The organism is Neisseria sp. GT4A_CT1, assembly GCF_000227275.1.
Classification (GTDB): domain Bacteria; phylum Pseudomonadota; class Gammaproteobacteria; order Burkholderiales; family Neisseriaceae; genus Neisseria.
Window position 1 is genome coordinate 230,482 of sequence record NZ_JH164966.1, and the last position, 48,236, is coordinate 278,717.

Genomic DNA, 48,236 nt, shown 5'->3' on the forward strand with positions numbered 1-48,236 from the left:
TGCGTGTATTACCAATGCGGGCCCGGGCTTGGGCGAGGTCGGACCGGCGGGCAGCTATGCGGTATTGAGCGATGTGCAGAAATGGCTGTGTTCTGCCGTGATGCTGCTGGGCCGCTTGGAGATTTTTACGGTGTTGATTTTGCTGACACCGGCTTATTGGAAAAAATAAAGACGGGTCGTCTGAAAACGGATTTCGGGTTTTCAGACGACCTTTTTGTTATCAGGTTTGCCATGCGTGCAAAGCGGCAAGCCTTGAAAAGGAGCGGCTCTGCGTTAAACTGCAAGAGCAAAACAAGCAACGCAAAGGAAATACGATGGATATCCTTACCCGCCTTCAAAACTTGCCGCCGAGCAAGTTTCATTACAGGCTTTTGGTGCTGGTCGGTATCGGCTGGCTGTTTGACGCGATGGATACCGGGCTGGTGTCGTTCATCCTGCCCGAGCTGGGCAAAGACTGGTCGCTTGAGCCTGCGCAATTGGGCTGGATTGTCAGCATCTCCTTTGTCGGCATGGCATTAGGCGCGGTCATCAGCGGCTGGTTTGCCGACCGCTTCGGCAGGAAAACCGTTTTTGCCGGGACGATGGCGGTGTACAGCATAGCAACGGGTTTATGCGCGTTTGCACCCAACCTGTCCGCGCTTTTATTTTTCCGCTTCTTCGTCGGCGTAGGACTGGGCGGGCAGCTCCCCGTCGCGGTGTCCTTAGTCAGCGAATACGCCCCGCCGAAAGTACGCGGACGCTTTATCGTGTTGCTGGAAAGTTTTTGGGGGCTAGGCTGGCTTGCCGCAGCACTCGCTTCCTATTTCTTTATCCCAAAATTCGGCTGGCACAGCGCGTTTTTAATCGGCGCGCTGCCGATTGTGTATATCCCGCTGGTGTTGAAATTCATACCCGAATCCGTACCCTACCTGCTCTCGCAAGGCAAAACGGACGAAGCGCACCGGCTGGTCAGCCGCTTGGAAGAAGAAACGGGGATGACGCCCACCGCAACGGCCATCGCACCGCCGCAAAAGGAAAAACAGCGCATCCGTTTCATACAACTATGGCAACAGCCTTTCGCACGACGCACGCTGATGCTGTGGCTGGTTTGGTTCGGCATTGTATTTTCCTATTACGGCATTTTTACTTGGCTGCCGAAACTCTTGGTCGAACAAGGCAATACGGTGGTCAAAACCTTTGAATATGTGCTGGTGATGATTGTCGCGCAACTGCCCGGCTACATCGCGGCGGCGGCATTGGTGGAAAAAATCGGGCGCAAAGCGACTTTGGCGGGCTTTCTCGCCGCCTGCGCCGTCTGCGCGTGGTTTTTCGGGCAAAGCAGCAGCGCCGCCGAAGTCATGGCATGGGGCAGCCTGATGTCGTTCTTCAACCTCGGCGCATGGGGCGTTTTATACACCTACACACCTGAACTCTACCCCCTCCGCTTCCGTGCCTTCGCCTCCGGCTGGGCGGGCGCAATCGGACGCATCGGCGGTATCCTTGCGCCTATGGTGGTCGCCAAAATGGTCGGTGGCAGCGACGGATTCGGCAATATTTTCATGATGTTCGCCGGCGTGATGATGCTGATTGTATTGGTGATTTTAGCTTTAGGCGAAGAAACGAAAGGCAGGACGCTGGAAGATATCAACGGATAAACGCCGTTTTGCCCGTTGATGAATGATGTATAGCAAACATACTTAACTTTAAATACAGCATGTCATCAAATTCCGTCATTCCCGCGCAGGCGGGAATCCATCGTAAAACTTAAGAAACCCTAATTTGAAAAACAGTTTCTAAAATTTAAAAATGGATTCCCGCCTACGCGGGAATGACGGGGTCGGAAGCCCTGAAGTATCGAAAGTTAATTATGTTTGCTATAAAAGGCTGTCTGAATGGTTTTCAGACGGCCTTTATCTTTAAACAACCGAAAAACGGCGTGATTTCTTCGACGGTTTCAATAAACAGCCCTGCCTCGGCAAGCAATTTTTCCAGTTCGGCGAGGGAGCGGAAGCGGTATTCCGGCGGAGTGTTTTCCTGCATTTCCCGCCAAGTGTAGATGTGGTTTTCAAGCAGATAGGGTTTGATTTGCCGTTCGTAAACCTCGTGCGGGACGGTGTGTTCCAGCAGATAACGGTACACGCGGTCAAACTTGGCCGCATCCTGTCCGGCGTCAAACAGTATCAGCTCGTCCGCCATCAGCCACTCTCCGTCAGGCTTCAAGAGACGGCGTATGGTTTTCAAGGCCTGCGGCAGTCTGTCCGGCGGGATTTGGTGCAGGAACAGGGAAGTCAGTACCGTATCGGCGGCATACCCGGGCAAGTCTTCCCGCCCGATTTCACCCTCTACCAACCTGATTTCCGAATGCCCCGCCCAAGTCTGTCGGGCGGCGGCCAAGTTGGCTGCATCCGCGTCGATTCCGACAATATCCGCGTATTGTCCGACAAACGGCGCAAACGATTTTCCCGTACCGCAGCCCAAGTCTGCCAGGCTGCCGCCTTTGCGGGACGACAGGCGGTACAGCGTCTGCGCCAGCAGCGGGGTCGATTCAAAGGTATCGCGCCCGTCGGGCATGATTGTGCGTTCCACATAGCGGGACAGGGTTTGCGTCCATTGTTGTGCCTGGCTGTCCATGACCGGCTCCTTAAAAAAAACGGATAGACTTTGGTTTTAGGCCGTCTGAAAAGCCGCCCTACTCCGCCCAAATTACCGTTTCCGACGCATCACGGCGCGGTTTCGGAGAAATATCGCGCACACGGTAGCCGAAGGTTGCGGCGACGGACAATCCGTAATGTTCAGGGTCGAGCAATCCGTCTTCGGCAAGGATTTTTTCCACTACGGCATACTCCATGCCTTCGATGGCGCAAGAATCAATGCCGAGCATTGCTGCGCCGGTAAGCATATTGCCCAGCGCGATGTAGGTTTGCTTGCTTGCCCAGTCAAACAGGGCGCGTTCGTCGTCGGCGATGGGCATATCGTGGGTTTGGAAACGGCGGTAGCGTTCAAATGCGCCCGCCCGCTCTTCGGCAGTCAGACCGCGTCTGTCCATCAATTCTTCAAAAGCGGGGCTGTCGTAGCGGGCATGTTTTCGTGCCAACAGGAAAACGACGTGGCTGGCATCCGAAATGGAAGCCTGCATCCCCCAGCGAAGGGTTTGATTTTTTCGCGCAAAGCTGCGTTCTGTACGACCACAAACTGCCACGGCTCGCAGCCGACGGAGCTGGGCGAAAGCCGTCCGAAGTCAAGGATGGCGGCAAAATCTTCGGCACTGATTTTGCGCGCAGGGTCGTAGTAGCGGACGGAAACGCGGCGTTTGAAAATTTCGAGGGCTTGTTCGCGGGTCAGTATCATGATGATTCCTTTGATTGAGTATGGAAGGGGCTTCCTTTCGGACAATCAGAATGGTCAAACGTTCGCAAAGATTGCAACACCAGCGGCAGCGAAACCGTTTGACGGTTGTGTGCAGAAAGGTAGGCGGCGTTAATCAGCTCCAGCGATTTCAAGCCTTCGCGCCCATCGACAATAGGCTCGGCTTTGCCGCGCAATACATCGACAACATTCCGATAATACAGCGGATGCCCGAAACCGTACACCGACGTGGTTTCGTAATTGGCGGTTTTGACCTGTTCGTCGTAATCGCGCTCGTCGGCAAAATTCCACTCCTGAATTTCATTCACCGCCATACCGCCGATGCGTACCGTGCCGGTTTCGCCCAAAATGGTAATCGAGCCTTCGAGGTTTTTCGGATAGGTACACATGGTCACCGCCATCGAGCCGAGCGTGCCGTCGCGCCAACGGAGGTTCATCACGCCCGTGTCTTCGGCTTCAATTTTGCGGTGGGTCGCAATCATCGCCTGCACTTCCGCCACCGGGCCGATGAGCCATTCCATCAAATCGACGTAGTGGCTAGCCTGATTCATGAATGCGCCTCCGTCCATCTTCCAAGTGCCGCGCCAACCGCCCCCTTGGTCGTAATACGACTGCGGGCGCGTCCAAAAAACATTCAAATGCACCATATAGATTTTGCCGAAGCGTTGTTCTGCGACCGCGCGTTTGAGCAGTTGCAGCGTGGCGTTCAGACGGTTTTGTTTCACGACAAACAAACGTTTGCCCGCTTTGTCGGCAGCTTGAACCATAAGTTCGCCGTCGGCAAAGCAGGTTGCCATCGGTTTTTCGGTGACGACGTGAAAACCCGCTTCCAACGCCTCAACCGCCTGTTCGGGATGCAAGCCGGACGGCGTGGTGATGACGATTACGTCGGCATCGGTTTCTGCCAGCATGTCGGTATAGCGGGCATAGCCTTTCGCGCCGGTACGCTTGACCGCCGCTTCAAGCGCGGCAGGATCGATGTCGCACACGGCAACGAGTTCGCAATCTTCTTGCAATACCTCAAACGAGCCAAAATGGTTGTTGGAAATACGGCCGCAGCCGACTAAGGCGAATTTGATTTTGCGGTTTTGAATGGCTTCAGACATTTTCAGACGACGTATATAGTTATAAAAAACGGAAAAAGATTATAGATAAATCAGCCCTCAACCGATACCTAAAATCATGAAAAATTTGACGGGGCGGCAGGATATGGGTGTGCTTTCCGCCGTCGGCCCTTTCCTTTCAAACTCAGGCTGATATGAAGTTAATTTACAACAAATGCGTATCGTGGTTTATAATCCTACTCTTACGAAACAGGGGTGCTGCCTGATGTTCAGGCGGCTGAGAAATACCCTTTACACCCGATCGGGATAATACCTGCGTGGGGAGTTTTCACGGATTCTGTCTTTCAGACGACCTTTTTTGATATTGGGGTCGTCTGAAAAAGCAAAACGCTCCTGTTTCTTCTTTTCAAACGAGAAAACAGGAGCATTTTTTATGACTACGCCAAAGAAAACCGCCAAAACTTCCGGCAACGAAGCGCGCGAGCTTGCCGACTTGAGCGAAGACATCGGCATCCGCTTCAAATATCCGAACTCCGAACGCGTATATCTGCAAGGCAGCCGCGAAGACATCCGCGTGCCTTTGCGCGAAATCCGTCAGGACGACACCTACACGGCGCAAGGCACGGAAGCCAACCCGCCGATTCCCGTCTATGACACCAGCGGCGTGTACGGCGATCCGGCGGCACACATCGACCTGAAACAAGGCCTGCCGCACGTCCGCACCGCATGGCTGGACGAACGCGGCGATACCGAAATCCTGCCCAAGCTTTCCAGCGAATACGGCATCGAACGCGCACACGATCCGCAAACCGCCCATCTGCGCTTCAACCAAATCACCCGCCCGCGCCGCGCCAAAGCAGGTCGCAACGTAACCCAGCTTCACTATGCGCGCCGCGGCATCATCACGCCGGAGATGGAGTTTGCCGCCATACGCGAACGCATGAAGCTGGACGAACTTTTCAGACGGCCCGAATACGCCAAACTCTTGAAACAGCACGCGGGGCAAAGTTTCGGCGCAAATATCCCGACCCACCCCGACCAAATCACGCCTGAATTCGTGCGCCAAGAAATTGCCGCCGGACGCGCGATTATCCCCGCCAACATCAACCACCCCGAACTCGAACCGATGATTATCGGCCGCAACTTCCGCGTCAAAATCAACGGCAACTTGGGCAACTCCGCCGTAACCTCCAGCCTGACCGAAGAAGTCGAAAAAATGGTGTGGTCGCTGCGTTGGGGCGCGGACACGATTATGGATTTATCCACCGGCGCGCATATCCACGAGACGCGCGAATGGATTATCCGCAACGCGCCCGTCCCCATCGGCACCGTGCCCATCTATCAGGCTTTGGAAAAAACCGGCGGCATTGCCGAAGATTTGACTTGGGATTTGTTCCGCGACACCTTAATCGAGCAGGCGGAACAAGGCGTGGACTATTTCACCATACACGCGGGCGTGTTGCTACGCTATGTGCCGATGACCGCCAACCGCCTCACCGGCATCGTATCGCGCGGCGGCTCCATCATGGCGAAATGGTGCCTCGCCCACCATCAGGAAAACTTCCTCTACACGCATTTCGACGAAATCTGCGAAATCATGAAAGCCTACGACGTGTCGTTCAGCCTCGGCGACGGCCTGCGCCCCGGCTGCATTGCCGATGCCAACGACGAAGCGCAGTTCGCTGAATTGCACACCTTGGGCGAATTGACCGGCAAAGCGTGGGAACACGACGTACAAGTCATGATCGAAGGCCCCGGCCATGTGCCGTTGCAACGCGTCAAAGAAAACATGACCGAAGAGCTGCAACACTGCTTTGAAGCGCCTTTCTACACACTCGGCCCGCTCGTTACCGACATCGCCCCCGGCTACGACCACATCACCTCAGGCATAGGCGCGACCAATATCGGCTGGTACGGCACAGCCATGCTCTGCTATGTTACCCCGAAAGAGCATCTCGGCCTGCCCGACAAAGAAGACGTGCGCACCGGCATCATCACCTACAAACTCGCCGCCCACGCCGCCGACCTCGCCAAAGGCTGGCCGGGCGCACAATTACGCGACAACGCTCTGAGCAAGGCGCGTTTCGAGTTCCGCTGGCGCGACCAATTCCGCTTAAGCCTCGACCCCGAACGCGCCGAGAGCTTCCACGACGAAACCCTACCTGCCGAAGGCGCAAAAATCGCCCACTTCTGCTCAATGTGCGGCCCCAAATTCTGCTCGATGAAAATCACGCAGGAAGTACGCGACTACGCCGACAAGCAAAAAGCCCAGCGGCAGGGCATGGAAGAAAAAGCGGTCGAGTTTGTGAAGAAAGGGGCTGAGATTTACAGTTGATAAAAAGGTCGTCTGAAAAGTTTTCAGACGACCTTTTTCTATTTCCTGAACTCTTCCCTGACGATGTCCAGCCAAGCCCTGAGCGCGGGGGTGGGACGCTGGTGTTTTTTCCACGCCATGGTCAGTTGCCAGCGGATTTCGGGTTCGGTCAGCGGGACGGCGGCGAAGGTGTCGGGGTTGATTTTGCGGGCGTAGTATTCGGGCAGAAGGGCGATACCCATATGGTGCGCCACCATGTCGGCGAGCAGATCCCATTGTCCGGTGCGGCAGACGACGTTGGGGGTGAAGCCTTGGCTGCGGCAGGCGGTTTGGATGGTTTCGTTGAGGGAAAATCCTGAGCCGAAGAGGATAAACGGTTCGTGTTGCAGGCTTTTGAGGCTGAGGGCGGCATGGCGGGCTTGGGTGCGCGGCATGAGGACGACGAGCGGGTAATCGCACAGGACGATGCTGTCGAAGTCTTCGTGAACGGGGGCGAGCAGTTGTCCGGCGTCGAGTTCGTTGTTGCGCAGGGATTGCTCGATGGCGAGCGAACCTTGTTCGAGGAAGGTCAGTTCGATGCCGGGCCATTGGCGGCGGAAGCGGAACAGGGCGTTGCTGAGCAGGTCGCTGCCGAGCAGTGCCAAACCCAGCCGCAGCGTGCCGCTTTTGATGTGGCGGTAACCGTCGATGCGGGCGAGCAGCAGGTCGCGTTCGTGCAGGAGGTTCAGCGCGTGGCGGTACACTTCTTCGCCGATGGGTGTGGTGGCGACCTGGCGTTTTTTGCGGCCGTTTTCTTTAACCAGCAGCGGCACACCCAGCTCTTCTTCCAATGCCTGTATGGTTTTGCTGACGGTGGGTTGGGTCAGGTTGAGTGCGGATGCGGCGGCAGAAAAACTTTGCAGGCGCACGAGTTCGGCGAAACAGTGCAGGCTTTTGAAGTCCATTATTCCTCTCATGCATGATTTTGATGCAGATAATTCATATTATGCGCAAACTGCGTCCTTATAATCAAGCCTTCGTTTTGGATTACGGATGGATAAACCTTATGGATACGCTGACGCGATTTTTTCAGACGACCTTGCAGCTTGCCATGGTCGGCTTGGTGTGGCTGGTGTCGGATTTGATGGTGCGCTTTGCCCATCTGCCTGTTTCTTCGGGCGTATTGGGGCTGTTTTTGATGCTTGCGCTGTTGGGTTTGGGCGTGATTAAAACCGGCATGGTCGAGCGCGGCGCGAAATGGGTTTTGGGCGAGTTGGTGTTTTTCTTTATTCCGATTATGGTTTCCGTATTGCAATACCGCGATTTGCTTCTTTCCGAAGGTTGGCGGCTGGTGCTGACGATTGCGGTCGGCACTGCGTTGGTGATGATCAGCACGGCGTTGACGCTGAATTTCTGCTACCGCTGGAAACGCCGCCTGTATAAAAAACTGCACGCCTGATAGGGAACAAAAATGGATTACGCCGCGCTTGCCTGCTTCGCTTGGACCTGCTTCGCCTATTTTATGGCGAAAAAAATCTACCGCAAAAAACCGCTGATGATTTTCTCGCCCGTCGTGACCGTCTCGGTCAGCACCATCGTCCTGATGCTGCTTTTGGGCATTTCCTACGACACTTACCACAAATACACGCAAGGCATCGTTTTCCTGCTCACGCCGGTAACGGTCGCCTTCGCCATTCCGATTTATGAAAACCGCGAGGTCATCCGCCGCCAGCTTCCCATCCTGTCGATAGCGATTTTGGTCGGCATGTTCGTCGGCGTGGCCAGCGCGTTTTTGATGGGCAATATGTTCCACTTCGACAGCGAAGTCACCAACAGCCTGATGGCGCGCTCGATTTCCACGCCGTTTGCCGTCGTATTGGCAAGTGAAATCCACGGCTCGGCGTCGCTGGTATCGCTATTCACCATCATCACCGGCTTCGTCGGCATGATATTCGGCGATTTGTTTTTGGCGTTCACCCGCATCCGCTTCCACACCGCCAACGGTGTCGCACTGGGCAACGCCGCCCACGGCTTCGGCACTTCCCGCGCCGGACAACGCCACGAAACCGAAGGCGTGATGGCGAGCCTGACCATGATTTTGGCGGGGCTGTTTATGGTCATCATCGGGCCGAGCATGGTGCATTTGGTGGTTTGGCTGATGGGCTGAACGGCAGTTTTATAGTGGATTAACTTTAAACCAGTACGGCGTTGCCTCGCCTTGCCGTACTATCTGTACTGTCTACGGCTTCGTCGCCTTGTCCTGATTTAAATTTAATCCACTATACAAAGATATTGGCAACGTCGTCTGAAAAGCCGTTTACAGGTTTTCAGACGACCTTTTTTTGAGTTTGCCGCGGATATAAACGTTGACAATGACAAAATATTAATACTATGCTGAAGTATTACTCACTAGCGGATATATTATGCAAACGACTCATCCGAACCCATCCCTCCGTCTCAACATCATCGGTACAGGCAAAGGACTGCCTTCGCGGCTGGTCCCTTCCACCGAAATCGACGCCCTGCTCGGCATCAAAGAAGGCCGCACCGAAAAACTCAGCGGCTTGGCGCAACGCTACTTTCTGGCGGATGACGAATCTGCCGATGCGATGCAGCTTCAAGCCGCAAAAAATGCGCTGGCGGCGGCAGGCATCACGATTGACGATGTGGACTGCGTCATCAACGCTTCGGGCATCGACCGTCAATGCATTCCCTTCAACGCCGCGCATACATTACGGCTGCTGAAGCCCGCTCGCCCGATTGCCGCATTCGACGTCAACATGACCTGTTTGTCGTTCTTACGCAGCTTGGATTTGGCGGATTCGCTGTTACACAAATATCCCACCATTTTATTGCTCAGCTGCGATGTCGCCTCTGTCGGCTTGGACTGGAACGATTTTCACAGTTCGACCATTTTCGGCGACGGTGCGGCGGCGGCAGTCATCAGGTCGTCTGAACGCGGCGGCGTGCTGACGAGCAAATTCGAGGTACATCCCGAAGGCTACGAATTTTGCACCATTCCTGCGGGCGGCTATGAAAACCATCCGTCCAAACATCCTGAAAGCTATGTCTCCCAAGCCTATTTCCACATGAACGGCAAAAAGCTCTACAAGCTTGCCGCAGAAGCCATACCCGGCTTTTTGGATGAAACTTTGGCGCAGGCAGATTTGACGTTGGCAGACATAGACTGGATCGTTCCGCATCAGGCAAGCCGCGGCGCTTTGCAACACATCATCAGTCGTCTGAAACTCGATCCGGCTAAAATCGTCGATATTTTCAACACCCACGGCAACCAAATCTCCGCCTCCATCCCCTCCGCGCTGCACCACCTGCTGACCGACTTCCCCGTCCGCTCGGGCGATAAAGTTTTGCTGTTCGGCACATCCGCAGGCGTGGGCTTGGGCGCACTGGTTTGGGAAAAACCATGAAAAAGGCCATCGTCACCGGCGCGACCGGCGGACTGGGGCGCAACCTTGTGCAGACGCTGCTTGCCCAAGGCTGGCAGGTAGCCGCCTGCGGGCGCAATGCCGAAATCGGCAAAATGCTGGATACGGAATTTCACGCCTTCGATTTGTCCGACCGCAATCAGACCCTGAAGGCATTTTCCGATGCCGATATCGTGTTCCATTGCGCCGCACTGTCCTCGCCATGGGGGCGTTACGAAGATTTCTACCGCGCCAATGTGACCGCCACGCAAAATGTCTTAGCGGCGATGCGGCACCACCATATCGGCAAGCTGGTACACGTTTCCACGCCCAGCATCTATTTCGACTACCTCGACCAGCATAAAGTCCCCGAAACCTTTATCAGCCGCCACTTCGTCAACGACTACGCTTACACCAAATTCCTTGCCGAACAAGAAGTTGCCGCCGCCACCGACCTCTCCAGTGTCATCATCCGTCCGCGCGGCATTTTCGGCGAATACGATACCGCCGTCCTGCCGCGCCTGCTCAAAATCTCCGAAAAAGGCTTTCTGCCGCTGATTCGGCGCAGCGGCCGCGAAGCAGGCGGCGCATTAGTGGACGTTACCTACGTCGGCAACGTCGTCCATGCCCTTCTGTTGGCAGCTGAAGCCGATGTCCCCCGCGCCATGCCGTTCAACATCACCAACGGCGAACCGCAAACCATCACCGCACTCTACCGGCAAATCATCGATACCCTGCATCTCGGATGTCGTCTGAAACCCGTCTCCTACCGCCTGATTGACAGCGTTGCCCGCCTACTGGAAACGCAGGCACGGCTGACCCGTTCCTTTCGCGAACCCCTCGTCACCCGTTATAGCATAGGCACGATTTCTTTCGACCAAACCCTAGACATCAGCCGCGCCCGTTCGCTGCTCGGCTACGAACCCCAAATCAGCGTTGCCGACGGACTGCGGCAATACGCCCGCTCCTTGAAAGGCTGAAGCTATGGACATCCGTTTCTACCACACCGGCTACTGCACCCATCCCGAATGTATGGTCGAACGGGGCGGCAGCCTGCGTAAAGCCGCCTTTCCCGCCATGACCGCCCACATCACCCACCAAGGCGGCAACCTGCTGTTCGATACCGGCTACGCGCCCCGCTTTTTCCAAGCCTGCCGCCGATTTCCCGAGAAATTTTACGCGCTGACCACGCCCGTCACCCTCAGCCAACCGACCATACGCGAGCGTTTGGGCGATGCCGCGCACGACATCAACCAAATCTTCCTGTCCCACCTGCACGCCGACCATATTGCCGGCCTCAAAGACTTCCCCGACGCGGAAATCATCCTTTCCCGCGCCGCCTACGATTTTGTTTACCGTACCGACAAACCCGAAAGCCTGACCAACCGCATCATCGAAGTCAAACAAGGCTTCCTGCGCGAGCTGTTGCCCCAAGACCTGCCGCAGCGCGCCCGCTTTATCGAAGATATGCCCGAAGTCCGCCTTGACGAAGCGTTTTACCCGTTTGAACAAGGCTACCGCATCAGTGCCGATTTGATTGCCGTCGCCCTGCCCGGCCATGCCGCCGGACAATACGGGCTGATAGCCGGAGAATTTTTCCTGATTGCCGACGCCGTTTGGCGGTTTGCGACCATCAGCCACAACCGCCGCCCCAACCCCATTACCGGCCTTATCGCCCAAAACCGCACCGCCGTCCAAGCCACCATAGACCGCCTGCAAGACCTCCACCGCCGCAACCACGAAATCATCCTCGTTCCCAGCCATTGCGAACCCACCTTGCGGCGCTTGGGCATGGAAGGTTTGGATTAAAGCAGGTCGTCTGAAAACCCGACGAGCAAAGCCCCTCAACCGCCCCAAAGAACACACCATGAAACCTTCAAAATGGCAAATCCTCAAATCCTTTTTCCACACACGAAACTACACGGAACGCGCCGCCCTTGAAGCACACCAGCAAAAACAGCTCGACCGCCTTTTAACGAACCACAACAGCCGCTTCTACCCCCACAGCGCCAAGCTGCAAGACTACCCCGTTATCAACAAACGCATCTTCATGCAGCATTTTGCCGACATCAACGCCTACGACATCAGCGAAAAAGACGCCCTCTCCGTCGCGCTCAAAGCCGAAGAAAGCCGCGACTTCAGCCCCGTTTTTCAGACGACCTCGGGCAAAGAAATCACCGTCGGGCTTTCCTCCGGCACCAGCGGCAACAGGGGCATATTCCTCGTTTCCCCCGAAGAGTCCGCCCTGTGGGCAGGCTATATGCTCAAACGCATGCTGCCCCGCCCCTACCTTGCCCGCCACAGCATCGCCTTCTTCCTGCGCGCCAACAGCAACCTCTACACCGCCGTCAAAAGCCCGCTGATACGCTTTGATTTTTACGACCTGCTCGAAGCCTTGGACGCGCACATCCCAAGACTCAACGCGCAAAAGCCCACCATCCTCATCGCCCCCGCCCAAGTATTGCAGCAGCTTGCCCAGCATCCCGACCTCGCCATACACCCCAAAAAAATCATCTCCGTTGCCGAAGTTTTAGAACCGCAAGTCAAAACCCGCATCGAACAACGCTTCGGCACGCCGGTTCATCAAATCTACCAATGCACCGAAGGCTTCCTCGCCCACACCTGCGCCCACGGCAACCTGCATCTGAACGAAGACATGGTCTATATCGAAAAAGACTGGATAGACCGCGAAAGCGGCCGCTTCGCCCCCATCATCACCGACTTCAACCGCAAAAGCCAACCCGTCATCCGCTACCGCCTCGACGACGTTTTGATTGCCAACGACGCCCCCTGCCCCTGCGGCAGCGCATTCGCCCGCATCAGCACCATCGAAGGACGCTGCGACGACATCCTCGACGCACGCACGGCAAACGGCGAACCTTACTCCCTCTACGCCGACTTCATCCGCCGCGCCATGATTTCAGACGACCTCATCCAAGAATACCGCGTCGAGCAACACGGCAAAGCCCTGCATATTTTCCTCACGCCCGACACAGAACAAACCCGCGCCGCCGCCACCCGCAACCTGGACCGCCTGTGGCAGACGCTGCAACTTCGCCCTTTCGATTACGTTTTCCAGCCGGAACAAACCCGCCCCCTGCACCAAAAACGCCGACGCGTGACGAAAATTTCCCCGCATAGCGAAAATCCGTAATTGTTTTAATGCGTTATCTTTCCAAGCAAAGACAAAAAGGTCGTCTGAAAAATTTCAGACGACCCTTCCAGTAAAAAGAAAACGCCATACCTGACCTTCCTACTTTCCGTAATATAGTGGATTAACAAAAATCAGGACAAGGCGACGAAGCCGCAGACAGTACAAATAGTACGGCAAGGCGAGGCAACGCCGTACTGGTTTAAATTTAATCCACTATACTTTCCGTAATACCTGTCATGTTAAACTTGCAGTAACGCCCAACACTCTTTCAGACGACCTAAACCTTATGCGCCACCTTATCCCCCTCTTCTTCCTATCGTTTCCGTTAGCAGCCTATGCAGGCGGTGATTCTTCAAAAGCCCAAGTCCTCAGTATTGTAGGCAGCCACGGTTACTATCAAATTTCCGTCCGCCAAATAGAACACCTAATTTATGACGATGGATGTACGACATACAATATCCGTATTACTCCTCCTAGAAAAACCTTTTGGGATCTGCTTGGTCTGAGACAAGCTGGCGACCATCCCACCGCCGAACAAACACAAGCTGCTGCCGCAGTGTTGAAACAGTATGCTGCCAATCAGCACCCGCTAGAAATCGGCTATTTAGGTGGCGGACTGTATCCTGATCCTCAGCAAAAATGCCTTTATCACGGCACTGGGATGAGGTTTTATGCACCGGACTATTTAGCCGTACGCCAAGACGCACGTATGGATCTATATCCTTATCTGACCAAACCATAAATACATCCCCGCCACAAAGTAAAAGGTCGTCTGAAAACGGACGCAGTCAGTTTATGCGGAGCTAAAACGAACTCAGTGAATCTTGAGAACAGTTTTTCAGACGACCCTTCCTAATACCAGCCAATCGAAATAAAAACCTCTCCAGCCCCAACCCGCTCGGTTCAAGCCTCATCTACTACCCGATATCGCCCCACTCCAAACCGAATTTCTGCAAATATTTGCGCAGCCTGTCGCTGTCATTGGTTTTGGCACGGCTGTTTCGGGAAACATGAAACAATGCCCTTCCCGCCTGCGCCATGTTTTGGTGTTTGCGGCATTCGTCAATCACGTTCTGCAATTGCAACTGGTCAAACAAATCCAAATTTTCCCAATCGATTTTGTCGGGGTAGTTATCCGCCTTTTCAGACGACCCCTTGTGTAAAAGGTCGTCTGAATCCGCCTCTTCAGCCCATAACCATTTGAGCCGCTCAATTTCCGCCGCTACTTGCTCCGCCTGTATCCTGCCCTGCGGGGCAAGCGTGGCCAGGCGCATGATGCTGGCGGCAAGGTCGCGGAAATTGCCGCGCCATCGGGCTTCGTTTGAATGGGCAAAGGCAAGGTAGGCGGACAGGGCTTCTTTATTGAAACGGGTGGCGCGACCGAGTTCCTGCGAAGCGAGCGCGAGCTGGTGTTCGATGTTCGGCTCGATGTCTTCGCGGCGGTCGGCAAGTGCGGGCAGCGGGTAGTTCCAGATATTGATGCGGGCAAACAGGTCTTCGCGGAAGCGTCTGGCGCGGATTTCCCGCCGCAGGTCGCGGTTGGTACCGGCAATAAGCTGGAAACTGCTTTGCACTTCCTTGTCGCTGCCGACGGGATAAAAATGTTTTTCTTCAATGGCTTTGAGCAACATGGCCTGCTCATCCAAGCCCAATTCGCCGATTTCGTCCAAAAACAGCACGCCGCCATCGGCGGTTTTCAGGTAGCCTTCACGCTTTTCCGCCGCACCGGTAAACGCGCCTTTTTTGTGTCCGAACAGGGCGGAAGCCGCGCCGTCGCCGCGCAAGGTGGCGCAGTTCACATCGACAAACTCGCCTTTAATCAAGTGGCGCACCTTTTTCAACTCGAAAATCCTGCGCGCCAGCATCGATTTGCCCGCGCCGGTAGGGCCGGAGAGCAGAATCGGCGACGGGGAATGCAGCGCGACTTGTTCGATTTCGGCAATCATGCGGTTGAAGGCGGCGTTTTGGGTGGAGATACCGCTTTTCAGGTAGCGCACCGCGTCATCGCGCACGGCGGCAAGGCGTTCGGCAAGCACATCGTAACGCGCCAAATCCAAATCGATGATTTCATAACCGCCGATATCGCCTTTCCCCATGCTGCGCCTTTGGTTTTTCGGCGGAGCAGTCTGCAACAGCACACCGGGGATTTGGCGCGATTCCACCAATAAAAACAGGCAGATTTGCGCAACGTGCGTACCCGTGGTGATGTGGGTGAGATAAGTTTCTTCTTCAGTATCAAACGTATAGCCCGCCGCCCAATCGTGCAGCTTGGTATAAACCTCGGAAAAATCCCACGGGTTTTCCAACTCCATAGGCACGAGATTGACAACGGTGTGCGGCGACACCTGCTGAATATCGGCTTTTACATGATCCGCCAGATCGCGGTATTTTTCCGCATAAAACAGCTCCATGCGGTCAAGATGGAAATCATGACGCTGATTCATGGCGACATTCGGCCGCCACTTCTGCCAACGCCCTTGACCGAAACCGCTGTCCAATACCGTACCGAGAAAGCTGACGGCGACTTGTTTTTTGGGTGCAGTATTCATTTTCAGACGACCTCTAAACGATTCTTTCCAAGACAAATGCGCCGTAACCGTCGCCCAAAGGCAGCTCGAAATCCGTATGTAAAATTTGGCGTTCCGCCTGCACGTTCTCTTTGGTTTGCGGGTTGAAGCCCTCTTTCAAGGTCGTCTGAAAATACACGCCGAAGCCGCGTTTCTGCCACGCGGGCAGTTCGTTGAAATTAATGTTATTTTCAAACAGCAAATCGTGTTTTTGAGCGCGTGTCAGCCCGCTGACGGCATCCGTGGCGCGGGACACGCTTTCGCCTTTTCTGCGCAGCATCCAATAGCAGTGGGCGTTGAGCGCGTTGCGGTGCGCGTCTTCATGCCGCCAACGGAAATAATCGACCACCAGTTTTTCGTTCGGTAAAACGCAAACCCGTGCATCAAAAGCGGCAGGTTGCCCGTGCGCTACCGAAAAGGCAGCGCTGGCTTCGCCCGCCAATACCGAAATGATTTTGCGCGTTTTGCGTTTGAACGTATCGTCGTCGCGGCGCAACAGCAGCGAAATTTCATCGCTTTCGGAATAGCCATACGCCACATTGAAACCGCACTGCATCAAATGCTGGACGGTGTGTGCCATCAGGTCGCGGAAGCGGATATCGAACGGGGCTTCAAACTGCCAAACCTCCTTAGTCAACCGCGTAAAGCCGCGCCCGTCCAAGCGCACTACGATGAAATTTTCCTGCGGCACGCAGAAATCGTAAGCGGTTTCGTATTGCCGCAGGCGTTTGTCCAAATCATCGAATCGCATCACATCTCCTTAAATATCTTATTTTCTATAAATCTATCTAAAAATATATTTTTCAGCATTCTACGCTTTTTGCCGCAAAAGACCAAATTAAAATATATTTTCTTTATATTCAATAAATTAAAAATTAATTTTGAAATTTTTTTATCGTTGGCACGCTGTTGGCTATGTTGTAAATGTAACGATGCAGCAGATGCTGCGGGAAATACAGTTCTATAGGAAAGAATTTTCCGTAAATTTTTAGCTGCCGTGTCGTTACAGGGCGAATGCCGACAAGACTACAAGGTTTCTGCAGGTTCGACTCCTGCCTCGCCTAATAGGCGTTGACGTCTTGTTTTTCTAGTCGCCCACCTTTTCTGATTCAGCAGGCAAATGCCAGCCTTGTTTCCCTGAATGGCTGATGGCTTGCTGTATCGCTTGATCACTCAAGGTCGTCTGAAACTTTTCAGACGACCTACGATGAAAACCGTTTTAGGTACATTCGGCAAATGCAGGAGGAATTACAGCCTGCTAACGCTCGAGGTCGCGGGTTCGAATCCCGCCTCTGCCGCCAACTATGGCAGAGTAGCTCAGAGGATAGAGCGCGTAAAAATTTCTCTACTCCTTGTTGCCAGATGTACCACCCCTTACGGGCGGATGCCGGCAGGATTACATTAGATCGGTTATTGCGGGTTCGATTCCCGCCGCCGGAAACGGCGTAAATCCTGCCAATCTAGCCGCCCACCTTTTTTTACGGCAGCAGGCGGATGCCTGAAGGGATTACATTAACCTTCCACGTTAAAAAAACGTATCCCTTCAAATATTAGCCGCTGCGCTGCCACCCATTCGAGGTCGTCTGAACAGTTCAGACCACCCAAAACCAACAACACGAAAGGAAATGAAAATGGCTAACACCACCTTGTTCCAATCCGTTAAAACCCGTTTGACCGCTGCCGACACCCGCAACGAAGCAGGCAGCATCGCCTATACGCTGACACCCAAGCAACAGCTCGCCCAACTTGCCGCCACCGGCTGCCTGAACAGCACCTACTACACCGATGCGCAAGACCAGCTTGAGCAAGTATTGGAATTGGCAGAAAACCTGAATGCCGAGTTTATCGCCAAAACCGCCGTGTACGCCCGTCAAAAAGGCTTCATGAAAGACATGCCCGCGCTGTTGCTTGCCGTATTGGCGCAAAAAGACGTGAACATGCTTGCCCGCGTGTTCGACCAAGTGGCGGACAACGGTAAAATGTTGCGCAACTTCGCGCAAATCATCCGCAGCGGCGCAGTCGGCAGAAAGTCCTTCGGCAACCGTCCGAAAAAACTGATGCAGACCTGGCTTTTGACCGCTACCGAAAAACAACTGTTGAACGCCGCTATCGGCAATGCTCCGTCGCTGGCGGATGTGGTCAAAATGGTGCATCCCAAACCGCGTGAAGCATGGCGTGCCGCCTGGTTTGCGTGGCTTATCGGCAAACCGTACGACCGCGAAGCATTGCCGCCCATCACCCGCGCCTTTGAAGACTACAAACAAAGCCGCCAAGGCGCATTGCCCGACGTTCCCTTCCAAATGCTCACTGCCTTGGAATTGAACAGCGGCAACTGGGCGCAAATCGCCCGCAACGGCTCATGGCAGCAGGTTCGCCAAAACCTGAACACTTTCCTACGCCATGATGTGTTTGCGAAAAGCAAAAACATCAAAATGGTGGCAGAAAAACTGCGCGACCAAACCGCCATCCGCCGCGCCCGCGTCCTGCCTTACCAATTGCTGACCGCGTATCAGGCAACATCCGAACAGATGCCGTTTGAAATCCGCGAAGCCCTGCAAGATGCGATGGAAACCGCCGTACAAAACGTACCGGCCATCCGAGGCAAAGTCGTGGTTTGCCCGGACGTCTCCGGCTCCATGCACAGCCCGTCCACCGGCTATCGCGGCAGCGCGACCAGCAGAACCCGCTGTATCGACATCGCCGCGCTCGTGTCCGCCGCCATGTTGCGCACCAATCCGAAAGCCCGCGTGATACCGTTTGAACAAATCACGGTAAACGTACAGCTCAACCCGCGCGACAGCATCATGACCAACGCCCAAAAACTCGCCAATATCGGCGGCGGCGGAACGGCATGCAGCGCACCGCTCGCCATGCTGAACCGCGAAAAAGCCGATGTGGATTTGGTCGTCATCGTGTCTGATAACGAAAGCTGGGCAGACCTCGGACAATGGGGCGGCAAAACCGGCCTGATGAAAGAATGGGACATCCTGAAACAACGCTGCCCCGAAGCCAAACTCGTCTGCTTGGACATCCAACCCTACACCACCGCACAGGCGCAAAACCGCCATGACATCTTGAACATCGGGGGCTTCTCCGACCAAGTGTTCACGCTCATCGGATCGTTCGCCGAGCAAGGTATGGGCGCGGATTTCTGGGTGGAAGAGATTGAGAAAACCGAGCTGGCGGCGGTAAATTAGCCAAGGGGTCGTCTGAAAATAAGGTGGACAACGTTTTCAGACGACCTTACCGGTAAAAGATTGAGTGGCAAACATGAATGCTGACAAACTAGCCCTGTGCGAAACCTTTCCTGCGACCTTGCGGCATGAGGCAGAAACGCTGATTTTGCGGCAGCCCTACCGCAGTCGCTTGTCCGTCCTCCAAGGGGAAACCGTTGTTTCAGACGGACAGACAATCCGCCTCATCAGACGCCAATATGCGGCTTTCCATGCGAAAGGAGATGAGGTTCGGCAACTGATGGCACACTGTCTGAATACTCGCCATCATGACGGTCATATTCGCGAACGGCATTTCAAACCGCTGCTCGCCGCCGGACAGCCTGCGTTCGTCCTGCCTTTTGCCGCACAGTTGCTCGGCGAATACGTTTTGCCGATACAATTTGACGTTGCCGTATTTTTCCAACACAACGCTGCGGCTTTGGCACGTTTTTTCGCTGACAACCCGCTTTATTGGCAAAAGCAGAAAAACCGCATCCGCAGCTATTGGCATTGTTATCACAGCAGCCGTTATCCCGATTGGCAAAGTTATCCCGTCCGTTTGCTGACGGAAGAAATCAATAAAGAAATCGCCCGTATTGTTTTCAGACGACCCCTCACACCAAACTTCGTCTGAAAACCCAAATAAGGAAACTAAAACCATGCAAAAATTCATCTTAATCCGCGGTCATCAAGGTTCGGGAAAATCGACTTTTGCCGAACAAAAAGCCGCCGAATTTAAAGCGCAGTATCCGGATGCGGAAATCGTCCGTATTGAAAACGACTTACTCATGACCGACGAAAACGGCGTGTACCGCTGGTCGGGCGAGGCGCTGGATAAGGCGCAGAAACGCGGTAATGCCTTGATGACCGAGACCTTAAAAATCGGACGCCAAAATCCGAACCGCAACATTTTAATCATCCATTCCAACACCAACCAAAAGGCTTCGCGTTGCCGCCATTTGTTGGATCTGGCGAAAAAAAGCGGTTTTGAAACAGAAATCTACCGTATGCACAATTTCTATCCCAACCTGCACGGCGTGAAAGAGCATGACGTGTTGGCGGCGTATATCAAGCTGAACCAAAACCGTGTGGCAAACGAAATCCACGTTGAAGCCGTACAACCCGCCAGCGCGGAACAACTGGAAAAAATCAAGCAGATGCAGGCTTTCGAGCGGCAACCCTTGTCGTTTGACGAAGCGCAGCAAACCTTCGTTACCGAAAATTATCTGCAACACGGCAGCCGCAACTTTACCGCCAAAGCATCCAAGCGTTATCCCGAATTGCGCGTGTTGAAATACGCCCGCAGCGTGTTCTACGACAACCGCTTCGACGACGCGCTGCTGGAAATGCGCGGTTTGATTATCGACGCGCACAACCGCATCATCGTGCGCCCGTTTAAAAAAGTGTTCAATTATTCGGAACGTATTGCCAAAGGTAGCCGTTATCCGATCCGAATCAGCGACGATAGATTGGTGGATGCGGTCGTAAAAGTAAACGGCTTCCTCGGCTGCTGCACTTTCGTCTCGCTTTCAGACGACCACCCGTCCCACGGCGCGGCGTTTGACGGCAAAGTGCTGTATTCGACCACCGGTTCGCTCGACAGCGCGTTTGCAGACATGACCGCCGCACACTGCGCGCAATACGAAACCCTGTTCCGCGCTTATCCGAACCACACTTTTTTGTTTGAAATCACAGACGCAAAAGACGTGCACATCATCCGCGAAGAATTGGGCGAAACCCTAATCGGCTGCATCGACGTGGCGACAGGCCGTCAGTTTACTGAAGCCGAATTGGACGAAATCGGCAAACAATACGGCATCCGCCGCCCTGAAACGCTGAAAAACATCACGTTCGGCGAGCTGAAAGGTCGTCTGAAAAACGTGGAACACGAAGGCTTTATGGTATTTGATGCGCAAAACGGCGAAATGCTGTTCAAACTCAAATCGCCGTATTACTTGATTTCCAAGTTTCTGGGACGAAGCAACGAAGGCAACATCGGACGCAAGCTCGACAAACGCCACGTCGATGAAGAGTTTTACCCCTTAATCGACCATATCCACGAGCATCGCGAAGCGTTCAACGCCATGCCGGAATTGGATAAGATTGCGTTTATCCAAGCATTCTTACGGCAACTGTAAGGTCGTCTGAAAAATGCCGGACGCTTGTGATAATATGACGGCGGCGGATACTTCGTTTCATCCGCCCCTCATTATTGCAAAAGGAAAAACGATGAAAAAAAACAATCTTGTCAAAAAATTGATGCTTGCTGCCGTAATGCTCCCGTTAGCGGTACAGGCGGCGCAAGCTGCGGAGATGGCATCCTTCGGCGAACCGCCCAAAGACTTCAAAATCGACTATCAAACCGAACAAACCGGCATGATCATGGTCGAGCTCGTACCGCAAAAACAGACTGTCGACAACTGGACACAAATGATCACCCTGCAGTCCATGGCAGGCGCAAACCTTGGTGCAGAGGAATTCCGGAACAATACTGCAAACTTATGGCAGAATGCCTGTCCGAAAAGCAGCTTCAATCCCATAACTGAAGGTGAAGCAAACGGCTATTCCGCCGCAGTGTGGCAGCTTACCTGCGAATACAACCCGCAAACCGGCAAACCCGAATACACTTGGTTCAAGGCCATACAAGGCGATGACAGCCTGTATGTGAAACAATACGCCTTTCGCTACGCGCCGAACAAGAAAGAAATACACAACGCTTTGGATCAGCTGCGCAAATTTACCGTCTGCGACAGCAGCGAACAACATCTTTGCAGCAAAAACGGAAAATAAGCGTTTAAACGTTTTCAGACGACCTGGTCGGCAGAGTACAACAAGGTCGTCTGTTTAAAGCCAAAACAATAATGCGCTTACGCCCCGCGTTCGAATGCCTCGATTTCGCCAACCTTAGGCGCATAACCGCTGCTTGTGTCGTGGCGCAAATCCAGCCAAATATCCACCAACGCCCAAGCGGCAGGCGCGGCAATGACGTTCTGCCCCATGCACAAAACCTGCGCGTCGTAGTTTTCCACCGAACCGCGAAGGGTGAGCAAATCATGTGCCGTCGCCGCCCGTATGCCGCGTACCTTATTGGCGGCAATCGCCGTACCCACGCCCGTACCGCAAATCAACAGCGCGCGGTCGGCACGTCCCGCCGCCACTTCCTGCGCCGCTGCAAACGAAAGCTGCGGATACGTTCCGTCCAACGAGGATAAATCAACCAAACTACCGACACGCGGATCGTTTTGCAAATGCGCTTTAAGCGCGTCTTTTAATAGTGCGCCGTTGGCAGGCGCGGCAATAACCAAACGCATACATACTCCTTAACCACATAATAAACATAACCAGCATACGCCCGCTTGCAAGACGGTTCAAGCCGATAGCCGCACTACCGCACCATAAACCGCATCGAAAAATCACAGGAAACGCAACATGAGCAAAATCTTTTTCACATCCGACCTACATTTTTCGCACAAAAACATCGCCAAATTCTGCCCGCAGTTCCGCCCGTTCGACAACATCGCCGACATGGACGAATACCTGATCAGAACATGGAACGAAACCGTTTCCCCCGACGATGACGTATACAACTTGGGCGATTTGTCTTTCGCCCATGACATCAAAAAAATCGCAGCCGTCCTATCGCGCCTCAACGGCAAACACCACTTGATTTACGGCAACCACGACGACATCATCCGCCATCACAACAAATACCTGTTTGAAACCGTCAAACACGACGGCCATCCGTTACTGTCATCCGCCCGAACCTACCGAAAACTGCAATTGGACGAAATAGACAACACGCTGATTTTGTTCCACTACCCGATTAACGAATGGGACGGCTGCCACAAAGGCTGGTATCACTTATATGGCCATTTGCACGACCGTCTGGCAGAAATCCCCGGCCGCGCCTTAAACGTCGGCTTCGACCTGCACGGCCGTTTCCTCACCCCGCAGGACATCGACAGCTTCCTCAGTCCGCTGCCGAAAATCTCATATTTCGGAGAAAACCCGACCGTTCCGTCCCAAGTAGAGGCCGCCAAGTATTTCGTAGCACACCAGTTACGTTCACTCAACAATAAAGCCAATCAGAAGGCGCAAAAATAAAAATCAAACTGATGCGGGTAGCCATGTTCAAATGCGGATAGCGTGACTCCATCCAATAACGAAAAGGTCGTCTGAAAAACATTTTCAGACGACCCCAAGCGTCAAACAAACCATGCCGCCTCCTTTTCAATCTTGTATTGTCAAAAACAAATTTACAGTCAGAATGTTATACAGTATCATCTCGAAACTCATTTACTTTCTTTCAGACGACCTATCCCTCTCTTAGAGCAAACCAATAATTCGGTAGCGCATTACTTTAGTTTCATAGCAAAATCAAAATTTGTTATATGCCGCCGATGTTCTTATCTGCTTGCGCCAATACATCACCTTAAGGTCGTCTGAATGCTTTACGACTTATGAATTCCATTCTCTTAACCGGCCTATTCCAACGGCTGCTGATTGCCCTTCTTGCAATTGCAGCATTATGGGCAATATATTTTTGGGCAGTCGCATCATGAGCATCAAGGTAGAAAATCTGACAGTCAGCTACCAACGCCGCCCTGCCATCCACCATATCGATATTACTTTTGAAGACCACAGCATGTGGGCAATTTTCGGCCCCAACGGTGCGGGAAAATCTACGCTGCTCAAAGCCATTATGGGACTTCAAAACATCGATACGGGCAAAGTGTCCCTTGAAGGATTGCAACGTAAAGATATCGCCTATCTGCCCCAGCAGTCGGACATTGACCGCAGCCAGCCTATGACTGTCTTTGAGCTTTCCGCGATGGGTTTATGGTACGAAATAGGCTTTTTTGGCCGCGTAAACGCCCAACAACACCAACGGGTGATGGCTGCATTGGAGCGCGTCGGCGTTCAGGATCTTGCCGACCGTCAAATCTCCCACCTTTCCAACGGGCAATTCCAACGTGTCCTATTTGCGCGGATGCTGGCTCAAAACGCCAACTTCTTGCTCTTGGACGAACCTTTTAACGCGGTAGATGCCCGAACAACTTACGCATTGCTAGACGTATTGAAACAATGCCATGAAGAAGGTCAAGCCATCATTGCCGTTTTGCATGATTACGAACAAGTCCGAACCTATTTCCCCCATACTGTATTGATTGCACGGGAAAAAGTTGCTGCAGGCGCAACCCATACCGTACTGACCGACGCCAATTTAAGCCAAGCCAATGCACTGATGCAAAGGCAAGAATCGGCAGATTGGTGCGAGGTATAACAAAAAAGCATTGCTAAATTTCCATTGCAATGCTTTTTTTATTGAAGTCCTATCAAGCAATTAACTTACGGCTGCAAAATAAAAACTGCACTATTATTAGTGCAGTTTTTTCAAATCATCCTTGAAACGATGATTAGCGTTTTTTACCGGTAACGGTAGCAACCGCCAGATTTTCGTTACGTTTCAGAGAAACGCTTTCTACACCTTCAGGCAGTTGGATGTCAGACAGGTGAAGGATGTCGCCGGCAACGACTTTAGTGCAGTCCAAATCCAAGTATGCAGGGATGTTGGCAGGCAAAGCGACCACTTCAACAGTAGTGTTCAACAGGGATACGCGACCACCTTGCAGTTTAACGGCTTGAGAGTTTTCAGCGTTAACAATGTGCAGAGGAACGCGGATGCGTACAGGTTGGTCGGCTTTAACGGCTTGGAAGTCGATATGTTGAACTTCGCGACGGAACGGGTGCATTTGGAAATCACGGACGATAACGTCTTTGGTTTCACCGTTCAGAGACAGTTTGATCAGTGCAGTGTGGAAAGATTCTTTTTCCAATGCGTAGAATACAGTTTTGTGATCCACAGTGATTGCAACGGGCTCTTGACCTTCACCGTACAAAATGCCGGGGATTTGGCCTTCGCGACGCAGGCGGCGGCTCGCACCAGTGCCTTGTGCTTCACGAACAGAGGCTTGAATTTCATAAGTCATGTTAAATACTCCAAATTAAATAAAACTACCGTCATCGGCCGCGACCAGCTTAAGACGGCTTCGGGGTTATGGCAGCAACATGCTGCCTGTCATCACTTCTTCATTGAAAAGATATGAGACGGATTCTTCATTGCTGATGCGGCGGACCGTTTCAGCCAAAAGGCCGGCAATCGTCACTTGACGGATGCGGTCGCATTGTTTGGCCGCTTCAGACAAAGGGATAGTGTCGGTAACGACAACTTGGTCGATTTCAGACGAGGCAATACGGCTGACTGCCTCTCCGGAGAATACGGCGTGGCTGGCATATGCCAAGACACGCTCTGCTCCGCGCTCTTTCAAAGCGACGGCAGCTTTACACAGCGTATTCGCGGTATCAATCATGTCGTCCACAATCAGACAGGTACGGCCTTGAATGTCGCCGATAATATTCATGACTTCCGCCACATTGGCTTTCGGGCGGCGTTTGTCAATAATTGCCAAATCGGCATTTAATGATTTCGCCACAGCGCGGGCACGGACCACACCGCCAATATCAGGGCTGACTACGGTCAGGTTTTCAATCCGCTGCTGTTTGATGTCATTCAACAAAATAGGAGTGGCATAGATGTTGTCAACAGGGATATCAAAGAAACCCTGAATCTGGTCAGCATGCAAATCGACAGTCAAAACGCGGTCGATACCTGCGGAATACAACATATTGGCCACCAGTTTGGCGGAAATCGGAACGCGTACAGAACGTGGACGGCGATCCTGGCGGGCATAGCCGAAATAGGGAATTGCTGCGGTAATACGACCGGCGGAAGCGCGTTTCAGCGCATCGGCCATCGTCAGGATTTCCATCAGGTTGTCATTGGTTGGGGCGCAGGTGGGCTGCAGGATAAATACATCACGACCACGGACGTTTTCCATCAATTCGATGGCAATTTCGCCGTCTGAGAATTTGGATACGGAGGCTTCGCCTAACGAAATATCCAAGTGTTTGACAACGCGTTGAGCCAACTCCGGATTTGCGTTGCCGGTAAATACCATCAAACTGTCGTATGCAGCCATATTTTCACCTGATTTTATGTTTAACTTCCGCTCAGAAAACGTCATGCTTCCCTCTGCCTATGTCCAAGACATTACGAGCGGTATTATACGCACAATGAACGGCATAGTGAATTAAATTTGCAGCGTTATATCGCGGGTACGCCTCATCACAATCCAAATTTATCACTATAAAACAAAGTTTTTCTGCGTTGTCATTGATTTTCAACATAAAAGAGCGTGTAAGGGAACTTACACGCTCTTATTTGGCTGGGGAGGAAGGATTCGAACCTTCGCATGCTGGAATCAAAATCCAGTGTCTTAACCGCTTGACGACTCCCCAATAAAGGGTGCTGGCTGGGGAGGAAGGATTCGAACCTTCGCATGCTGGAATCAAAATCCAGTGTCTTAACCGCTTGACGACTCCCCAACAAAGGGATTTGGCTGGGGAGGAAGGATTCGAACCTTCGCATGCTGGAATCAAAATCCAGTGTCTTAACCGCTTGACGACTCCCCAACTTTATCAAATCATTTGAAACAATGGATGAACGTCTAAACCTTCAACACAATATGCTTCATATGATTGTGAAACTTGTTGGTATATATTGTTTGCTTCTTGCCGACTATCCGTAAAGAGAAATATACACGCTCCAGACCCTGTCATTAGCGCAGAACCATATTCGGATAATTCACAATAAGCTTTCCAAACCTCAGGATATTCCTGAAAAACAACAGCCTGCATATCATTTCTAAACGGCTGCAAAGATTGGAAAGTCGGCATTATGCTTGGTTTGGAATTTCGTGTCAAGTTCTCATGCGAGAAAATTTTAGCAGTAGAAACATGTACCGACGGTTTGACTATCACATACCATTGTTTAGGAATTTCTATTTTGACTAATTGCTCACCGATTCCTCGTGCAAAAGCACTTTGCCCAAAAAGGAAAAACGGCACATCCGCACCCAAACCAACCGCCAAATCAATAAGCTGTTGCCTTGTCAGCCGACATTGCCACCATTGATTCAACACGGTTAACACAGTTGCCGCATCGGAGCTGCCTCCGCCCAATCCTCCCCCTGTCGGAATCTTTTTCTCCAACCAGATTTCCACACCACGACAGGAACCGGTATGTTGCTGCAAAGAAAGTGCGGCACGATAAGCCAAATCTTGTTCGCAGGGAATACCTTCAGTGGGATTATGCAGAATAATCTTTTTATCGTCTCGTGGCTTCAGGTGGACGGTATCATACAGCCCGATAAGGCAGAAAATACTTTCTAAATTATGGTATCCGTCATCCCTTCTGCCCGTAATACGCAAATCGAGATTCAACTTAGCAGGCGCGGGAAAGGCTTGAGCGTCGGAAGAAATGTCCATATCAAGCTCTTTTTTTATTTTTTAAGGCGGGCTGCACATTGCGTCTGATCGCTGGCAGCAGGTTCGTGGTTGACTTCGTCAAATACCAGACGGACATTTAATTTGGCATTTTCCAATTGAAGGATTTTCGGCTTGCCTTCGCTATTGGTGCTGCGTGTAATAGTCCAATTGAATTGTTCCAAACGGCCATCGGGCAACAATCGATATGGCGCATTGGCAACGCGTTTGCCATCCGCCCAAATATGCAGATATTGAACAGGCAATTCATAGCCCAAAAGTTTGTTGCTGAGCTCTTCTGCTGTTTCTGCCTGATAGACTCGACCTTTACTGTCTACTGCCAATACACCTTGATTGTCTTTACATAACTGTCCGACCGTACTGCCCAAAGGCGTATTGACGCTAATCGTTTGGACTTGATTTTGATAGGACCAGTCAAAATTGGCGTAAGAGCCTTTTTCTTCGACTTTTACTGCCAATCTTCCGTCCGCAGTGAAATCATTGACATTCTCCGCCGGCTTCCAATCATTTTGCTGAGACAAATTAGGATGCACACAAGCGGCAAGCAATATCAGTGTTGCAATAGATACTAAGGTTTGTAATTTCATAAATACTCCCAAAAGGTCGTCTGAAAACTATCTATCATCCCGGCTTCTTCCAAGGCCTTGCTTTCAGACGACCTCTTTCATTATTTCGATTTTACGGAACGCCCCGATTGGGCTTTTTTCGTTGGTTTAGGAGCAGCCTCCACGCCGAAACGCTTCATGGTTTCCCGCAATATTTTCATATCGCCTTCACCCTTCAGGCTGTCCGTCCATATTTTTTTGGCTTTTTCCTGCTCTCCGGATGCCCACAATGCTTCGCCCAAGTGTGCGGCAACTTCTGCATCGGGATATTTTTCAAACGCATATTGCAAATAAGGCAATGCGGTTTGCACATCGTCTTTCAGGAAATAAGCCCAACCCAAACTGTCATTGATGGCGGGGTTTTCCGGCTCGATTTGATAAGCAGCCTGAATCAGTTTAAAGGCTTCGTCTAAATTTTTCTTGGTCGGGGACAGCAAAATATAGCCCAACGCATTCAAACCATTGGCGTTATCCGGTGCCAATTCGACTACGCGGCGCAAATCGGCAATTGCCTTGCCCTGATCGCCCATACGGTCATAAATCATGGCTCGTTGGTACAAAACATCAGGCAACTGCTCCATGGCATCCGGCTGCCGGCTTATCTTGGGCAACATTTTATTCAGCTCGGACAATGCTTCTTGCAAATTATCGTGTTTGGACAAAGCAAACAGGGTAACCCGTTGCAATTCCTTACTGCCGAAATAACGCCCTTCCTGTTCCGGCAGGCTTTGCGCCCGACGTGCTTCTGCCAAAGCTGCCTTACCGTTTCCTTGCTCGGCCTCTAATGAAGCACCGAAAACTGCTTTATCAAAAACATAACTGGGGGAAACAACTTTGGCAAGCCATTGTTTGGCTTTGGGATAATCTTTAACATCGGCATAAGCCATCGCACCAATCAGGGCGGCACGGCTTTGCTGTTCGCTTGTTCCGATGTTATACGCCTTATCCAAATAATTGATAATCGTCGAAATATCGTCTTTACGATTGCTTGCCAACAACGCTGCCTGAATATACAGGTCTGGATTCGGGTTATTTTCCAACAGCGTACGCAGGCGCGCATAGGCTTTGTCGTTTTGTTTATTGGAAATCAGGTTGACGATTTCCAACTCCTGCCATACGGGCGAAAGATTGCGCGTATCGGTTTGCTCGAAGAAGCCGTTTAATATCTCGGGACTGCGTTGCGCCATCAGCCGTAAAGTCAGTAAAGTCGGCGGCAGCATCTCTGCATCCAGCCCTGCCAAACGTTGCAATGCCGCAATGGCATGTTTCTTTTTACCGCCTTGCGCACTGAAAATCACATCGGCAATCGCAGCTTCCGGCAAATCTTTATATTTCAAAGCTTCCTTATGGACTTGTGACGAAGCTTTCTCTGCCAACCCCGGTTGCTGAATCGCCGCCTGAGCCAACAGCAGGAAAATACGCTGATTCTGTTCTTCGCTGGCATTGGCCAAAATATCATCCAAACCATTCAAGGTCTTATCGCCCTGCCCCAGCAAGATATTGCGCAGCCAAGTCATACGTTTTTGCGCATTACCCGGAACAGGTTCGATTTCACGCCATTTTTGATAAATCATTTCCGCCTGTTGGAACGCATTGAGCGAAACCGCCATTTCTAAAGCGCGTTCCGCTACCTCCGGCGATTTGGTATTGTTCAACATCATCATGTATGTTGCCAACGCCGTACCGGCATCACCTTTCTGCAACAGTATTTCGCCGCTCAATAAGGTAAATATCTGATTTGCACGATTTTGTATATTCACACGGCGAGCCTGCTCGACCTTGAATTCATCAGGCGTAAAGCGGTTTCTCTTTTGAATAATCTGTTTCACGTCTTTCGGTGTTTTCACCTCGACGGCATTATCCTGTCTGGCGGCGGAAACTTGCACCGCAAACAACATCATGACCGCAGCGGCAATCGTGCGGGCGCGGGTTGGGGACAGCAACATAACAATCCTTTGTGTACAAAAAAGCCGCATCAGAATTCATACGGCCATAATCAAACGTAACTTTATCACAAGCGGCCAACTTTGTAGATTTAAGCAACCGTAAACCTATTGTAATATTCCTCCTTTTCAGACGACCCCTTGCCCTGAATTTGAACAGGTTCCCGGCTATCTCTTCGCGCTTAACCACCGTAATCAAATATAGTGGATTAACTTTAAACCAGTACGGCGTTGCCTCGCCTTGCCGTACTATCTGTACTGTCTTCGGCTTCGTCGCCTTGTCCTGATTTAAATTTAATCCACTATATAAGCAGACTACGGCCATCAACAATTCGACTCGAAATCAAAAAAGCTGAGTTCTGTCATTTACAGAACCCAGCTTACATCAACCGCCTGAACGAGCTTTATCAATACTGAATATAAGGCAGTTTAAAGTTTTCAGACGACCTTACGCACCATTACAACAAATTGCTGACGAAAATCAGCAAAATCACCAACGGCACGAGGTATTTCACATAGGCAAACCAAATATTGACCGTCGTATGGTTGCCTTTATAGAGCAATTCGTCTTTCGCTTCGTCCTTCATCACAAAACCGACAAACAGCGCGGAGCCGAGCGCGGTCAGCATAAACAAGATGTTGCCGCTGATGTAGTCAAAAGCATCGAAAATATTTTTGCCGAACACGGAAACGTCTTTCCACGGGCCATAGCTCAAAATGGACGGGATGTTGCCGAAGATGAAGATGGCAGCCAGTACAATCGTAATCGCTGCGGTACGGCGGATTTTGGTTTTCTCCTGAATTGTTGTAATCAACACTTCATAAATGGTCAGCGAAGTCGTCAGCGCGGCAATCAGGAGCAACGAGAAGAAAATCACGGCGAACACAGGCCCTGCCCACATATTCGAGAACACAATCGGCAAACTTTGGAATACCAAAGTCGGACCGGAATTAGGGGCGACGCCGAAGCTGAAGAGCGACGGGAAAATCATAAAGCCCGCCAGTACGGCGATAATGGTATTGGTAATTGCCGTAATGACTGCGGTTTGCACCAAATTTTCGTTTTTATCCAGATAGCTGGACAAGGTAATCATCACGCCGAAACCCAAGCTCAGTGCGAAAAATACTTGCCCCAAAACGAAGACGAACAGTTCGGCGGTAATCTTGCTGAAATCAGGCTTCAGATAGAAAGTAATCCCTTCCATCGCGCCCGACAGGGTAACGTTGCGCACGACCATGGCAATCAAGAACAAAAACAGCAGCGGCATCAGGTATTTCGCCGCTTTTTCAATGCCGCCGATGACACCTTTGACCAAAATCCATTGGTTCACAACGACAAACAAGAAAGTGTAGAACGCAATTTCCCAAGGGCTGTTTTCGATGTGTTCGGTAAAGAAGCTTTTCGTTATTTCGCCGCTGACAGGGCTGGAAATATTCAGATTTCCGCTAATAATATTAACGATATAGCTGATCACCCAGCCGCCGAGCACCATGTAATACGCCATAATGCCGAACGATCCGAGCAAGCCCATCCAGCCGACCAGTTTCCAAATTTTGGCGACGGGTTTGCCGTTCAACGAGCCACCGAATGCATCCAGCGCATTCACACCTTTGCGCCGTCCGATGACGTTTTCCACCAAAATCATCGGAATACCGATAACAAACATGGCGATACAGAATAAAAACACATACGCGCCGCCGCCGTTTTCACCGACCAAATACGGGAAACGCCACGTCGCGCCGAAACCGACAGTCGCGCCGGCAACGGTAAGGATATAAGTCAAACGGTTGGACCAAGTTTGACGGGGTTGGTTGGAAGACATAAAACACCATCTGCCTTGTTGGGAAAACTTGAAATTATACGCGAACGGATTAACGGTTCTTAACTGAATATCAAAAAGCAGTATAGTGAAAACATCTGGGAATTTTGCATTTTTTAGGGGAAAGCCATAAAGACAAAGGTCGTCTGAAAACAAAACAGGGGATATAGCTGGATACACTAGGAAACCATTGTCATTTCCCACCCTATTAAAATGTCAGAATTCAGACTTGAAACCACGATATGAAAAAACCTGCTTTGATCATGCAATCAAAGCAGGTTTTTATATTTGGTCGGAATGAGAGGATTCGAACCTCCGACCCCTTCGTCCCGAACGAAGTGCGCTACCGGGCTGCGCTACATTCCGAATGAGTGGCTATTATAGAGGAATTTTCGGCAGGATGCACGGATTTTGTTCACAATCTAAAATAAAAATAGATGAATTGCCTTCAATTTGCCTCTGTTTTCAATTAACATAACCTATCTTTAAAATTTATTTTACAAATAATCCTCAGACTTGATTTGAATCAAAGCTCCAAATTGAGTTTCATTTATAATCGCCGACATTGGAGCTGAGACGACAATTTCTCAGAGTCCTCAAGATTTTCTGATCAGTAGATGATGCATCTGCTTTGATTTAATACTCTCTATCTCTTTCCTCTTGATGTGTGTGTGTTTGGGTGTGGCTGTTGCCACCCCTTTTTTTTGGCTTTTATGTGAAGTAAAATCCGTAACAGCAAATTCTTAACTTCAACCATTTATCCGGAAACAAAATCATGAGCAATAAATTGACTCCGCCTGCCGAACTGCCTGACGAGCAGGATTTACGGGCGGTCTTGGCGTACAACATGCGACTTTTCCGCGTGAATAAGGGCTGGTCTCAGGAAGAGCTGGCGCGGCAATGCGGTTTGGATAGGACTTATGTGTCGGCGGTGGAGCGCAAACGCTGGAACATTGCGTTGTCGAATATTGAAAAAATGGCGACGGCTTTGGGTGTGGCTGCGTATCAGTTGCTGCTGTCGCCGCAGGAGCTGCTAAACCTGATGACCAATCCCTCTAATGCCCAACAGAGGTCGTCTGAAAACGATATTTGACCGCCAAGTCATCCGCCTCCTCTCCCCATAACTCGAAAGAATAAAAAATGTCTGCAAACCTGTCTTCAGCATTGGAAACCTTCAAACAGCAGCGCGCTGCCGCCGAAGCGCATTATTTGAAAGCCAACCGCGTGTCGGTATTTTTCAGGGAATACGCGGCGGCAGTCGAAACCTTGCTGGCGGCATTGTGGGCAGAGCATTTTCAAAACAGCGCGTTATGCCTGATGGCGACCGGCGGCTTCGGGCGCGGCGAGCTTTATCCTTATTCTGATTTAGATTTGGCAGTCGTGTCGTCTGAAACCGTTTCAGACGACCTTCAGGAAAAAATTGCGGCTTTCGTGCAGGCTTTGTGGGATATGAAACTTTCACCGTCGGTCAAAAGCGGCAGCGTTGACGAACTGTGCGAAAGCGTGCGCGATGATATTACGGGGGACACGGCGTTTTTAGAGGCTCGTTTTTTGTTCGGCAACCGCCAGACAGCAGACGAGTTGACGGAAAAAATGAACGCGCAACGCAATGTAGCCGCGTTTATCGAAGCAAAACTGGTAGAGATGGAACACCGCCATGCCAAATCGCAAGGTTCGGGAGCGGTATTGGAGCCGAACATCAAAAGCTGTCCGGGCGGTCTGCGCGATATCCATACCCTGCTTTGGATAGCGAAGGCGCAAGGCTTAGCGGCCAACCTGCCTGCGCTGGTCAAACAAGGCATTCTGACGCGCACCGAAGCCGGCATGCTTTCACACGGCTACCGCCGCCTCGCCCACATCCGCATCCATCTGCATTTAAACGCAAAGCGCGCCGAAGACCGCCTGCTGTTCGATTTGCAGCCGCAAGTCGCCGAAAGCATGGGCTATAAGGGTGTGAACCTCCGTCGTCAAAGCGAAGAATTGATGCGCGTGTTTTACCGCGCGATTAAAACCGTCAAACAATTAAGCGGCATCCTCACGCCCATGCTGCAAAGCCGCGTTTCCTCCACGCCGATGCGCGTTACCCTGCGGATTGACGACGACTACATCCAAGTGAACAACCAAATCGCCGCGCGGCACACCGATATTTTTTTCAGACGACCCGAACACATTTTCAAAATCGTTGAAATCATGCAGCAGCGCAACGACATTACCGCGCTCGAACCGCAAACCCTGCGCGCTTGGTGGGGCGCGACGCGCAAAATCAACCGCAGCTTCTACCAAAATCCCGAAAACCGCCGCCGTTTCGCCGGCTTTTTCCGCCGTGGCAACGGACTGACCCAAACCCTGCGCTTTCTCAACCTCTACGGCGTGTTGGGCCGCTACCTGCCCGCATGGGAAAAAATCGTCGGCCTGCTCCAGCATGACCTGTTCCACATCTATCCTGTGGACGACCACATCCTTGCCGTCGTCCGCAACGTCCGCCGCCTTGCCCTAGACATGCACAGCCACGAGCTGCCCTACGCCTCCGCGCTGATGCAGTCCTTTGAAAAACAAGACATCCTTTATCTCGCCGCCTTCTTCCACGACATCGCCAAAGGACGCGGCGGCGACCATGCCATACAAGGCATCGCAGACGCACGTCAATTTGCCGCCGACCACTTCCTGACCGAAGAAGAAAGCGACCTGCTTGCCTGGCTGGTCGAAAACCACCTGCTCATGTCCACCGTCGCCCAAAAAGAAGACATCCAAGACCCCGACGTACTCGATGCCTTCTGCAAACGCGTGCAAACCCACGAACGCCTCAGCGCACTCTACCTTCTGACCATCTCAGACATACGCGGCACCAATCCCAAACTGTGGAACGCATGGCGCGCCAGCCTGCTGGAAAGCCTGTTCCACGCCGCCGGGCGCTACCTCGCAGGTAACGGCGGCAACCCGCACGCCCTCTTCGGCCGCCGCCAGCAAGAAGCCGCCGACTTGCTTACCCGCGCCGCCGTCCCCGAAAAACAGCAGAAAAAACTATGGAACGCGCTCGGTTCCGCCTACTTCGCCCGCCATCAATCCCGCGAAATCCTGTGGCACGCCGCTAACCTCGTACACGACTTTGAAACCCCCATCGTCCGCAGCCGCATCCTGTTCAAAAGCGACAGCTTTCAAGTCATGGTCTTCATGCCCAACGGCCCGCGCCTGTTCGCCCGCCTCTGCCGCATCTTCAGCCGCCACGGCTTCGACATTCTCGCCGCCCGCGCCTTTATCACCGAACACGACTACATCCTCGACACCTTCATCGTGCAAATTCCCTCGCAGCACGCCCCCGAAGACTACCCCGACATCCAAAGCGCGCTCGAAGCCGAACTCAACAGCTTTATCCACGGACACACCGTTGCCGAAACCCAAAGCCGCAGCCGCCGCATCAGCCGCCGCAGCCGCTACATGCCGATTGCGCCCAGCATCACCATCACCCCTGAAGAAGACTACCCCGACTGGTACTCCGTCGAAATCACCGCCGTCAACCGCCCCTTTCTGCTCGCCGACATGGCGGAAGTCTTCTTCGCCCACAACGTCAGCCTACGCTACGCCAAAATCTCCACGCTGGACGAACGCGTCGAAGACAACTTCATCGTCTTCAGCCCCGATTTGAAAAACCCGAAAACACAGTCGTCGTTGAAACAGGCTTTGTTGGCACAATTGTCGGTGTGATGGTTGGTTTTAAAGGAAAAGCAAGAGGTCGTCTGAAACCCTGTTCCCCGTTTTCAGACGACCTTCTGCTTACTTCATTTTCTTTAAGCCAACAACTCCCGCCAGCGTTTCACTTGAAAGCGCACTTGTTCCGGCGCGGTTCCGCCCAAGTGGTTGCGCGCGTTCAGGCTGCCTTCGGGTGTCAGCACACCGTACACGTCGTCTGAAATCAGGTTGCTGAAACCTTGCAGGACCGAAAGCGGCAGTTCACTCAAATCAACGCCCACTTGGTCGGCGTGGCGCACGGCTTGGGCGACGACTTCATGGCTGTCGCGGAAAGGCATGCCTTTTTTTACCAAATAATCCGCCAAGTCGGTGGCGGTGGCGAAGCCCTGCATCACGGCGGCGCGCATATTGTCGGGTTTGACGGTCACGCCGCGCATCATATCGGCGTAAATCCGCAGCGTGTCGATGAGCGTGTCGGCGGTGTCAAACAGCGGCTCTTTGTCTTCCTGATTGTCTTTGTTGTACGCCAGAGGCTGAGATTTCATCAGGGTAATCAGGCCGATAAGGTGTCCGATGACACGGCCGGATTTGCCGCGCACGAGTTCGGGCACATCGGGATTTTTCTTCTGCGGCATGATGGACGAACCTGTGCAGAAACGGTCGGCGATGTCGATAAAGCCGAAACGCGGACTCATCCACAAAATCAATTCTTCAGACAGGCGGCTCAGGTGAACCATAATCAGCGAGGCGGCGGCGGTAAACTCGACGGCAAAATCGCGGTCGGATACGGCATCGAGCGAGTTTTGACAGATTTGTTCAAAGCCCAACAATTCGGCGGTGATTTCGCGCTGAATCGGATAGGTCGTACCGGCAAGGGCGGCAGCGCCGAGCGGCATACGGTTGACGCGTTTGCGACAGTCTGCCATGCGTTCGAAATCGCGTCCGAGCATTTCGACGTAGGCGAGCATGTGGTGCCCGAAGCTGACGGGTTGGGCGACTTGCAGATGGGTAAAACCGGGCATGACGGTTTCGGCGTTTTGTTCCGCCAAATCAACCAAAGCCGTTTGCAAGTTTCGAATCAGGTCTTGAATAACGGTAATCTGATCACGCAGCCAAAGGCGGATGTCGGTAGCGACTTGGTCGTTACGGCTGCGACCGGTGTGCAGGCGTTTGCCGGCATCGCCGATTTTGTTGGTAAGGCGGCGTTCAATGTTCATGTGGACGTCTTCCAAATCCAGCGACCAAGAAATAGTACCGTCCTTGATTTCTGCTATAATCTCCGCCATTCCCTGACGAATCGCCGCCAAATCTTCTTCACTCAAAACACCTGATTGAACAAGCATTTGCGCGTGAGCCAGCGAACCCTGAATGTCCCACTCGGCAAGCCGTTTGTCGAAATCGATCGAACCGGTGTATTTCTTCACCAGCTCGGAAACAGGCTCGTTAAAACGGCCCGACCAGGTTTTGTCCTTACTCATGGTTTCGTCCTTCAGATAAAATAACAGAGCCAATAAGGCTCGTATAAACGCATTAAAAGAAAACGGTTGGAAATTTTATGTCTATTATACGTCAAATCAACAATACATTCGCCGTCCCGGACCTGCGCAATTCGGCAACAGTCGTGCGCCTTTTGATTATTGTCTTGGGCAGTCTGTTCTTTTTACCCTTGATCAGCGATTCTTCGCTCTCCTATTCCACAGAGATTTACCATCATTCCCAATGGGTGTTTCCCGTATTGCTGGGGATTTTGGTCAAAGCCTATTTCGTCAATATCTTCACCCCTGCCATCAAAACATCGCCCTACGGTGTCATTATTACCTATTTTTTGAACTTATCGATATTTGCAATCGTCGATTTTTTCATTCTGAAAACACACGGTAGAACGCTCTCGCAACATTTCTTCCTGTTCAACCTTTTCCTGCTCGGGCTGATGTATTACGAAGCTTCGCGCCGGAACGGCCTTGCGCCTTCGATTTCCGAAGCCCGCCTCAGCGCGCTGACCGCCCGCATCCGCCCGCATTTCCTGTTCAACAGCCTCAACGCCGCCATCAGCCTCATCCGTCTGCGTCCGTATGATGCGGAAACCCTGCTGGAGAACCTCGCCAACCTCTTCCGCGCCCAACTGCGCGACGGCAGCCAAAGCAGCACTTTAGGGCAGGAAATCGAATGGGCGCAGGAATACATCGCCATCGAACAAATCCGCATGGGCCATATGCGCGTGCAGGTGATGTGGCAGCACCAGGCGCCCGATGACGCGGAAACGCCGCACCTCCTGCTCCAACCCCTTTTGGAAAACGCGGTCTTCCACGGCGTCGAATCGACCCACCGCCCCGGTATGATTACCGTGTTTACCAAGCTCAACAAATCATCCATCTACATCCGCATCGAAAACCCGTACACCCCGCCCGAAAGCAGCGAAAACGCCAAACCGCACAAAGGCAACTCAATGGCATTGCACAACCTCAAAGAACGCCTGACGCTGATGTACGACAACGATGCCAAAATCCAAAGCCGCCAACTCGACGGCATTTTCCGCGTCGACATCCGCCTGCCTTACCGCAAAAAAGCCTCTGATGTAAACAGGCTGTTCGGTTAATACAACCATCCCCCAAAGGTCAAAGGTCGTCTGAAAAATTTCAGACGACCTCAAACAAACCACCGTCAACCTTATGAAAACCAAAACAATCTTAAAATGGCTTCCCGTGGTTTTGTCCGTCTTGGGTGCATTGGGTTACAGCTCGCGCGATACCGAAATCATCCGCTCCGGCGTGCAATTCGCTTCTGCGCTCACAGGCAGCAGCCATCTCGGCATGGAAGCCTTCGGCGCATTATTATCAGAAACCGTCAAATCAGGGTCGTCTGAAAATAATGCACACCAAAGCCGTCCGCACACTCAAAAACGCAATTCCACCACTCCCCATACCTATCACGGCAAAATCTCCAAAATCCACGACGGCGACACCCTCCACGTTATCGACGAAGACGGCGCGAAACACAAAATCCGCATGGCGTATATCGACGCGCCCGAAATCAATCAGGCATACGGCACACGTTCGCGGGACAACTTGATTGACGCCGCCGACGGCAAAAAGGTGAAGGTACGCGTATTTGAAACAGACCGCTACCAACGCGAAGTCGCGCAAGTTTCCGTCGGGACGACCGATTTGAACCTCATGCAACTCCGCGACGGAGCGGCATGGCATTACGACAGCTACGCCAAAAAACAACAAAGTAAAACCGCCTACACCGACTACGCCGCCGCCCAAAAACAGGCGAAACAAAAACGCAAAGGGTTGTGGAGCGGTAAAAATCCCCAAGCCCCGTGGGACTTCCGCCGCGAAGAGCGCGAAAGGCAAAACGGCGGGCACAACGACAGCCGTCAAGAATCAGGCGGACAATGGTTTGGCATTTGGTAACCGGTGGCTCTCGACATTTAATTTTCCAAGTGGAATTTGTTCATAAAGCGGAAGATTCAAGGCGGAAACTGCAACAAGGTTGGATACCTTGCGAGGATTTCCAACGCAACGGAAACTATTGAATCTCGACAGCTCCCAGTATAAAAAAGGTCGTCTGAAAAATATTTTCAGACGACCTTTTAATGAATCTAAAAAACTAACGGCATTGCAGCCAAGTCCGTTTGAGATGATCGACATCCGTCACTTTGCAGACATTTCCAGAGCAGCTGACCGAATAATCTACTTTGGTCGGATGCCCCCATTGTTTGAAGCCGACACGAATTTTGCCGTTGGGCAAGGCAGACACGCTGACCTTGACTTCGGTTTCAGGATCCTGACTGTTCCATATCGGATCGGCCTCAATACACAAATCCTCCGACCGAGAAGCGGTACGGATGGCTTTTTTCAAAGAATCATCGGCATATCGGTTCAAAATCTTCACGCCCGATTCATCATCGCGGCTTGCCTCTTGATAAATCTTCTTCACCAAACGGATCTTGGCGGCATTGTCTCCGCTTGCAAAAGAGACAGACGGAACCAGTAACGCAGCGAAAAGTATTGTCGCTATTTTGTTCATATTATGTTTTCCTAAAATCAAATCCTATCCTGCCTACCGTCCAATACCCTATTGAAACCATACTCAGTATTGACTTGGCAGGGTTCAGCCGTAAAAATACAAAAAGAATTATATCCATTGGATATGCTTTTTCAAACCGATTTAAACGTCATCACCCCATTATCCATCCTATAAAGAGGTCGTCTGAAATGCCTGTCATGCTGATTGTCCGTCCGTCCGCACGCGCGGGAGATGATGTGCGCACCTGTTCGCAGGCAGGCTGGCGCGCGCGGGTGTTGAGTCCGGTTGAAATCGAGCCTGACGAAGCGGCGTTGCGCGGCTTGAAAGAACAGTTTTCCCATGCGGATGCGGTGTTTTGGGTCAGTCCGACAGCCATCGAAACCGCTGTGCCGTATGTGGATTTTTCAGACGACCTGAAGGTTCAGATTGCGGTCGGTCAGGCAAGCGGTCGTGCTTTGGAACGCTGCGGCGCAAAAAATGTGTCTGTGCCGCAAGAAAGCAACGACAGCGAGGCGGTGTTGCGGCTGCCGGTTTGGGATACGCTGCCGCAAGGCGCACGCATATTGATTGTGCGCGGACGCGGCGGGCGCGATTTTTTGGCAGAGTCGTTAAAGAAAAAAGACTTTGCGGTGGAAATCGCGGAAGTGTATTTCAGACGACCTAATGAATTGAATTGGCAGGATTTTGATACCGAGTCCATTGATGCTGCCTTTATCGCTTCGGGCGAACTGGTGCGCGGGCTGTTTGCGCAGGTTCCGCCGCAATTTTCCCGATTCTTCGAATCCTTGTTATACTTCACCCATCATCCGCGCATAGCCGACGCGCTTCGCGAGGCGGGTGCGCGCCACATACGGGTCGTCGCTTCTCTGAAAGCGGCACTTTCATCATTTCCTAAGGAGCAAACCGATGAGCCGGTCTGAAGACAATCCATCCGAAGCAAACGAAGCCGGTCGGCCGATTATCGTCGACAGTCAGGGCAACGCGGGGTCGTCTGAAACAGCGGCTCCGAAAAAGGCCAAGCAGCCTAAAACCTCCGAATACGCAGGAACACACATGTCTGAATCTAAAAATCTTCCCCAAAACCAACCCGCCCCCGTCATCATCAAACAATCCGGCGGCAGAGGGCTGGCGGTAGGCGCGCTGGTGCTGGCGCTGCTGGGTTTGGGCGCAAGCGGCTTTTTGTTTGTGCAAGGACAAAACGTCTTGAAAAACCAAGAGCTTTCGTTTAACCAAAAGCTCGATAAAGCCGCCTTGGGCGAATCTGAAAACGCTTTACTCCTGAAAGACCATTTAAACCGCCAAACCGCCATCCAAGCCGAATTGGAGCGCTTGGGCAAAGCCCAAATGGCAAACAGCGAACAAATCCTGTTGACGCAAAAAGCGTATCAGGAGCTGACCAAAGGGCGCGTCAACTGGCTGGTTGACGAAGCGGAAACCATGTTGAACCTCGCCTCGCAGCAACTGCTGCTGTCGGGCAACGTACAAGGCGCGGCGGCGGTGTTGGAACATATCGACGGCCGCCTGAGCCGTTTCGACCAGCCCGAGCTGCTGCCCATCAAACAAGCCGTCAGCCATGATTTGGCGGCATTGAAAAACCGTCCGTATGTCGATATTTCCGGCACGGCGCTGCGCCTCGACCGTTTGGAAACCGCCGTTTCCGGCCTGCCGCTGGTGTTGGACGGCGTATTGCAGCCGGGCGAACAGGCGCAAAGCAACGGCGCATCTTCAGGCTCTTGGTGGCAAAATACTTGGGATAAATCTTTGGTTGCACTGAAAGGGCTGGTGGAAGTCCGCCGACTCGACAATAAAGACGCGATGCTGCTGTCGCCCGAACAGGCGTATTTCGTCCGCGAAAACCTGCGCCTGCGCCTTTTGGATGCGCGTACCGCGCTGATGCAGCACAACGGCGAGGTTTATCAAAGCGATTTGAACTACGTCGAAGCCGCGGTCAAGCAATACTTTGACGGCAAATCGCCCGCAACACAGGCATGGCTGAAAGAGTTGTCCGAATTGAAAGCGCTGGATGTGCGCATGATTTCAGACGACAGCTTGAAAGCCAGCCTCAGCGCAATCCGCGCCTATCAAGACGGTACGCGTACTCCGGTCGCGCTGCCCGAACCCGTAACGACCGCCGCGTCCGCGCCCCTGCCCTCCGCCGCGTCCGAAGCTGCCGCTCCTCAAGCCGCCTCTCAGGTGAATGAAACTGCTTCCGCACCGAAAACCGCACCGTCTCCAAGGGCTGCCCATCCTGCCAAAGCAAGACCCGCTCCTGCGCAGAAATCCGCCCCTTCCGCCCAAACAGACGCGAAGCCTTTAGAAGCTCCGGCGCTGCCTTCCGAGGCCAAACCGCAAAACATTTCCGAGCCGGAAAAGAAAGCGGCTCCTGAGAAACAAAGCCGCCCTGCCGCCGATGCTGAGACCAAAGGAGGCCGTGCATGAAAGCCGTCGTCTGGATTGTCGTTTTATTCGCCGCCGCAGTCGGTATCGTCCTAACTTCCGGTATTTACACAGGTAATGTCTATATCGTCGTCGGACAGGTCATGATGCGGGTCAACCTGCACGCCTTTATCTTAGGGCTGGTCCTGTTTGTCGTTACCCTGTATTTCCTGATCAAATTCATCGTCGGTCTGATGAACATCCCCGCCCGTATGCAGCGTTTCGGTACGGCGCGTAAAGGCCGTCAGGCAGCCGTCGCTTTGAACAGCGCAGGTTTGGCGTTTTTTGAAGGCCGCTTTGAAAAAGCGGAGCAGGAAGCCGCCAAAGTATTGGAAAACAAAGAAGCCGGCGACAACCGCAATCTCGCGTTGATGCTGGGCGCGCACGCCGCCGACCAAATGGAAAACTTCGAACTGCGCGACCACTACCTGAAAGACATTGAAAAACTGCCGAACAAACAGCAGCTTTCCCGCTATCTGTTGTTGGCAGAGTCCGCACTCGGCCGCCGCGATTATCCGACTGCCCTGGAAAATCTGAACGCTGCCGCGCGCATCCATCCCAACCTGTCCCGCCTCGCCCGCCTGCAACTGCGTTATGCCTTTGACCACGGCGATGCAGAAGACGTGTTGGCGAAATCCGAAAAATTGATGAAAGTCGGCGCGATTAACGATTTTGAAGCGGAACAATACCAAAGCTGGGCATACCGCCGCCTGTTGGCTGAAGCATCAGACGCAGCCGGTCTGAAAACCTGTCTGAAGCGCATTCCCGAAGCACTCAAAGCGGACGAATTGTGTGTCGCCATTGCCGAAAAATACGAGCGTCTCGGACTCTATACCGAAGCCGTCAAATGGGTGCGCCAATACTACCCGCAAAACCGCCGCCCCGAACTTTTGGAAGCCTTCGTCGAAAGCGTCCGCTTCTTCAACGAACGCGGCCAGCAAAAAGCCATCGACCTTGCCGATTCTTGGCTGAAAGACAAACCCGACGACGCACCGCTCTTGATGTACCTCGGACAGCTTGCCTACGGCCGCAGCCTGTGGGGCAAGGCACAAAGTTACCTCGAAGCCAGCATCGCCCTGCAACCGAGCATCGCCGCCCGCCTCATGCTGGCACGCGTACTCGACGAAACCGGACAACCGCAAAAAGCTCAGGAACAGCGGAAATTGGTTTTGGAAGCCGTCTCCGATGACGAACGCCACGCAGCATTGGAGCAGCATAGCTGAGTTTGGGAAATATCTTTATCTGGGAGAATTTGATGGGACCTTCAGATTCCTTTAAGGAAAAGAAAGAAATATTTGAAATTGGAACGCCTACTTATAGCCAAAAGTTAATTGATGTTTGGAAAAAGAGCATTAATGGAAACGAAAAATCTTGGGTGCTCTTTGAAAATGGTACTTGCGTCATTTTACTTGAACCGGAAAAAGATCTGGCGAAACAGGCTAAAGAGATATTAAGCAAATGGGGCAAGGTTCAAATAGGAACACCATCTGCAGATTTTGGCATTATCACTTTAGATAGCGGCGATGGATATGCCGTTTCATGCCATCATCCCGAAATTTTTACGCTAATCCTAAAAGAAGAAGGATTGGATGAAGATTTCAAAATCGGTATCGAAGGGCGCTCTCATCGCGATTGTGATGCTGAAGAACTCAAAGTTATCCATATCGAAGATAAACGCACCATTGAAACCCCATGAAAACCTGCTGCCGTTTAATCATCTACTGATGATTACCTAGGCAAATGTGCTCGTCCCTCCCTTTTTCAGACGACCTTTCATTGCGGAAACCGCCGCAAAGGTCGTCTGAAAACCGTTTTCCTTCCCCGTTTTACAAACAAACCGAAAGTCCCACATGACCTCTTTGAAAAACGACACCTTCCTCCGCGCCCTGCTCAAACAGCCCGTCGAATACACGCCGATTTGGATGATGCGTCAGGCGGGGCGTTATCTGCCCGAATACAAAGCCACGCGCGCGAAAGCGGGCAGCTTTCTCGATTTGTGTAAAAACACCGAATTAGCGACCGAAGTGACCATCCAGCCCTTAGACCGCTTCGATTTGGATGCGGCGATTCTATTCTCCGACATCCTGACCGTCCCCGACGCAATGGGCTTGGGACTGTATTTTGCCGAAGGCGAAGGCCCGAAATTCGAACGCGCCTTGCAACACGAAGCCGACATTGCCAAGCTGCAAGTTCCCGATATGGAAAAGCTGCAATACGTCTTCGACGCCGTCGGCTCCATCCGCAAAGCGCTGGACGGCCGCGTACCGTTGATCGGCTTCTCCGGCAGCCCGTTCACGCTCGCCTGCTATATGGTCGAAGGCGGCAGCAGCAAAGAATTCCGCACCATCAAAACCATGATGTACTCGCGCCCCGATTTGCTGCACAAAATCCTCGACACCAACGCCCAAGCCGTTACCGCCTACCTCAACGCCCAAATCGACGCGGGCGCGCAGGCCGTGCAGATTTTCGACACTTGGGGCGGCGTCCTGAGCGATGCGGCGTTTAAAGAATTCAGCCTCAAATACATCCGCCAAATCGTTGCCGGATTGAAACGCGAAAGCGAAGGCAGACGCGTTCCCGTTATCGTGTTTGCCAAAGGCGGCGGGCTGTGGCTGGAGGGCATGGCGGAAATCGGCGCAGACGCATTGGGCTTGGACTGGACGTGCAACATCGGCGAAGCACGCCGCCGCGTCGGCAACCAAGTCGCCCTGCAAGGCAACTTCGACCCGTTTGCCCTCTTTGGCACACCCCAATCCATCCGCACCGAAGTCGCGCGCATCCTTGCCGACTACGGAAACGGCAGCGGCCATGTCTTCAACCTCGGACACGGCATCAACCAACACGCCGACCCCGAACACGCCAAAATCTTAGTCGATACCGTACACGAACTGTCGCGCCAATATCACGCTTGATTGAGCGTAACGTAAAAGGTCGTCTGAAAACCAAAACTGCTTATCGGTTTGGTTTTCAGACGACCTTTTATTTGGATGAAATGTAAAAATCAGACATTTTCTATTTAACTGACTGCATATTTACCGAAATCAAATCAGATTGATTTCACATATTTCAAAAGGTGGGTATGATAACGTTCTTTCAAAATTACCTTCCCAATTCCAATAAAATCCATCTTTTTAGGGGCTGTCAACATTTAATTTCCCCAGTGGATTTTTGTTCACAAAGCGGAAGATTCGAGGCGGAAGCCGCAACAAGGTTGGACACCTTGCGAGGATATCCAACGCGGAAGATGCTGCTTTGAGGATAAAAAGACACGGAAACTATTGAATGTTGACAACTCCTCTAGGAACACACACATGAACTTTCAAGACTATTTCGTCAATCTGATATTGAGCGGAGTGATGATTATCGGCGCTTATCAGTTTTACTTTTATACCCAGCGCCACCCTTTGCGCAAAGAGATCGTTTGGAATTCCCCGATAGACGAAAAAATCCCTTTCCGCCCGCGTTGGTCGTGGATATACAGCTTTCTTTACTACCCCGCCATCCTCTACCTCAACATCATCGCCACCGACCACCGCCATTTCAACATGATGGCGTTCAGCTTCCTGATGTTGCTGTTTATGCAAATGCTGTTCTTCTGGCTGTTTCCCGTTTCCACCCCGCCGCATTGGCGCAGCATCAATACCGGTAAAACACCGTCCGAATGGTTTTTACAGTTTGTTCAAAAATTCGACCAAGCCAGCAACTGCTTCCCCAGTATGCACGTTTCCGTCGCCATGCTGACCGCCCTGCACGCGCTGCCGACTTTGGGTGCCGCCGCGTTCCTCTTTCCCGTATTGATTGCCCTGTCCTGCATCTTTACCAAACAGCACTACCTGATTGACCTGCCCGCAGGCGCTGCATTGGGCGGCTTTGCCTACTGGCTGTATCTTTTAGTGCTTTGACGCACCCAATCCTAATAAAAAAACCTAAAAGGTCGTCTGAAAACGAGCGAAGCGAGTTTCGCTAAAACAAAACTCAAAAGGTCGTCTGAAAACGAAAAACACCCGCTTATCGGTGTCAACTCGTTTTTCAGACGACCTTTGTATATACTCACCATCTGAACCTTACCGCCTCAAACCAGTCAGACTCAAAAATATAGTGGATTAACTTTAAACCAATACTGCGTTACCTCGCCTTAGCTCAAAGAGAACGATTCTCTAAGGTGCTGAAGCACCAAGTGAATCGGTTCCGTACTATCTGTACTGTCTGCGGCTTCGTCGCCTTGTCCTGATTTAGTTAATCCACTATACATCTGCTCCCGCCATTCCTCCACCGCCTATCGAACATGACTTTTCTAAAAGACATCACCTGGACAGAAATCTTCATTTTCGCCCACACCTGCGCCGCGCTCGGCTGCGTCTTGCGCGTGTTGTACAAACAAAAAAACATCGGCTCCACGTTTGCCTGGCTGATTATCCTCTTCCTTTTCCCCGTCTTCGGCACCATCGCCTACCTGCTTATCGGCGAGCCGCGGCTCGGCACGGCGCGTGCAAAGCGTACGGACGAGATGAACCGTTTTTATCAAGGTTTCGTCGAAACTTACCTGTCTAACCTTTACCTTGATATCGGCGACAAAGTCAAATCCCGTTATCACGGCATCAGCAAAGTCGCTGCGAGCGGAACGGGACTCGGCGCCACGCGCAACAACGCCATGACGCTGCTGTCCACCACCGATGAAATCATCGACACCATGCTTGCCGACATCCGCGCCGCCCGCCATTCCTGCATGCTCGCCTTCTACATCATCGAACCCGAAGGCAGGATAGAAGAACTGTTAAACGAACTCCTCGCCGCCGCCGACAGAGGTTTGGATTGCGCCATCCTCGCCGACGCCGTCGGCAGCAGCCGCTTTTTCGACAGCGGCTGGGTAGAAACCCTGCGCGAAGCCGGCATAGAAGTCCACGCCTCCTTGCCCGTCGGCGTCTGGCGCACCTTCTTTACCCGCACCGACCTGCGCAATCACCGCAAAATCCTCGTCATCGACAGCAAAATCGGCTACACCGGCAGCTTCAACCTCGTTGATCCCCGCTTCTTCAAAAAAGATTCCGGCGTCGGCGAATGGGTGGACGTCATGATGCGCTGCACCGGCCCACTGGTACTCGAACTCTCCGCCGTCTTCTTTGCCGACCTTGCCGTCGAAACCGACGAAAACCTCGAAAGCGTGCAGCAATATCTGACGCAGGCGCAAGAGCGCATTCCCGAAATCCTTCCCGAAAAAATGCAGCAGGGCGACATCGTCGCCCAAGTCATCCCCTCCGCGCCAGAACAGGGCAGCCACGTCATTTACGAAACCATCATCAGCGCGATTTACGCCGCCACTAAACAAATCACCATCACCACCCCCTATTTCGTCCCCGATGAACCCCTCCTGATGGCATTGACCATCGCCGCCAAACGCGGCGTCAAAGTTACCCTGATCCTGCCTGCCAAAGTCGATTCCTTCATGGTGCGCTACGCCTCCCGCGCCTACTACCCCATGCTGCTCGACGCAGGCGTCAAAATCGCCATGTTCGAAGGCGGGCTGCTGCACGCCAAAACCATGACCATAGACGAAGACTACGCCCTCTTCGGCACGGTCAACATGGACATGCGCAGCTTCTTCCTCAACCTCGAAATCAGCCTCGCCATCTACGACCGCGACATCACCAAACAAATCTGCAACCTCCAACGCGACTACCTCAAAAACAGCAGCTACATCACCGTCAAAGCATGGCAGCAACGCTCCAAATTCCGCGGGCTGATAGAAAACACCGTCCGCCTGATGAGTCCACTGTTATAGGCAGGCTTACCGTTCACACAAGACCAAAGGTCGTCTGAAAAGCTTGGAAACCTTTGAACTGCACCCCAAAAGTTGGACATCCCCTCCAACTCACAAGGTGCAGTTTTTTTATGAGCAAATATACATTACACTTCAAATACCAAGCCGTACTCCACTACCTGCATATACGCAGCCAACAGCGTACCGCAGACCACTACGGCATTTCCCGAACCCACCTGAGACGATGGATACGCGCCTATCAAGAAGGCGGTATCGGCGCACTCGAACATCCCCAATCCAAAACCATGCCCCAACACCGCAAAAACCCCTTCATCGCAGATAAACCCGACCACGAAAAAACACAGGCAGAGCTTATCGAAGAGTTGTGCTATATGCGCGCAAAGGTCGCCTACCTAAAGGAGTTAAAAGCCCTCAGCCAAAAACAGACCGAAAAGGACAAAGCCAAACCGTCCAAACACTGAGGGC

General features: G+C 52.3%; 41 protein-coding genes, 4 tRNA genes, 3 pseudogenes and 1 riboswitch. Of the genes and pseudogenes, 28 read left to right on the top strand and 20 right to left on the bottom strand.

The genetic code is table 11. The features are described 5' to 3' along the window. A pseudogene (locus tag HMPREF1028_RS14625) lies at positions 1-169 on the top strand (TrkH family potassium uptake protein); the annotation flags it as partial. Positions 170-314: 145 nt separating this feature from the next. Then, positions 315-1,634 (top strand): MFS transporter, encoded by a 1,320-nt coding sequence (locus HMPREF1028_RS05820; RefSeq protein ID WP_009311854.1) that lies wholly within the window; start codon positions 315-317, stop codon positions 1,632-1,634. A 244-nt stretch (positions 1,635-1,878) separates the two neighbouring features. Here the strand turns inward: HMPREF1028_RS05820 and HMPREF1028_RS05825 are convergent, their stop codons facing one another. The 3 genes and pseudogenes from HMPREF1028_RS05825 to HMPREF1028_RS05835 form a co-directional block, all read right to left on the bottom strand. Next, positions 1,879-2,610, bottom strand: coding sequence for a class I SAM-dependent methyltransferase (locus HMPREF1028_RS05825; RefSeq protein WP_009311855.1), 732 nt, complete (start codon positions 2,608-2,610; stop codon positions 1,879-1,881). Positions 2,611-2,668: 58 nt separating this feature from the next. Next, positions 2,669-3,330: pseudogene (locus tag HMPREF1028_RS05830) on the bottom strand (NAD(P)H-dependent oxidoreductase). Continuing rightward, positions 3,324-4,451: a Gfo/Idh/MocA family oxidoreductase gene (locus tag HMPREF1028_RS05835; RefSeq protein ID WP_009311858.1), complete on the bottom strand. Its 1,128-nt coding sequence runs from the start codon at positions 4,449-4,451 to the stop codon at positions 3,324-3,326. Before HMPREF1028_RS05835 ends, HMPREF1028_RS05830 begins: the two are co-directional and overlap by 7 nt. Before the next feature lie 199 nt (positions 4,452-4,650). After that, positions 4,651-4,750: riboswitch (TPP riboswitch) on the top strand. Between the two features lie 92 nt (positions 4,751-4,842). On the opposite strand from HMPREF1028_RS05835, the gene thiC reads away from it, so the two are divergent. Next, positions 4,843-6,744, top strand: coding sequence for a phosphomethylpyrimidine synthase ThiC (thiC, locus tag HMPREF1028_RS05840; RefSeq protein WP_009311859.1), 1,902 nt, complete (start codon positions 4,843-4,845; stop codon positions 6,742-6,744). A 38-nt stretch (positions 6,745-6,782) separates the two neighbouring features. Here the strand turns inward: thiC and HMPREF1028_RS05845 are convergent, their stop codons facing one another. Further along, positions 6,783-7,667, bottom strand: a complete 885-nt coding sequence (locus tag HMPREF1028_RS05845; protein ID WP_009311860.1) for a LysR family transcriptional regulator — start codon at positions 7,665-7,667, stop codon at positions 6,783-6,785. A gap of 14 nt (positions 7,668-7,681) precedes the next feature. Between HMPREF1028_RS05845 and HMPREF1028_RS05850 the strand changes: the two genes are divergently transcribed. The 7 genes from HMPREF1028_RS05850 to HMPREF1028_RS05880 all read left to right on the top strand — a co-directional run bounded on the left by HMPREF1028_RS05850 (position 7,682) and on the right by HMPREF1028_RS05880 (position 14,023). Continuing rightward, positions 7,682-8,161, top strand: coding sequence for a CidA/LrgA family protein (locus tag HMPREF1028_RS05850; RefSeq protein WP_009311861.1), 480 nt, complete (start codon positions 7,682-7,684; stop codon positions 8,159-8,161). Positions 8,162-8,173: 12 nt separating this feature from the next. Beyond that, the gene (locus HMPREF1028_RS05855) at positions 8,174-8,869 is read left to right on the top strand and encodes an LrgB family protein (protein WP_009311862.1); all 696 of its coding nucleotides are present in this window, start codon (positions 8,174-8,176) and stop codon (positions 8,867-8,869) included. 256 nt (positions 8,870-9,125) lie between these two features. Further along, the gene (locus tag HMPREF1028_RS05860) at positions 9,126-10,130 is read left to right on the top strand and encodes a 3-oxoacyl-[acyl-carrier-protein] synthase III C-terminal domain-containing protein (RefSeq protein WP_009311863.1); all 1,005 of its coding nucleotides are present in this window, start codon (positions 9,126-9,128) and stop codon (positions 10,128-10,130) included. Continuing rightward, on the top strand, positions 10,127-11,107 hold the full coding sequence (locus tag HMPREF1028_RS05865) for an NAD(P)-dependent oxidoreductase (protein WP_009311864.1): 981 nt from the start codon (positions 10,127-10,129) through the stop codon (positions 11,105-11,107). Before HMPREF1028_RS05860 ends, HMPREF1028_RS05865 begins: the two co-directional genes overlap by 4 nt. Positions 11,108-11,111: 4 nt before the next feature. Beyond that, positions 11,112-11,936: an MBL fold metallo-hydrolase gene (locus tag HMPREF1028_RS05870; protein WP_009311865.1), complete on the top strand. Its 825-nt coding sequence runs from the start codon at positions 11,112-11,114 to the stop codon at positions 11,934-11,936. 58 nt (positions 11,937-11,994) lie between these two features. After that, complete coding sequence (locus HMPREF1028_RS05875) at positions 11,995-13,281, top strand: F390 synthetase-related protein (RefSeq protein ID WP_009311866.1); 1,287 nt, start codon at positions 11,995-11,997, stop codon at positions 13,279-13,281. A gap of 286 nt (positions 13,282-13,567) precedes the next feature. Beyond that, entirely contained in the window at positions 13,568-14,023 is a 456-nt protein-coding gene (locus HMPREF1028_RS05880) for a hypothetical protein (RefSeq protein WP_009311867.1), read from the top strand. Positions 14,024-14,198: 175 nt separating this feature from the next. Here HMPREF1028_RS05880 and rtcR read toward each other — a convergent pair whose 3' ends face one another. Together rtcR and HMPREF1028_RS05890 are read right to left on the bottom strand one after the other, a co-directional pair. Further along, the gene (gene rtcR / locus HMPREF1028_RS05885; protein WP_009311868.1) at positions 14,199-15,830 is read right to left on the bottom strand and encodes an RNA repair transcriptional activator RtcR; all 1,632 of its coding nucleotides are present in this window, start codon (positions 15,828-15,830) and stop codon (positions 14,199-14,201) included. 13 nt (positions 15,831-15,843) lie between these two features. Beyond that, a complete protein-coding gene (locus tag HMPREF1028_RS05890; protein ID WP_009311869.1) occupies positions 15,844-16,599 on the bottom strand; it encodes a tRNA(His) guanylyltransferase Thg1 family protein in 756 nt (251 codons plus the stop codon). Between the two features lie 874 nt (positions 16,600-17,473). Here HMPREF1028_RS05890 and HMPREF1028_RS05895 point away from each other — a divergent pair. The 4 genes from HMPREF1028_RS05895 to HMPREF1028_RS05910 all read left to right on the top strand — a co-directional run bounded on the left by HMPREF1028_RS05895 (position 17,474) and on the right by HMPREF1028_RS05910 (position 21,853). After that, positions 17,474-19,045 carry a TROVE domain-containing protein gene (locus HMPREF1028_RS05895; RefSeq protein WP_036529267.1) on the top strand — a complete coding sequence of 524 codons (1,572 nt, stop codon included), beginning with the start codon at positions 17,474-17,476 and terminating at the stop codon, positions 19,043-19,045. Positions 19,046-19,118: 73 nt separating this feature from the next. Next, the gene (locus HMPREF1028_RS05900; protein ID WP_009311871.1) at positions 19,119-19,697 is read left to right on the top strand and encodes a hypothetical protein; all 579 of its coding nucleotides are present in this window, start codon (positions 19,119-19,121) and stop codon (positions 19,695-19,697) included. A 25-nt stretch (positions 19,698-19,722) separates the two neighbouring features. Next, positions 19,723-21,201 carry an RNA ligase gene (locus HMPREF1028_RS05905; protein ID WP_009311872.1) on the top strand — a complete coding sequence of 493 codons (1,479 nt, stop codon included), beginning with the start codon at positions 19,723-19,725 and terminating at the stop codon, positions 21,199-21,201. Positions 21,202-21,292: 91 nt separating this feature from the next. Further along, the gene (locus HMPREF1028_RS05910; protein ID WP_009311873.1) at positions 21,293-21,853 is read left to right on the top strand and encodes a hypothetical protein; all 561 of its coding nucleotides are present in this window, start codon (positions 21,293-21,295) and stop codon (positions 21,851-21,853) included. 77 nt (positions 21,854-21,930) lie between these two features. On the opposite strand, the gene HMPREF1028_RS05915 is transcribed toward HMPREF1028_RS05910, so the two are convergent. After that, entirely contained in the window at positions 21,931-22,374 is a 444-nt protein-coding gene (locus HMPREF1028_RS05915; RefSeq protein ID WP_009311874.1) for an RpiB/LacA/LacB family sugar-phosphate isomerase, read from the bottom strand. A 118-nt stretch (positions 22,375-22,492) separates the two neighbouring features. Between HMPREF1028_RS05915 and HMPREF1028_RS05920 the strand changes: the two genes are divergently transcribed. Further along, on the top strand, positions 22,493-23,167 hold the full coding sequence (locus tag HMPREF1028_RS05920; RefSeq protein ID WP_009311875.1) for a phosphoesterase: 675 nt from the start codon (positions 22,493-22,495) through the stop codon (positions 23,165-23,167). A 454-nt stretch (positions 23,168-23,621) separates the two neighbouring features. Further along, positions 23,622-24,347 carry a metal ABC transporter ATP-binding protein gene (locus HMPREF1028_RS05925; protein WP_198006979.1) on the top strand — a complete coding sequence of 242 codons (726 nt, stop codon included), beginning with the start codon at positions 23,622-23,624 and terminating at the stop codon, positions 24,345-24,347. Positions 24,348-24,480: 133 nt separating this feature from the next. Here the strand turns inward: HMPREF1028_RS05925 and HMPREF1028_RS05930 are convergent, their stop codons facing one another. From HMPREF1028_RS05930 to HMPREF1028_RS05975, 11 genes and pseudogenes are all read right to left on the bottom strand, one after another. After that, on the bottom strand, positions 24,481-25,053 hold the full coding sequence (locus tag HMPREF1028_RS05930) for a 50S ribosomal protein L25/general stress protein Ctc (protein WP_009311877.1): 573 nt from the start codon (positions 25,051-25,053) through the stop codon (positions 24,481-24,483). A 66-nt stretch (positions 25,054-25,119) separates the two neighbouring features. Then, positions 25,120-26,103, bottom strand: a complete 984-nt coding sequence (locus HMPREF1028_RS05935) for a ribose-phosphate pyrophosphokinase (protein WP_045072760.1) — start codon at positions 26,101-26,103, stop codon at positions 25,120-25,122. A gap of 243 nt (positions 26,104-26,346) precedes the next feature. Beyond that, positions 26,347-26,422: transfer RNA gene (locus HMPREF1028_RS05940), tRNA-Gln, on the bottom strand. 11 nt (positions 26,423-26,433) lie between these two features. Further along, positions 26,434-26,509: transfer RNA gene (locus tag HMPREF1028_RS05945), tRNA-Gln, on the bottom strand. Positions 26,510-26,520: 11 nt separating this feature from the next. Continuing rightward, a tRNA-Gln gene (locus HMPREF1028_RS05950) sits at positions 26,521-26,596 on the bottom strand. A 6-nt stretch (positions 26,597-26,602) separates the two neighbouring features. Continuing rightward, the gene (gene ispE / locus HMPREF1028_RS05955) at positions 26,603-27,451 is read right to left on the bottom strand and encodes a 4-(cytidine 5'-diphospho)-2-C-methyl-D-erythritol kinase (protein WP_009311878.1); all 849 of its coding nucleotides are present in this window, start codon (positions 27,449-27,451) and stop codon (positions 26,603-26,605) included. A 14-nt stretch (positions 27,452-27,465) separates the two neighbouring features. Beyond that, entirely contained in the window at positions 27,466-28,056 is a 591-nt protein-coding gene (gene lolB, locus HMPREF1028_RS05960; RefSeq protein WP_009311879.1) for a lipoprotein insertase outer membrane protein LolB, read from the bottom strand. Between the two features lie 80 nt (positions 28,057-28,136). Continuing rightward, positions 28,137-30,020 (bottom strand): tetratricopeptide repeat protein, encoded by a 1,884-nt coding sequence (locus HMPREF1028_RS05965; RefSeq protein WP_003778238.1) that lies wholly within the window; start codon positions 30,018-30,020, stop codon positions 28,137-28,139. A gap of 190 nt (positions 30,021-30,210) precedes the next feature. After that, positions 30,211-30,324, bottom strand: a pseudogene (locus HMPREF1028_RS14635) (IS5/IS1182 family transposase); the annotation flags it as partial. Positions 30,325-30,475: 151 nt separating this feature from the next. Next, the gene (locus tag HMPREF1028_RS05970; RefSeq protein ID WP_009311880.1) at positions 30,476-31,840 is read right to left on the bottom strand and encodes a sodium-dependent transporter; all 1,365 of its coding nucleotides are present in this window, start codon (positions 31,838-31,840) and stop codon (positions 30,476-30,478) included. Positions 31,841-32,126: 286 nt separating this feature from the next. After that, positions 32,127-32,203 (bottom strand) — tRNA-Pro (locus HMPREF1028_RS05975). 409 nt (positions 32,204-32,612) lie between these two features. On the opposite strand from HMPREF1028_RS05975, the gene HMPREF1028_RS05980 reads away from it, so the two are divergent. Continuing rightward, complete coding sequence (locus HMPREF1028_RS05980) at positions 32,613-32,930, top strand: helix-turn-helix transcriptional regulator (RefSeq protein WP_009311881.1); 318 nt, start codon at positions 32,613-32,615, stop codon at positions 32,928-32,930. Positions 32,931-32,977: 47 nt separating this feature from the next. Continuing rightward, a complete protein-coding gene (gene glnD, locus HMPREF1028_RS05985) occupies positions 32,978-35,539 on the top strand; it encodes a [protein-PII] uridylyltransferase (RefSeq protein ID WP_009311882.1) in 2,562 nt (853 codons plus the stop codon). An 83-nt stretch (positions 35,540-35,622) separates the two neighbouring features. On the opposite strand, the gene argH is transcribed toward glnD, so the two are convergent. Then, positions 35,623-37,002 (bottom strand): argininosuccinate lyase, encoded by a 1,380-nt coding sequence (gene argH, locus HMPREF1028_RS05990; protein WP_009311883.1) that lies wholly within the window; start codon positions 37,000-37,002, stop codon positions 35,623-35,625. Positions 37,003-37,079: 77 nt separating this feature from the next. On the opposite strand from argH, the gene HMPREF1028_RS05995 reads away from it, so the two are divergent. Continuing rightward, positions 37,080-38,120, top strand: coding sequence for a histidine kinase (locus HMPREF1028_RS05995; protein WP_009311884.1), 1,041 nt, complete (start codon positions 37,080-37,082; stop codon positions 38,118-38,120). Between the two features lie 73 nt (positions 38,121-38,193). Then, positions 38,194-38,940: a thermonuclease family protein gene (locus HMPREF1028_RS06000; protein WP_009311885.1), complete on the top strand. Its 747-nt coding sequence runs from the start codon at positions 38,194-38,196 to the stop codon at positions 38,938-38,940. 196 nt (positions 38,941-39,136) lie between these two features. Here the strand turns inward: HMPREF1028_RS06000 and HMPREF1028_RS06005 are convergent, their stop codons facing one another. Beyond that, positions 39,137-39,577, bottom strand: a complete 441-nt coding sequence (locus HMPREF1028_RS06005) for a hypothetical protein (RefSeq protein ID WP_232203807.1) — start codon at positions 39,575-39,577, stop codon at positions 39,137-39,139. Positions 39,578-39,744: 167 nt separating this feature from the next. Here HMPREF1028_RS06005 and HMPREF1028_RS06010 point away from each other — a divergent pair, with 167 nt between their 5' ends. The 8 genes from HMPREF1028_RS06010 to HMPREF1028_RS06045 all read left to right on the top strand — a co-directional run bounded on the left by HMPREF1028_RS06010 (position 39,745) and on the right by HMPREF1028_RS06045 (position 48,232). After that, the gene (locus HMPREF1028_RS06010; protein ID WP_009311887.1) at positions 39,745-40,476 is read left to right on the top strand and encodes a uroporphyrinogen-III synthase; all 732 of its coding nucleotides are present in this window, start codon (positions 39,745-39,747) and stop codon (positions 40,474-40,476) included. Beyond that, entirely contained in the window at positions 40,463-41,995 is a 1,533-nt protein-coding gene (locus HMPREF1028_RS06015) for a uroporphyrinogen-III C-methyltransferase (RefSeq protein WP_009311888.1), read from the top strand. Before HMPREF1028_RS06010 ends, HMPREF1028_RS06015 begins: the two co-directional genes overlap by 14 nt. Continuing rightward, entirely contained in the window at positions 41,992-43,215 is a 1,224-nt protein-coding gene (locus HMPREF1028_RS06020; protein ID WP_009311890.1) for a heme biosynthesis HemY N-terminal domain-containing protein, read from the top strand. Before HMPREF1028_RS06015 ends, HMPREF1028_RS06020 begins: the two co-directional genes overlap by 4 nt. A 32-nt stretch (positions 43,216-43,247) precedes the next feature. Further along, positions 43,248-43,688, top strand: coding sequence for a hypothetical protein (locus tag HMPREF1028_RS06025; RefSeq protein WP_009311893.1), 441 nt, complete (start codon positions 43,248-43,250; stop codon positions 43,686-43,688). Positions 43,689-43,842: 154 nt separating this feature from the next. Continuing rightward, positions 43,843-44,904, top strand: coding sequence for a uroporphyrinogen decarboxylase (hemE, locus tag HMPREF1028_RS06030; protein ID WP_009311894.1), 1,062 nt, complete (start codon positions 43,843-43,845; stop codon positions 44,902-44,904). A gap of 399 nt (positions 44,905-45,303) precedes the next feature. Continuing rightward, positions 45,304-45,894 (top strand): phosphatase PAP2 family protein, encoded by a 591-nt coding sequence (locus HMPREF1028_RS06035; RefSeq protein WP_003762923.1) that lies wholly within the window; start codon positions 45,304-45,306, stop codon positions 45,892-45,894. A 383-nt stretch (positions 45,895-46,277) separates the two neighbouring features. Further along, entirely contained in the window at positions 46,278-47,771 is a 1,494-nt protein-coding gene (gene cls / locus HMPREF1028_RS06040) for a cardiolipin synthase (RefSeq protein ID WP_009311897.1), read from the top strand. A gap of 110 nt (positions 47,772-47,881) precedes the next feature. Further along, complete coding sequence (locus HMPREF1028_RS06045) at positions 47,882-48,232, top strand: helix-turn-helix domain-containing protein (RefSeq protein WP_009311899.1); 351 nt, start codon at positions 47,882-47,884, stop codon at positions 48,230-48,232. Positions 48,233-48,236: the final 4 nt, after the last annotated feature.

Bases quoted from the DNA above. Each gene is read 5' to 3' on its own strand.
- HMPREF1028_RS05820 (WP_009311854.1), top strand. From the start codon at position 315: ATGGATATCCTTACCCGCCTTCAAAACTTGCCGCCGAGCAAGTTTCAT.
- HMPREF1028_RS05825 (WP_009311855.1), bottom strand. From the start codon at position 2,610: ATGGACAGCCAGGCACAACAATGGACGCAAACCCTGTCCCGCTATGTG.
- HMPREF1028_RS05835 (WP_009311858.1), bottom strand. From the start codon at position 4,451: ATGTCTGAAGCCATTCAAAACCGCAAAATCAAATTCGCCTTAGTCGGC.
- thiC (WP_009311859.1), top strand. From the start codon at position 4,843: ATGACTACGCCAAAGAAAACCGCCAAAACTTCCGGCAACGAAGCGCGC.
- HMPREF1028_RS05845 (WP_009311860.1), bottom strand. From the start codon at position 7,667: ATGGACTTCAAAAGCCTGCACTGTTTCGCCGAACTCGTGCGCCTGCAA.
- HMPREF1028_RS05850 (WP_009311861.1), top strand. From the start codon at position 7,682: ATGATTTTGATGCAGATAATTCATATTATGCGCAAACTGCGTCCTTAT.
- HMPREF1028_RS05855 (WP_009311862.1), top strand. From the start codon at position 8,174: ATGGATTACGCCGCGCTTGCCTGCTTCGCTTGGACCTGCTTCGCCTAT.
- HMPREF1028_RS05860 (WP_009311863.1), top strand. From the start codon at position 9,126: ATGCAAACGACTCATCCGAACCCATCCCTCCGTCTCAACATCATCGGT.
- HMPREF1028_RS05865 (WP_009311864.1), top strand. From the start codon at position 10,127: ATGAAAAAGGCCATCGTCACCGGCGCGACCGGCGGACTGGGGCGCAAC.
- HMPREF1028_RS05870 (WP_009311865.1), top strand. From the start codon at position 11,112: ATGGACATCCGTTTCTACCACACCGGCTACTGCACCCATCCCGAATGT.
- HMPREF1028_RS05875 (WP_009311866.1), top strand. From the start codon at position 11,995: ATGAAACCTTCAAAATGGCAAATCCTCAAATCCTTTTTCCACACACGA.
- HMPREF1028_RS05880 (WP_009311867.1), top strand. From the start codon at position 13,568: ATGCGCCACCTTATCCCCCTCTTCTTCCTATCGTTTCCGTTAGCAGCC.
- rtcR (WP_009311868.1), bottom strand. From the start codon at position 15,830: ATGAATACTGCACCCAAAAAACAAGTCGCCGTCAGCTTTCTCGGTACG.
- HMPREF1028_RS05890 (WP_009311869.1), bottom strand. From the start codon at position 16,599: ATGCGATTCGATGATTTGGACAAACGCCTGCGGCAATACGAAACCGCT.
- HMPREF1028_RS05895 (WP_036529267.1), top strand. From the start codon at position 17,474: ATGAAAATGGCTAACACCACCTTGTTCCAATCCGTTAAAACCCGTTTG.
- HMPREF1028_RS05900 (WP_009311871.1), top strand. From the start codon at position 19,119: ATGAATGCTGACAAACTAGCCCTGTGCGAAACCTTTCCTGCGACCTTG.
- HMPREF1028_RS05905 (WP_009311872.1), top strand. From the start codon at position 19,723: ATGCAAAAATTCATCTTAATCCGCGGTCATCAAGGTTCGGGAAAATCG.
- HMPREF1028_RS05910 (WP_009311873.1), top strand. From the start codon at position 21,293: ATGAAAAAAAACAATCTTGTCAAAAAATTGATGCTTGCTGCCGTAATG.
- HMPREF1028_RS05915 (WP_009311874.1), bottom strand. From the start codon at position 22,374: ATGCGTTTGGTTATTGCCGCGCCTGCCAACGGCGCACTATTAAAAGAC.
- HMPREF1028_RS05920 (WP_009311875.1), top strand. From the start codon at position 22,493: ATGAGCAAAATCTTTTTCACATCCGACCTACATTTTTCGCACAAAAAC.
- HMPREF1028_RS05925 (WP_198006979.1), top strand. From the start codon at position 23,622: ATGAGCATCAAGGTAGAAAATCTGACAGTCAGCTACCAACGCCGCCCT.
- HMPREF1028_RS05930 (WP_009311877.1), bottom strand. From the start codon at position 25,053: ATGACTTATGAAATTCAAGCCTCTGTTCGTGAAGCACAAGGCACTGGT.
- HMPREF1028_RS05935 (WP_045072760.1), bottom strand. From the start codon at position 26,103: ATGGCTGCATACGACAGTTTGATGGTATTTACCGGCAACGCAAATCCG.
- ispE (WP_009311878.1), bottom strand. From the start codon at position 27,451: ATGGACATTTCTTCCGACGCTCAAGCCTTTCCCGCGCCTGCTAAGTTG.
- lolB (WP_009311879.1), bottom strand. From the start codon at position 28,056: ATGAAATTACAAACCTTAGTATCTATTGCAACACTGATATTGCTTGCC.
- HMPREF1028_RS05965 (WP_003778238.1), bottom strand. From the start codon at position 30,020: ATGTTGCTGTCCCCAACCCGCGCCCGCACGATTGCCGCTGCGGTCATG.
- HMPREF1028_RS05970 (WP_009311880.1), bottom strand. From the start codon at position 31,840: ATGTCTTCCAACCAACCCCGTCAAACTTGGTCCAACCGTTTGACTTAT.
- HMPREF1028_RS05980 (WP_009311881.1), top strand. From the start codon at position 32,613: ATGAGCAATAAATTGACTCCGCCTGCCGAACTGCCTGACGAGCAGGAT.
- glnD (WP_009311882.1), top strand. From the start codon at position 32,978: ATGTCTGCAAACCTGTCTTCAGCATTGGAAACCTTCAAACAGCAGCGC.
- argH (WP_009311883.1), bottom strand. From the start codon at position 37,002: ATGAGTAAGGACAAAACCTGGTCGGGCCGTTTTAACGAGCCTGTTTCC.
- HMPREF1028_RS05995 (WP_009311884.1), top strand. From the start codon at position 37,080: ATGTCTATTATACGTCAAATCAACAATACATTCGCCGTCCCGGACCTG.
- HMPREF1028_RS06000 (WP_009311885.1), top strand. From the start codon at position 38,194: ATGAAAACCAAAACAATCTTAAAATGGCTTCCCGTGGTTTTGTCCGTC.
- HMPREF1028_RS06010 (WP_009311887.1), top strand. From the start codon at position 39,745: ATGCCTGTCATGCTGATTGTCCGTCCGTCCGCACGCGCGGGAGATGAT.
- HMPREF1028_RS06015 (WP_009311888.1), top strand. From the start codon at position 40,463: ATGAGCCGGTCTGAAGACAATCCATCCGAAGCAAACGAAGCCGGTCGG.
- HMPREF1028_RS06020 (WP_009311890.1), top strand. From the start codon at position 41,992: ATGAAAGCCGTCGTCTGGATTGTCGTTTTATTCGCCGCCGCAGTCGGT.
- HMPREF1028_RS06025 (WP_009311893.1), top strand. From the start codon at position 43,248: ATGGGACCTTCAGATTCCTTTAAGGAAAAGAAAGAAATATTTGAAATT.
- hemE (WP_009311894.1), top strand. From the start codon at position 43,843: ATGACCTCTTTGAAAAACGACACCTTCCTCCGCGCCCTGCTCAAACAG.
- HMPREF1028_RS06035 (WP_003762923.1), top strand. From the start codon at position 45,304: ATGAACTTTCAAGACTATTTCGTCAATCTGATATTGAGCGGAGTGATG.
- cls (WP_009311897.1), top strand. From the start codon at position 46,278: ATGACTTTTCTAAAAGACATCACCTGGACAGAAATCTTCATTTTCGCC.
- HMPREF1028_RS06045 (WP_009311899.1), top strand. From the start codon at position 47,882: ATGAGCAAATATACATTACACTTCAAATACCAAGCCGTACTCCACTAC.